The sequence below is a fragment of the Gudongella oleilytica genome (assembly GCF_004101785.1).
Lineage (GTDB): Bacteria > Bacillota > Clostridia > Tissierellales > Tissierellaceae > Gudongella > Gudongella oleilytica.
The window spans coordinates 461,374-519,044 of sequence record NZ_CP035130.1 but is presented as its reverse complement, the minus strand read 5'-3'; the positions used below and the strand labels follow the sequence as shown (position 1 = coordinate 519,044).

The 57,671-nt window shown below is 43.4% G+C and carries 46 protein-coding genes, 1 tRNA gene, 1 pseudogene, 1 CRISPR repeat array and 1 riboswitch (2 of these 50 only partly in view); of the genes and pseudogenes, 8 read left to right on the top strand and 40 right to left on the bottom strand.

Going from position 1 to position 57,671, the window contains the following annotated elements; all coding sequences use genetic code 11:
• Together secA and hpf are read right to left on the bottom strand one after the other, a co-directional pair.
• Nucleotides 1-1,541: the 5' portion of a preprotein translocase subunit SecA gene (gene secA / locus EC328_RS02335; protein ID WP_128425315.1), read on the bottom strand. Its footprint begins 1,210 nt before the window's first position; 1,541 of the gene's 2,751 nt are visible here — the first part of the coding sequence; it begins with the start codon at nucleotides 1,539-1,541; its stop codon lies off the left edge, out of view.
• Between the two features lie 101 nt (nucleotides 1,542-1,642).
• Nucleotides 1,643-2,179 carry a ribosome hibernation-promoting factor, HPF/YfiA family gene (gene hpf, locus EC328_RS02330; RefSeq protein ID WP_128425314.1) on the bottom strand — a complete coding sequence of 179 codons (537 nt, stop codon included), beginning with the start codon at nucleotides 2,177-2,179 and terminating at the stop codon, nucleotides 1,643-1,645.
• Nucleotides 2,180-2,574: 395 nt separating this feature from the next.
• Here hpf and EC328_RS02325 point away from each other — a divergent pair, with 395 nt between their 5' ends.
• Entirely contained in the window at nucleotides 2,575-3,441 is an 867-nt protein-coding gene (locus EC328_RS02325) for an FUSC family protein (RefSeq protein WP_128425313.1), read from the top strand.
• 20 nt (nucleotides 3,442-3,461) lie between these two features.
• The gene (locus EC328_RS02320) at nucleotides 3,462-4,064 is read left to right on the top strand and encodes a PH domain-containing protein (protein WP_128425312.1); all 603 of its coding nucleotides are present in this window, start codon (nucleotides 3,462-3,464) and stop codon (nucleotides 4,062-4,064) included.
• Nucleotides 4,065-4,278: 214 nt separating this feature from the next.
• Here EC328_RS02320 and EC328_RS02315 read toward each other — a convergent pair whose 3' ends face one another.
• Nucleotides 4,279-5,973 (bottom strand): M3 family oligoendopeptidase, encoded by a 1,695-nt coding sequence (locus tag EC328_RS02315; RefSeq protein WP_128425311.1) that lies wholly within the window; start codon nucleotides 5,971-5,973, stop codon nucleotides 4,279-4,281.
• A 149-nt stretch (nucleotides 5,974-6,122) separates the two neighbouring features.
• Between EC328_RS02315 and EC328_RS02310 the strand changes: the two genes are divergently transcribed.
• On the top strand, nucleotides 6,123-7,799 hold the full coding sequence (locus tag EC328_RS02310; RefSeq protein WP_128425310.1) for a hypothetical protein: 1,677 nt from the start codon (nucleotides 6,123-6,125) through the stop codon (nucleotides 7,797-7,799).
• A gap of 15 nt (nucleotides 7,800-7,814) precedes the next feature.
• Complete coding sequence (locus EC328_RS02305) at nucleotides 7,815-9,803, top strand: S9 family peptidase (protein WP_128425309.1); 1,989 nt, start codon at nucleotides 7,815-7,817, stop codon at nucleotides 9,801-9,803.
• A gap of 138 nt (nucleotides 9,804-9,941) precedes the next feature.
• Here EC328_RS02305 and EC328_RS02300 read toward each other — a convergent pair whose 3' ends face one another.
• Nucleotides 9,942-10,697, bottom strand: a complete 756-nt coding sequence (locus EC328_RS02300) for an MBL fold metallo-hydrolase (RefSeq protein WP_128425308.1) — start codon at nucleotides 10,695-10,697, stop codon at nucleotides 9,942-9,944.
• Between the two features lie 81 nt (nucleotides 10,698-10,778).
• On the opposite strand from EC328_RS02300, the gene EC328_RS02295 reads away from it, so the two are divergent.
• Complete coding sequence (locus EC328_RS02295; RefSeq protein WP_128425307.1) at nucleotides 10,779-11,678, top strand: YihY/virulence factor BrkB family protein; 900 nt, start codon at nucleotides 10,779-10,781, stop codon at nucleotides 11,676-11,678.
• 5 nt (nucleotides 11,679-11,683) lie between these two features.
• On the opposite strand, the gene EC328_RS02290 is transcribed toward EC328_RS02295, so the two are convergent.
• The 3 genes from EC328_RS02290 to metK all read right to left on the bottom strand — a co-directional run bounded on the left by EC328_RS02290 (nucleotide 11,684) and on the right by metK (nucleotide 15,831).
• On the bottom strand, nucleotides 11,684-12,328 hold the full coding sequence (locus EC328_RS02290; RefSeq protein ID WP_128425306.1) for a ComF family protein: 645 nt from the start codon (nucleotides 12,326-12,328) through the stop codon (nucleotides 11,684-11,686).
• Between the two features lie 14 nt (nucleotides 12,329-12,342).
• Nucleotides 12,343-14,562: an SF1B family DNA helicase RecD2 gene (recD2, locus tag EC328_RS02285; protein WP_128425305.1), complete on the bottom strand. Its 2,220-nt coding sequence runs from the start codon at nucleotides 14,560-14,562 to the stop codon at nucleotides 12,343-12,345.
• Nucleotides 14,563-14,649: 87 nt separating this feature from the next.
• Nucleotides 14,650-15,831, bottom strand: coding sequence for a methionine adenosyltransferase (gene metK, locus EC328_RS02280; protein WP_128425304.1), 1,182 nt, complete (start codon nucleotides 15,829-15,831; stop codon nucleotides 14,650-14,652).
• Between the two features lie 67 nt (nucleotides 15,832-15,898).
• Nucleotides 15,899-15,997: riboswitch (SAM riboswitch) on the bottom strand.
• A 163-nt stretch (nucleotides 15,998-16,160) separates the two neighbouring features.
• Between metK and EC328_RS02275 the strand changes: the two genes are divergently transcribed.
• Nucleotides 16,161-16,237: transfer RNA gene (locus EC328_RS02275), tRNA-Pro, on the top strand.
• A gap of 97 nt (nucleotides 16,238-16,334) precedes the next feature.
• A CRISPR array of direct repeats spans nucleotides 16,335-21,245; the repeat unit is 29 nt; unit sequence AGGATCACCCCCGCGTGTGCGGGGAACAC.
• Between the two features lie 34 nt (nucleotides 21,246-21,279).
• Here EC328_RS02275 and cas2e read toward each other — a convergent pair.
• Genes cas2e through cas3 form a run of 8 tightly spaced genes read right to left on the bottom strand, consistent with a single transcriptional unit; the run spans nucleotide 21,280 to nucleotide 30,521 of the window.
• Complete coding sequence (gene cas2e, locus EC328_RS02270) at nucleotides 21,280-22,164, bottom strand: type I-E CRISPR-associated endoribonuclease Cas2e (RefSeq protein WP_128425303.1); 885 nt, start codon at nucleotides 22,162-22,164, stop codon at nucleotides 21,280-21,282.
• Nucleotides 22,165-22,174: 10 nt separating this feature from the next.
• Nucleotides 22,175-23,113 carry a type I-E CRISPR-associated endonuclease Cas1e gene (gene cas1e, locus EC328_RS02265; protein WP_128425302.1) on the bottom strand — a complete coding sequence of 313 codons (939 nt, stop codon included), beginning with the start codon at nucleotides 23,111-23,113 and terminating at the stop codon, nucleotides 22,175-22,177.
• Entirely contained in the window at nucleotides 23,114-23,743 is a 630-nt protein-coding gene (gene cas6e / locus EC328_RS02260) for a type I-E CRISPR-associated protein Cas6/Cse3/CasE (RefSeq protein WP_164906006.1), read from the bottom strand.
• Complete coding sequence (cas5e, locus tag EC328_RS02255; protein ID WP_128425300.1) at nucleotides 23,724-24,431, bottom strand: type I-E CRISPR-associated protein Cas5/CasD; 708 nt, start codon at nucleotides 24,429-24,431, stop codon at nucleotides 23,724-23,726. The genes cas6e and cas5e overlap by 20 nt, the downstream gene beginning before the upstream one ends.
• A 2-nt stretch (nucleotides 24,432-24,433) precedes the next feature.
• On the bottom strand, nucleotides 24,434-25,504 hold the full coding sequence (cas7e, locus tag EC328_RS02250) for a type I-E CRISPR-associated protein Cas7/Cse4/CasC (RefSeq protein WP_128425299.1): 1,071 nt from the start codon (nucleotides 25,502-25,504) through the stop codon (nucleotides 24,434-24,436).
• Nucleotides 25,494-26,093 carry a type I-E CRISPR-associated protein Cse2/CasB gene (gene casB, locus EC328_RS02245; RefSeq protein WP_128425298.1) on the bottom strand — a complete coding sequence of 200 codons (600 nt, stop codon included), beginning with the start codon at nucleotides 26,091-26,093 and terminating at the stop codon, nucleotides 25,494-25,496. The genes cas7e and casB overlap by 11 nt, the downstream gene beginning before the upstream one ends.
• A 1-nt stretch (nucleotide 26,094) precedes the next feature.
• Nucleotides 26,095-27,717, bottom strand: coding sequence for a type I-E CRISPR-associated protein Cse1/CasA (gene casA, locus EC328_RS02240; protein ID WP_128425297.1), 1,623 nt, complete (start codon nucleotides 27,715-27,717; stop codon nucleotides 26,095-26,097).
• 2 nt (nucleotides 27,718-27,719) lie between these two features.
• On the bottom strand, nucleotides 27,720-30,521 hold the full coding sequence (gene cas3 / locus EC328_RS02235) for a CRISPR-associated helicase Cas3' (protein WP_128425296.1): 2,802 nt from the start codon (nucleotides 30,519-30,521) through the stop codon (nucleotides 27,720-27,722).
• 382 nt (nucleotides 30,522-30,903) lie between these two features.
• Here cas3 and EC328_RS02230 point away from each other — a divergent pair, with 382 nt between their 5' ends.
• The gene (locus EC328_RS02230) at nucleotides 30,904-31,404 is read left to right on the top strand and encodes a SixA phosphatase family protein (protein WP_128425295.1); all 501 of its coding nucleotides are present in this window, start codon (nucleotides 30,904-30,906) and stop codon (nucleotides 31,402-31,404) included.
• A gap of 392 nt (nucleotides 31,405-31,796) precedes the next feature.
• On the opposite strand, the gene EC328_RS02225 is transcribed toward EC328_RS02230, so the two are convergent.
• From EC328_RS02225 to EC328_RS11900, 5 genes and pseudogenes are all read right to left on the bottom strand, one after another.
• Nucleotides 31,797-32,132, bottom strand: coding sequence for a hypothetical protein (locus EC328_RS02225; protein WP_128425294.1), 336 nt, complete (start codon nucleotides 32,130-32,132; stop codon nucleotides 31,797-31,799).
• A gap of 304 nt (nucleotides 32,133-32,436) precedes the next feature.
• The gene (locus tag EC328_RS02220) at nucleotides 32,437-33,009 is read right to left on the bottom strand and encodes a hypothetical protein (RefSeq protein WP_128425293.1); all 573 of its coding nucleotides are present in this window, start codon (nucleotides 33,007-33,009) and stop codon (nucleotides 32,437-32,439) included.
• 68 nt (nucleotides 33,010-33,077) lie between these two features.
• Nucleotides 33,078-34,874, bottom strand: a complete 1,797-nt coding sequence (locus EC328_RS02215) for a zinc ribbon domain-containing protein (RefSeq protein ID WP_128425292.1) — start codon at nucleotides 34,872-34,874, stop codon at nucleotides 33,078-33,080.
• 13 nt (nucleotides 34,875-34,887) lie between these two features.
• Entirely contained in the window at nucleotides 34,888-35,478 is a 591-nt protein-coding gene (locus EC328_RS02210) for a hypothetical protein (protein ID WP_240671508.1), read from the bottom strand.
• Between the two features lie 36 nt (nucleotides 35,479-35,514).
• Nucleotides 35,515-35,580, bottom strand: a pseudogene (locus EC328_RS11900) (zinc-ribbon domain-containing protein); the annotation flags it as partial.
• Between the two features lie 302 nt (nucleotides 35,581-35,882).
• Between EC328_RS11900 and EC328_RS02205 the strand changes: the two are divergent.
• Nucleotides 35,883-38,690 carry a phosphodiester glycosidase family protein gene (locus EC328_RS02205; protein ID WP_128425290.1) on the top strand — a complete coding sequence of 936 codons (2,808 nt, stop codon included), beginning with the start codon at nucleotides 35,883-35,885 and terminating at the stop codon, nucleotides 38,688-38,690.
• A gap of 37 nt (nucleotides 38,691-38,727) precedes the next feature.
• On the opposite strand, the gene mreB is transcribed toward EC328_RS02205, so the two are convergent.
• From mreB to EC328_RS02105, 20 genes are all read right to left on the bottom strand, one after another.
• Nucleotides 38,728-39,756 carry a rod shape-determining protein gene (gene mreB / locus EC328_RS02200; RefSeq protein ID WP_128425289.1) on the bottom strand — a complete coding sequence of 343 codons (1,029 nt, stop codon included), beginning with the start codon at nucleotides 39,754-39,756 and terminating at the stop codon, nucleotides 38,728-38,730.
• A gap of 124 nt (nucleotides 39,757-39,880) precedes the next feature.
• The gene (murA, locus tag EC328_RS02195; protein ID WP_128425288.1) at nucleotides 39,881-41,137 is read right to left on the bottom strand and encodes a UDP-N-acetylglucosamine 1-carboxyvinyltransferase; all 1,257 of its coding nucleotides are present in this window, start codon (nucleotides 41,135-41,137) and stop codon (nucleotides 39,881-39,883) included.
• A gap of 168 nt (nucleotides 41,138-41,305) precedes the next feature.
• Nucleotides 41,306-41,965, bottom strand: a complete 660-nt coding sequence (locus EC328_RS02190; protein ID WP_128424908.1) for a 3-oxoacid CoA-transferase subunit B — start codon at nucleotides 41,963-41,965, stop codon at nucleotides 41,306-41,308.
• Nucleotides 41,965-42,621, bottom strand: coding sequence for an acetate CoA-transferase subunit alpha (gene atoD, locus EC328_RS02185; RefSeq protein WP_128424907.1), 657 nt, complete (start codon nucleotides 42,619-42,621; stop codon nucleotides 41,965-41,967). The genes EC328_RS02190 and atoD overlap by 1 nt, the downstream gene beginning before the upstream one ends.
• A 326-nt stretch (nucleotides 42,622-42,947) precedes the next feature.
• The gene (locus EC328_RS02180) at nucleotides 42,948-44,126 is read right to left on the bottom strand and encodes an acetyl-CoA C-acetyltransferase (RefSeq protein WP_128424906.1); all 1,179 of its coding nucleotides are present in this window, start codon (nucleotides 44,124-44,126) and stop codon (nucleotides 42,948-42,950) included.
• Between the two features lie 50 nt (nucleotides 44,127-44,176).
• Complete coding sequence (gene wecB / locus EC328_RS02175; RefSeq protein ID WP_128425287.1) at nucleotides 44,177-45,295, bottom strand: non-hydrolyzing UDP-N-acetylglucosamine 2-epimerase; 1,119 nt, start codon at nucleotides 45,293-45,295, stop codon at nucleotides 44,177-44,179.
• Complete coding sequence (locus EC328_RS02170) at nucleotides 45,292-46,338, bottom strand: glycosyltransferase family 4 protein (protein WP_128425286.1); 1,047 nt, start codon at nucleotides 46,336-46,338, stop codon at nucleotides 45,292-45,294. The genes wecB and EC328_RS02170 overlap by 4 nt, the downstream gene beginning before the upstream one ends.
• A 120-nt stretch (nucleotides 46,339-46,458) precedes the next feature.
• The gene (upp, locus tag EC328_RS02165; protein ID WP_128425285.1) at nucleotides 46,459-47,088 is read right to left on the bottom strand and encodes a uracil phosphoribosyltransferase; all 630 of its coding nucleotides are present in this window, start codon (nucleotides 47,086-47,088) and stop codon (nucleotides 46,459-46,461) included.
• 45 nt (nucleotides 47,089-47,133) lie between these two features.
• On the bottom strand, nucleotides 47,134-47,571 hold the full coding sequence (rpiB, locus tag EC328_RS02160) for a ribose 5-phosphate isomerase B (protein ID WP_128425284.1): 438 nt from the start codon (nucleotides 47,569-47,571) through the stop codon (nucleotides 47,134-47,136).
• 12 nt (nucleotides 47,572-47,583) lie between these two features.
• Nucleotides 47,584-48,027: a low molecular weight protein arginine phosphatase gene (locus EC328_RS02155; protein WP_128425283.1), complete on the bottom strand. Its 444-nt coding sequence runs from the start codon at nucleotides 48,025-48,027 to the stop codon at nucleotides 47,584-47,586.
• 9 nt (nucleotides 48,028-48,036) lie between these two features.
• Nucleotides 48,037-49,086, bottom strand: a complete 1,050-nt coding sequence (locus tag EC328_RS02150) for an L-threonylcarbamoyladenylate synthase (RefSeq protein WP_128425282.1) — start codon at nucleotides 49,084-49,086, stop codon at nucleotides 48,037-48,039.
• Between the two features lie 43 nt (nucleotides 49,087-49,129).
• Entirely contained in the window at nucleotides 49,130-50,203 is a 1,074-nt protein-coding gene (gene prfA / locus EC328_RS02145; RefSeq protein ID WP_128425281.1) for a peptide chain release factor 1, read from the bottom strand.
• Nucleotides 50,204-50,289: 86 nt separating this feature from the next.
• On the bottom strand, nucleotides 50,290-50,841 hold the full coding sequence (locus EC328_RS02140) for a chromate transporter (RefSeq protein WP_128425280.1): 552 nt from the start codon (nucleotides 50,839-50,841) through the stop codon (nucleotides 50,290-50,292).
• Between the two features lie 12 nt (nucleotides 50,842-50,853).
• Nucleotides 50,854-51,375: a chromate transporter gene (locus EC328_RS02135; RefSeq protein WP_128425279.1), complete on the bottom strand. Its 522-nt coding sequence runs from the start codon at nucleotides 51,373-51,375 to the stop codon at nucleotides 50,854-50,856.
• 12 nt (nucleotides 51,376-51,387) lie between these two features.
• Nucleotides 51,388-52,245, bottom strand: coding sequence for a peptide chain release factor N(5)-glutamine methyltransferase (gene prmC, locus EC328_RS02130; protein WP_128425278.1), 858 nt, complete (start codon nucleotides 52,243-52,245; stop codon nucleotides 51,388-51,390).
• A complete protein-coding gene (locus EC328_RS02125; protein ID WP_128425277.1) occupies nucleotides 52,239-53,204 on the bottom strand; it encodes a DUF1385 domain-containing protein in 966 nt (321 codons plus the stop codon). The genes prmC and EC328_RS02125 overlap by 7 nt, the downstream gene beginning before the upstream one ends.
• A gap of 63 nt (nucleotides 53,205-53,267) precedes the next feature.
• Nucleotides 53,268-53,468 carry a 50S ribosomal protein L31 gene (gene rpmE / locus EC328_RS02120; protein WP_128425276.1) on the bottom strand — a complete coding sequence of 67 codons (201 nt, stop codon included), beginning with the start codon at nucleotides 53,466-53,468 and terminating at the stop codon, nucleotides 53,268-53,270.
• A 92-nt stretch (nucleotides 53,469-53,560) separates the two neighbouring features.
• Nucleotides 53,561-54,949: a transcription termination factor Rho gene (rho, locus tag EC328_RS02115; RefSeq protein ID WP_128425275.1), complete on the bottom strand. Its 1,389-nt coding sequence runs from the start codon at nucleotides 54,947-54,949 to the stop codon at nucleotides 53,561-53,563.
• A gap of 17 nt (nucleotides 54,950-54,966) precedes the next feature.
• Nucleotides 54,967-55,935, bottom strand: a complete 969-nt coding sequence (gene glpX, locus EC328_RS02110; RefSeq protein WP_128425274.1) for a class II fructose-bisphosphatase — start codon at nucleotides 55,933-55,935, stop codon at nucleotides 54,967-54,969.
• Nucleotides 55,936-56,101: 166 nt separating this feature from the next.
• Nucleotides 56,102-57,671, bottom strand: partial view of a gamma-glutamyltransferase family protein gene (locus EC328_RS02105; protein WP_420841489.1) — the 3' portion only. 47 nt of this gene lie beyond the right edge of the window; the window shows 1,570 of its 1,617 coding nt (coding positions 48-1,617); the start codon falls outside the window, past its right edge — the gene reads right to left on this strand; the stop codon is at nucleotides 56,102-56,104.

Genomic DNA, 57,671 nt, shown 5'->3' with positions numbered 1-57,671 from the left:
ACTATATCTGTACCACGGCCTGCCATGTTGGTGGCTATGGTAACTGATCCAAACCTACCGGCTTGAGCTACTATCTCTGCCTCACGCTCGTGCTGTTTGGCGTTTAAGACCTCGTGTTTTATGCCTTCTCTCTTGAGAAGCTTCGACAACATCTCTGATTTTTCAATCGTTATAGTACCTACCAGCACCGGTTGCCCGACAGCATGCTTTTCCCTGATTTCTCTCACTACAGCCCTGAACTTTCCATCCTCGTTCCTGTATACGCTGTCCGGATGATCTACTCTTATAACTGGCCTGTTGGTTGGTATCTCAACAACGTCCATGTTGTATATTTCCCTGAATTCTTCCTCTTCAGTCTTCGCAGTACCGGTCATACCTGAAAGCTTGTCGTACATTCTGAAATAGTTCTGGAAGGTTATGGTTGCCAATGTCTTTGACTCGCTTCTTACGTCAAGACCTTCCTTAGCCTCTATGGCCTGGTGGAGTCCGTCGCTGTATCGCCTGCCAAGCATAAGCCTTCCTGTGAATTCGTCGACTATTATTACCTCGCCATCCTTCACAACGTAGTCTATGTCTCTTTTCATTATAGCTCTCGCTTTTATGGCCTGATTTATATGGTGCGCTATCTCCATATTTTCAAGGTCTGCCATGTTCTCAAGTCCGAAGAACTTTTCAGCTTTTTCTGTTCCCTTTTCAGTAAGGGAAATACTCCTTGCTTTTTCGTCTATAAGGTAGTCAACAGTTTCTTCCTTGATCTCCCTGTTAAATGGATCGGACTTGGTTTCGTCCGGATCGAGATACCTGTAGGTGAGTGTCCTGGCAAACCCGTCTGCAAGCTCATACAGCTTTGTCGATTTGTCACCCTGACCTGATATGATAAGAGGAGTTCTTGCTTCGTCAACAAGAATCGAGTCCACCTCGTCAACTATTGCGTAATACAGCTTTCTCTGTACCATCTCTACTTTATGGATAACCATGTTGTCCCTTAGGTAGTCAAAACCGAACTCGTTATTGGTACCATAGGTTATGTCGGAAGAGTATTGTTCTTTCCTCTCCTTGTTGTCAAGTCCATGTACTATGCAGCCGACAGTCAAGCCCAGAAATTCAAATATCTTACCCATCCACTGCCTGTCACGCTTTGCCAGATAGTCATTGACTGTAACGATGTGAACTCCCAATCCCGTAAGTGCGTTAAGGTATGCAGGCAGCGTGGCAACCAGAGTCTTACCTTCTCCTGTCTTCATCTCCGCTATACGACCCTGGTGCAATATTATGCCTCCGTAGATCTGTACCGGGAAATGCTTCATCCCCAGCACTCTCCACGATGCCTCTCTCACAACAGCAAAGGCTTCAGGCAAAAGATCGTCAAGCAATTCACCGTCTTTATATCTATTCTTGAATTCAATAGTCTTATTCTTAAGCTGTTCATCAGTTAGCGAGGCTATCGTTCCTTCCAGGGAAAGAACCTTTTGTACGGTTCCATCCAGCTTCTTCAGCTCCCTTTCACTATAGGTGCCAAAGACCTTGTCAAACAATCCCATGTAAATCATCCCCTTCAAAATAACATCATTTAATTATACCACTTATCCATAATCATGCCAATAAAAAAGCAGGGTGGTCAGCCCTGCTTAAGTTTTCGTTATTAGAATATTTCCGGTTCAATGAGTCCGTAGTTTCCATCCTTCCTCTTGTAGACAACCGAGACATCCTCAGTTTCTGAATCCATGAAAACGAAGAAGTTGTGCCTCAAAAGCTCCATCTGAAGGATTGCCTCATCCGGCGACATCGGTTTAAGTCCGAATTTCTTTCTTCTTACAAGTCTTGGCTTGTCCTCCTCCTCTTCTGCAGAAAGTGACGGTACGTTGTCAAATCTTATGGTATCGTTGTTTTGGTATCTCTTCTGCAGCTTGGTTTTGTGTTTCCTGATTTGTCTTTCAAGCACGTCCACTGTCTTGTCGATAGATGCGTACATATCGTCGCTTGACTCTTCAGCTCTTAGGATTGTGCCGGGAAGGTTTATGGTAACCTCGATGATCTTACGATTCTTCTCTGTACTGAAAGTTACATTGCCTGAGATGTCAGTCTGGAAGTATTTCTCCAGCTTCCCAAGCTTCTTTTCAGTTACATCACGTAGAGCATCAGTCACCTCCATGTTTTTTCCAGTATAATTCATTTTCATAAACCCAGCTCCTTTCATATAAGTCTAGTAAAACTTATACTGTTTGTCATATTATACCCACGAAGGTTTAGGATTAACAGGAAGATAATAACCAATTGACAATGGACGATTGACGATTAAAAGATTTAACCAGGACATGGGTAACACTTTTTTACTAACAACTAACTACTGACTACTAGAGGCTTCTTTCTAACGCTGATTAACTGACACAATCCTTACTCCTGTGGATAATTTTATCGTTATATTGTGGATAAGTTTATGTTTGCCTGTGGATAGTGTGGGCAAATCTGTGGAAAACACCACTTTATGAGCTTCTTCATGTGGATTTCCACCTTGATAATTATACGCAAATAGGTTAGAGTATAAAGGTAATATAGTATGAAAGGAAAGCTCCTATGGGATCGAATAAAGTAAAAATCGGTATGAGGACCATAAAAACCGGCCTTGCAGTGATGCTTGGAGTTACCGTTGCAGAATTGGTTGGACTAAGAAGCCCTCTTTTCGTTGCAATAGGTGCAATCAGCACCATGCAGACTTCGGTTTCAGAATCCTTTGTAATGGGGAAAAACAGGATCCTCGGGACAATAATGGGGGCTGTTGTGGCAGTAGCGATAGCTGAAATCTTGCCGTACAGCAATATCTTCCTCGGTTTGGGCATCATACTGCTTATACAGATACTGAACATTTTAGGGTGGAGGAAGTCAATTTCCCTATCGGCAATAGTCTTCTCAGCGGTCTATCTCAACAGAGAAATGGGAATGATCGAATACGCTACAAACAGAGTCATCGACACCTTCATCGGGATAGTTATGGGAGTCCTTGTTAACTACCTGGTTGCAACTCCTGACAGCGAGAAGAAATTTTACGCTGAAGTGGATGCTTTTGTAGAGGTAGCAAAGGAGTACACCTACAGCCTTATAGTCGGGAAGAAAACCGTGAATCTGGAAAATCTAAGGAGTATGCTGTCCGATATCGAAAAGCTTCAGGATCTGGTAAGAGGCGACAGCAATATATTATACGACAACAAAGGACAAAAGCTGGATACAGCTAAAACCCTGCGCATCCTTGAGGAGATATTCAACGACCTTTCATCTATCACTGCTATGGATTATATGGCAATCGTAAGCTCAAAGAACCTGATTCTTGCTGGACAGGTTTTTCAAATCACGCCGATCTGGTATGAAAAAAGCATCATAAGCGAGGAGGATATCATCTTTAACTATCACCTCCAAAGGCTTCTTAAAAATTTGTACTCAATGTAGAGAACATAGGGGGAATAGGAATGTATGAGAGAGAGTTCTATGACGTATTGGATCAGGGGGAGCAAATTCTTTGGGCTGACAAGCCTCACAGGACCGTCCACCTCCTTAAAGGAGTTCCAATGTTGATCTTTGGATTGCTTTGGGGTGTCTTCGATTTCTTTTTCATAATGATGGCCAGCGGGACCGGCATGATGCTTTTCATGGTTCCCTTTATGCTTATCCACATGGCACCATTATGGATTGGTGTCGGAGGTATGATAGCACTTCTTGCTAACTACAGGAATACCATCTTCTGCTACACAGACAAAAGAGTCATTATAAGGGGAGGATTATGGGGGATCGACTATAAGTCCATTGATTTTGATGCCATAGCTTCCATTGAAGTCAACGTCAACCCTATCGAGAATAGCCTCGGAGTCGGCACCATCAGGATCAATGAGGACTATGTACACACAGGCAAAAGGTCAGTAAGAACAGGTAAAAGGCTTTATGGGATCGACAGACCATACGAGGTATACAAGGAGCTTAAAAAGGCAGCTTTGGATATCAGGTCCGATATCAGCTATCCCAATCAGTTAAGACCTGAGGGCAACCCAGGGTATAATACGGAGTATAAGGGCTAAATGAACATATTTTAAGGGTGGACTGGAATGTCCACCCTTTAAAATTTCAGTATAAGATGAAAGTTGGCTCGTTTAGTCGGACCGCTCACGGCCGCTTGGCCAGGAAATGTCCTCAAAACGACCAACCTTCAATCTTCTAAAGGTAATTGTATAACCTTAGGATCAAATCCTCCAAATAACTAAGGGTGGACAACATAGTACACCCATTAGAAGACTAAAACGTCGAGTCGTCAACAGAATCAAGATATTCCTTGATAGGCCCTACAACTCTTTCAATAGTCCCGTCTACAAATGGATTATCAAGCTCCGCCAGCTCAACAAGCTTCAGGAATGACATGCTTCCTCCAGCCTTGCATAGCCTTAGATAGTCCTCCCAGGCCTTTTCTCTGTCCTCTCTGCTCCTTACCCAGAATTGGAATGCACAGACCTGAGCAAGTGTATAGTCGATGTAATAGAATGGCGACGAGAAAATATGACCCTGTCTGAACCAATATCCGCCTCGGTTCAAAAGATCGTTGTCTTCATAATCCTTTGATGGCAGGTACTTCTTTTCTATCTCTCTCCATGCAGACTTCCTCTCATCCGGAGTAGCATTTGGATTTTCGAATACAAAGTGCTGGAACTCATCAACTGCCACACCATAAGGTATAAAGGTCAGTGCACCAGCCAAATGGCTGAATTTATACTTTTCAACCTCATCCTTGAAGAAGTTTTCCATCCAGGGCCATGCAAGAAACTCCATGCTCATCGAATGGATCTCACATGCCTCCAGTGTAGGGAACTTGTACTCAGGCAGCTTGTGATCCATACTCATAAAGGTTTGAAAAGCGTGACCTGCCTCATGTGTCAATACATCGATGTCTCCGCTGGTTCCGTTGAAGTTTGAGAATATAAATGGCGATTTGTAATCAGCGATCACAGTACAATAACCGCCGCTTCTCTTGCCCTTCTTTGCTTCAAGATCCATTAGCTCTCTCTCTGTCATGAAGTCTATAAAAGCTCCTGTCTCAGGAGACATCTCGTGATACATCTTTTTGCCGTTTTCGATGATCCAGGCTGGATCTCCCTTGGGATTTGCATTTCCAGTGACGTACTCTAAAGGTTCATCGTAATAGGTAAGTCTTTCCACACCTATCCTTTTTCTTTGTCTCTCCTTAAGCTCCTCTGATAGGGGAACCAGACTCTCATAGACTTGCCTTCTATAGTTTGCTACCATTTCTGCATCATAATCCGTCCTGGAAAGTCTGGCATAGCCCATTGGTACATAATTCGGATACCCCAGCTTCTTCGCCATTGAGTCCCTTACCTTGACCAGCTCGTCATATAACCTGTCGAACTCCTTCTCGTTTTCCTCGAAGAAGCTCATCACCTTCATAGCGGCAGATCTTCTTACTTCTCTGTCCCTGGACTCCATAAAAGGTCTCATCTGGCTTAGGTTTCTGATCTCTCCCATAAAATCAAGCTGCGCTGAAGCAATAAGCTTGTCGTATTCTGTGGAAAGCTTGTTCTCCTTAACCAATTCCTCCATTATCTCCTCGCTGAAGGTCTTTATCTGAAGCTCTGCCAATTTAAAGAACTGTTCTCCCCATTCATTTTCCAATTCAGCCCTGAAGGGAGAATTTATAAGTTCTTTGTAGTAATCAGTCACCAGCTTCTCATACCTGGGTCCATTCTCGTCCATAAAATCCTGCTCTGTCTCATAGAACTTGTCTTCAGTATTGATCGAATGCCTTATACTTGCCAAGGTTACCATAGTTTCAAAGTAATTCCTTAGAGAAGTTACTTCATCGATCACCATACTTTGCTCTGAGGCACTTTTTGCGTTCCTGAACTTCTCTAAAAGTTCGATAAAACTTTTTTCCATCTGGTCCAAATCAGGCCTGATATACTCATAATCTTTAAATTTCACGAAACCCCTCCTCTCTTGTCACTATTTCATTATACTACTTTTTCCCATTTTTCAACATCTGTTTTGGATACCGGTCTCTGTCGCCTTAATTGTAATGGATTCCCCCTTGTTGTATAATATATCCAAAGACTAAAGCAAGGAGCAATGAAATGGATCATGATAAATTACAGGAGCTGGAAAATCTGGCGACTGAGAAACTAATAGACTATATAAACAATGATGGAAGGGCAAGCAAGCTGTTTCAGGAGAACTACGAGGAATATGAATTTCTTGATATGGAGAGATCTCATATCCCCTTCAATCTTTGGCTTTGCTGTGACTACAGGGATCAATCCGGCAGAGGCTTCGTCCACAGGCTTATTGAGACTGACAGGAATATTTCTCCCATCCAAAGAGAAATCCTCCTTGGAAAAGCGGAAAGCTTTGTCACCATACTCGAGATCAAAGACTTTTATGAGCCCTATGCAGTGGCATTTGACGTACTAAATCATACAGAGTACAGACTGCTGGAGCCGAGGGTATCAGTAATACTGAAAAAGGGGGATTATCTTCTTGCAAGGGTTGGAAAAGTATTGAGCTCTGTTAGGATGCTTGGTGAGGTAAACTTTATTCCAAGATCAGCGCTTCCTTACCTTTTGAGGGAAGTTATCAGACGCTACAACGATACAGACATGACAAGAGGCGATATGAAAAGCTTTTTAAAGACCAATTCGCTGTTTCTTTATGAGTCCTATTATCATACTGCGTATGAAAACCACGAACCCGATGAAGGAGACATGCTCCCGATTTACGACGAGATGGATGAATTTGAGGAATACCTATCCCTAAAAAGCTCCCAGGAGGGAATAGAAAGACATCTCTCAAATCTTATCGAGCTATACGAGTACGAGCTTGCAGATGATGGTGCTAGCCTTAAGGACCTAAATAAGGTCAATCTCAAGGAAATGCTCCAGGATATGATCAGTGAAAAATTCATAACGACGCCGCTGATGCTAAGCAGCTACTTTTCGACACTTCGAGAGTATCTGGGATTTCTTGCAAAGAATGACAAGACATACAGGCGATCACTGGCTGAACTACAGTCACTAAGCCAGGAGAGATTTAGATATGTCAAGGAGATCCTGAGACAAAACAGACTTTCACAGGGAGATCCTTTATTATCAATAAGATTAAGGGAAATTGATTATAAACCCACCAACACCTACCTTGACGACTTCGACAGGTTCCTCCTGTATGTTTACGAAACTCCGGTTGGATTGGCTGAAAACAGGAGAACTATCAAAAGAAAGGACCTAAACGGATTATCAAGATTTCTTGATGGTGAATACCCTATGCTTTCCTCAAGGAGGGGTTCAACCGGAGTAACAATTCTTGACTTCTTCAGCAAGATGGGTGTTGATTTGAAGCTCCTCAGGGTAAAAGAAGGCCAGCTTGTTGTTACGTCAAGGACTGATGAGTACTTAGGTCTCTCCCGCGAGGATAAACTTACCATGCACCTAAAATGTTTCTGGAAAAGTGGGTTCATCAGGGGAGTGCTGGGCGTAAGTCTTGCAGATGCAAGGAGGATCAAAAAAGCATATCTTCAGATAACCAGGACCACGACATCGTCAATGTACGAGCTTTTGGAGCTGTCAGAGGCTGAAGAAGACCATGCAGCTCATTTTGTCCGTCTTCTCAACTTTATGGGAATCGTGGATCAAAGAGGATGGGGTGAGAATTTCGTTCAGACACCGATAGGGAGACTTGCCAGAGCCCATTTCCTGGAATGGGACAGGCCAACGCGGGATAAGGTCATACACTTGAAGCAATACAAAACGAATAAATAGTGCCGGAGGGATAAAATGAGCAGGTTGGAAATGATGGATTTCACAGAATTCAAATTCCTGTCAGGTTTAAGTGCTTCACCTGGCGGTTCAAGAGTTGTCTTTACAGTTCACACTATGGATCATGAGAACAACAAATATCATTCGAATCTATACCTCCTCGACAGTTCTGGAACGATCAAACAGCTTACTGATACCAACGAAGAAAAGTCCTCAATATGGTTAAACGAGAGTGCTCTGTTATTTCCTTCGTCCCGAGACAAGGACGTTAAGGACAGGAAGGAAGCAAAGCATCCATTAACGTGCTTCTACCGTCTTGAGCTCGAATCAATGGATGTATCAAGAGAGTTTGAGGTTCCCTTAGACGTCAGCAGGATAGAAGCATTGGGGGATGGAAGGTACCTTCTTCTTGCATCCTTCGATAAAAGGATGGGCGATACATGGGGGATCACCAAGGAGGAACTGGAGAAAAAGGTTGAAGATCTTAAGGAAGAAAATAATTACGAAGTTCTGGACGAAATTCCGTTTTGGAGAAACGGCGAGGGCTTTACCAATAAGAGACGAACCAGACTGTTCCTGCTCGACAGCACCAGGAATGATATAACACCCTTAACTGATGAATTCACGAATGTAGAGAGCCTCCAGCTCCATCCATCCCTGGGAAGGGCTCTTCTCATTACATCATCCTTTATTGATAAGATGAGTCTTAACAACGATTTACATCAGCTTGATCTTTCCACTTTGGGGCTTGAGAAAATATCGCCGATCGAGGATTTCCTATATGATTTCGCAGGGTATCTAAAGGATATGATCGTTTTTGTCGGGAGATCGAAGAAAAACTACGGAATAAATGAAAATCCCAAGATTTATCTTACTGAGGATGAAGGCTTGAGCTATGTCAAGCTCAACGATCTCAAGCACGACGTATACAATTCCGTTGGCTCGGACTGCAGATATGGAGAAGGAAGATCCTTTAAGGTGGATGATGACTATCTTTACTTTGTAAGCACGCTTGGTCACTCCTCAAACCTCTATCGGATCGGGCTTGACGGTATACTTGAAAGAATGACGGCTGAGGAAGGCTCCGTAGATGATTTTGACGTCAAAGGCGACTCGGTTTTTATAATCGCACTCAGGCAGCTTAAGCTTCAGGAGCTGTATTCAGTGAAAAACAGAGATGAGGATCAGCTTACCAGCTTCAACACCGATTCTCTTAAGGATAAAACTCTCTCATTGCCCGAGGCTATGGTGTTCCACAATGATGACGTCGAGCTCACAGGGTGGGTTATGAAACCGGCAGGATTTAATGATGAAAAGAACTATCCTGCTATACTAAACATCCATGGGGGTCCGAAAACCGTCTATGGTACAGTTTATTTCCATGAGATGCAATACTGGGCTAACAGGGGCTTCTTTGTATTTTTTATGAATCCAAGAGGAAGTGATGGAAAGGGAGACAAATTTGCAGATATCAGAGGAAAATACGGCACCATCGATTATGATGATCTGATGGTCTTTACCGATAAGGTACTTGACTCGTATCCAAATATCGACAGATTCAGGGTTGGAGTTACTGGAGGATCCTACGGAGGCTATATGACCAACTGGATAATCGGTCATACCAATAGATTCAAGGCTGCAGTTTCTCAAAGAAGCATAGCAAACTGGACCTCCTTTTTTGGCACTTCGGATATTGGATACTATTTTACCGAGGACCAGAATACTGCTACTCCCTGGAATAACCACAGAAAGCTGTGGGAACACTCGCCCTTGAAGTATGCGGATCAAGTTCAAACGCCAACTCTATTTATACATTCAGAGGAGGACTACAGATGCTGGCTTGTTGAGGGCATTCAGATGTATACAGCTCTAAAGTATCATGGGGTTGTTTCAAGACTTGTAATGTTTAAGGGAGAGAATCACGACCTTTCAAGATCCGGAAAGCCTAAACACAGAGTGAGAAGACTTAAAGAGATAACCGAGTGGTTTGAGAGATACCTTAGATAATTCACATTTCACAGTGCACAATTAGATCAAATGAACGATGAACAAGATCCTTCGCTAAAGCTCAGAATGACAACATTTCTGCCATCCTGAACGTAGTGAAGGATCTTGCTTGTAATTGTCAATCGTCCATTGTCAATTCTAAATCTGTATCTCCTCCCCATCCTCCGGGATGAGCAGTGACCCGATAAATCCATTTTCCTCAGCGAAGCTTCTTAACTCCTCACGGGACAGCGTCCAATGGTTCATAGCTTCCATGTGAACTGAAATTATCATTGCATCGGGTTTTGACTTATGGACCTTGAGTATATCCTCCTTACCCATTACAAGCATCTCGCCCATGAGGACGTTTCCTCCGCCGTTCACTACAATAACCTCCGGTTGATGAGTTTTTATGATCTCATGAACTCCGTCATACCAGACTGAATCCCCGACGACATATAAAGTCTTCTCCGCGGGATGGGAGAATATTACTCCACAAACATCTCCAATTACCTGGAGTACTTCACCTCTGCCATGCTGGCCTGGAGTTCGAATAAGTTTTATCTCGTGAAATTCTGAACCCTTGCCCAGTATCTCAACATCCAAAAATCCTGATCCCTCCAGCACTTTCAAAGCATCTTCGTTCTCAACATATATCTTTTTATCCTTTGGGATCAGATCCTTTGCAGCAGGATCAAAGTGGTCAAGATGCATGTGAGTTATTACAACGGCATCGACATCTATTATCTCCTCTGCGGATATGGGCAGGTCAACTATGGGGTTTTTCATATCCTTTCTCAAGGAGTCCCCAAACGCTCTGAAGGATCCCTTACCCCCAAGTACCGGATCTATTAGAAACCTCTTCCCTGCATACTCAACTAAGGTAGTGGCATTTCTGATGAGCCTTATTTTCATTTACTCGTCTCTCCTTTCAAAAGTATATGCATATGGTTTTAGAATAGCTGTTTAGAGGTATTAGATAAGCAGGTGATCTTAATGAAAAACTTTCTTGGAAAAATCAAAAACAGAATTTTTGTTATCTTTATCGATCAGCTGCTATATAGGTTTGCCAGGCACAATGTGGTATGGTCCGGGGCTTCACTTACTTATTTCCTGATATTATCCCTTTTCCCTTTCCTCATAGTGCTTCTGAATATACTGAGCTATACATCGCTGGTACGTGAGAGAGCTGTACTCGATATGTTGCATTTCCTCCCGATGGATATCCAGGCAATAATCGAGGTTTTTCTGAATGACCTGTCAAGCTCAAGCAGCCAGGGACTGTTGTCTGTTGCAGCCTTTATTGGTCTGTGGACGGCATCCTCAGGAGTAAAAGCGATAATAAAGGCAATAAATATGGCCTATGACTATGCTGAAAACAGGCACTTCCTGAAGTTAAGAGGCCTCTCAGTACTTTTTACAATTGCGCTGTTACTTATGATCACACTGGTAATGATATCTTTGATATTAGGTCCGATGTTAGGGAAAATGCTATTTGAAAGAATTGGGTATGGGGATTCATTCATGTTCCTTTGGAATTACCTTAGATATATCATACCTCTGGCCTACATGATGCTAATTTTTGCGCTGCTTTATAAGCTTAGCCCAAATATTGGAAAAAATTTAAGAATACCAATAAGAGAAGTGCTTCCTGGAGCTGTGTTTGCAACAATTGCCTGGGTATCTCTCTCGCTTCTTCTATCATACTACGTTTCGAATTTTGGTAAATATGCCATTACCTATGGAAGTCTTGGAGGAGTAATAGTCCTCCTGATCTGGATGTATTACAGCAGTATAGTAATAGTTCTTGGCGGAGAGATAAATGCAACCCTTGAGGATATGAGAAAAAATGGACTTAAGGTCAATCCTGAGAAAAGTGCTTTTTATGAGGACTAACAGCCTTATCCGTTCATTGTTGCGAAGACCAGTCCGGTTACTTCCTTTGCTCCAGCTTTCTTTAGCTGACTTGCGCAAGACTTCAGTGTATTTCCGGTAGTATAAATATCGTCGATCAGAAGTATCCTTCTCCCAGACATGCTGGCTCCATCCTTTATGGAAAAAGAGCCTTTCAGATTTTCCTCTCTCTGGTACTTGGTAAGCCTGTTCTGTTCCTTGGTCCATGAAGACTTTACAAGGCTTTTCTTATCGACCGGTATCCCCGTCCGTCTTGAAAGCTCCTCTGCCAGGAGCTGTGACTGATTATAGCCTCTTATAGCTTCCTTTCTCCAGTGTATCGGCACTGGGACTATAAGATCAAAGTCTGTCAACGACTCCTCGATGATCGTCATATGCATCATATGGGCTATCGGTTCATACAGATAGCTTTTATCATTAAATTTGAACTGGTGAACCAGCTCCCTTGCAAAGCTATTGTAGAAAACAGATGCGTATACCCTTTCTATTGAATCATCTCTTAATAAAAATCCTCTGTGCATAGGCTCATAATTATCCCTACAATCCCTGCAAAGTCTTCCCTCCAGATAGGGTGTATCATCTTTACAGAAATAGCAAAAGTTTTCAGTAGGAAAAAGAAGCTTAAATAGCATTATATTCGCTCCCCTCAGTCACTTATTATGAAATGAAAATAATCTCTCAGCTTTGTATTCAGAGAGGAATACCTCTTTGCGATTTGATTATTGCGTATCATCATATGCATATATCTCTTATCTCCAACAAGAACAACAAGATCCTTCGCTCTGGTAACAGCTGTGTAGAGGAGATTCCTTGTAAGAAGCATCGGAGGCCCGCTGTAAACAGGGATTATCACTGCCGGGAACTCACTTCCCTGAGATTTGTGGATGGTAGTCGCATAGGCAAGCTTAAGGTCGTCCATCTGTCTCATTTCAAACTCTACCTCACGGTCATCATCAAATAAAACCGTAACGATTCCCTCTTCCTCATCTATTGATTTGATGAATCCAAAATCACCGTTGAATATACCTTCTCCCTCTTCATAGGGCCTTCCATCCACATCTACGGTCCACAATGCCTGATAGTTGTTTCTTATCTGCATAACCTTATCGCCAACTCTGTATATCTCATCTCCAATAAGCTTTTCAGCTTTATTTTTTGCAGGTGGATTCAACGCCTTCTGAAGTGATTTATTCAGTGCGGCTACTCCAGCATCTCCTTTTCTCATGGGAGTCAGTACCTGTATATCCTTTATCGGGTCATAGCCGTAAAAGGAAGGCAGCCTTGTAGTAGTGAGCTCTTCGATCTCCTCCCTTATCTCCTGACCTGTGGACTTATGGATATAGAAAAAATCCTTACCCTTTTCATTAAGCCTTGGCGTCTCTCCCTTGTTTATCAAGTGCGCATTAACTATTATCATACTTTCCGATTCCTGGCGAAATATCTCATCGAGTCTTACCACACGCACTACACCGGAATCAATTATGTCCCTCAACACATTACCCGCTCCTACTGATGGAAGCTGGTCCACATCCCCTACCATTATAAGCCTTGTTCCGGGCTTTATAGCCTTAACAAGATTATTCATTAGGAGTATATCCACCATAGACATCTCATCCACAATGATTGCATCGGCGTCTATAGGGCTTTCTTCATTCTTGCTGAACTGCAGGTTCTCATTCATATAGCTTATCTCAAGAAGTCTATGAAGGGTTTTTGCCTCCATCCCCGTAGCTTCGGTCATCCTCTTAGCGGCACGACCAGTGGGAGCTGCCAGGACAACCCGTTTGTTTTCTCTTTCCAGAAGATCGATTATAGCGGTTATTATGGTCGTCTTCCCGGTACCTGGTCCGCCGGTTATTACGATCGTACCATCCTCAATTGCGCCCTTGATCGCAAGCTTCTGTTTATCTCCAAATGGGAATCCTTGCTTCCTTTCAAGCTGCTCGATCCATTGATCGATATCTTCCAGGATATCCTCCCTTTGGACCAGACTAAGCTCGGCCAATGCCTTGGCTACATTGTTCTCAGCTGTGTGGTACGGCATATAGTAAATTCTTGTTTCATCTCCAGATGGAGTGCTATGGAAGCTCTGTCTAAGCAGCAGTGTGGTCAATGCTCCTTCAAGGCCCTCCTCACCCACCTGAAGCAGCTGCATGGTCTTTTTCATTAGCTCATCCTTGGGAAGGTAGCAATGCCCCTCTCCTGCAGCACTCATCATGACGAATTTGAGGCCAGCCTCAAGCCTGTAGGGGGAGCTTTTATCCATACCAAGTCTTGATGCGATCTCATCGGCAGTCTTAAAGCCCATGCCTGATATATCTTCAGCAAGCCTGTAGGGATTCTCTCTCACTACATTTACAGCATCCTTCCCGTATTGTTTATATATCTTCATGCTTTGATTTATGCTTAAGCTATAGTTCTGGAGTGCAACTATAACATCCCGCATTTCCCTCTGATCGTCGTAGGATTCCATTATCCTTCTTAGCTTCTTTTCCCCAATCCCTTCAATCTCAAGAAGCCTTTGGGGATTATACTGGATTATGTCGAGAGCTTCAGGTCCGAAGTGCTCCACTATCTTCTTAGCAGTCTTAGGACCTATGTGGGGTATAAGCCCGGAGCTAAGGTAATTTTCTATTCCCTTGGTTGTAGTGGGCATGATGGATTTTAATGTATCAAACTGGAATTGCTCTCCAAAGCGGCTATGGTAGCTCCACTCCCCCTCAAGCGACACCGCCTCGTCCTTGTGCAGAAAAGGTGCTATGCCGACGATTGTAATGCTTCCGTCAGATGTATAAAGCTTTCCGACTGTATATCCGTTTGATTCATTTCTGAATATTATATCTTCGACTATTCCCTGTATCTCCATATCCCCACCTCCTTTGCTATAGGAAGATTATAACATAAAAATGCCTGCATCAGGCATTCAAAATTAGCCAGATACAGGCATTTCATACTATTTTACAGCTTTTTTAAGGGCTTCAGCCTTATCGGTTCTCTCCCAGGTCAGATCCACATCTGTACGTCCGAAGTGACCGTAGGTTGCTATTTTTCTGTAGATCGGCCTTCTCAGGTCAAGATCTCTGATTATTGCTGCCGGTCTAAGATCGAAGTTTTTCTCAACAAGCTTTCTTATCTCCTCATCGCTGATCCTTCCTGTTCCAAAGGTCTCAACATTCACTGAAAGCGGATGGGCTACACCTATTGCATAGGCTAGTCCTACCTCGCACTTGTCCGCAAGTCCTGCTGCAACTATATTCTTGGCAACATATCTTGCAGCGTAAGCCGCTGATCTGTCCACCTTTGTGGGGTCCTTCCCTGAAAAAGCCCCGCCGCCATGTCTGCCATAGCCGCCATAGGTGTCGACTATGATCTTTCTTCCTGTAAGACCAGCATCTCCCATTGGTCCACCGATTACAAACCGGCCTGTTGGATTTACATAGAACTTGGTGTTCTCGTCTACCATGTGAGCAGGTATTATTGCCTTGATTACCTCCTCAATGATTTCCGCTTTAAGCTGTACAAGATCGATGACAGGACTGTGTTGTGTTGAAACAACAACATTTTCTATTCTCACCGGGGTATTGTCGTGATACTCGACTGTGACCTGAGTTTTACCATCAGGTCTAAGATACTCCAGTGTTCCATTTTTTCTAACCTCTGCAAGTCTTCTTGCAAGCTTATGAGCAAGAGATATTGGGAGAGGCATTAGCTCCTCTGTCTCATTGCATGCAAAGCCAAACATCATGCCCTGGTCTCCTGCCCCAATTTTGTCCAGCTCGTCTTCTGAAAGCTCCTTTTGCTCGAGAGCCTTGTCAACTCCCAGGGCAATATCAGGTGACTGCTCGTTTATTGAGGTCAATACCGCACAGGTGTCTGCATCAAAACCGAATTTGGCTCTTACATAGCCTATTTCTTCTACTGTCTTTCTTGCAATCTTAGGTATGTCCACATAGCATTTTGTCGTTATTTCTCCAGCCACCATAATCATGCCTGTGGTAACCATTGTTTCACATGCAACTCTTGCCTCAGGGTCCTGCTCAAGTATCGCATCAAGGATAGAATCAGAAATCTGATCGCAGATCTTGTCTGGATGACCTTCAGTAACGGACTCTGATGTAAATAACCATTTCTTCATTTGTACGCCCCTCTTTCCTAAATAATAAAAAAACCCTTCCAAAAGGAACGGTGTAAGTTTTCACTACACCTCATCTTTCAGAATCTTCATTCTGCAGGAATTAGCACCTGTATTACCAGGTTGCCGGGTTTCATCGGGCCTATCCCTCCACCTCTCTTGATAAGGTAATCAAGATATTTAATTTTCACTGAGTGATATGCTATCATAATGAGTAGGAGTAGTCAATAAAAATTGTATGGATTTTTATTGATATAATGAAAATTCGTTTGTAAAAAGCACTTGCTTTTTTCCATGACTCAGCTTATAATTAAGTAGTTGACACAAAATGTCGGGGTGTAGCGCAGCTTGGTAGCGCACGTGGTTTGGGACCATGGGGCCGGGGGTTCAAATCCTCTCACCCCGACCAAGAGAAAACCGTGTAATCGTAATGATTGCACGGTTTTTACTTTTTTGTTCCTACCCTTGGGTACGTTGCCATTGGAGAGCAAAGAACTGGAAGGTGCAAAATCACCCCCGCGTGTGCGGGGAACACATGGTTAGATTAGCGTTTTGTTCTGGTATCATAGGATCACCCCCGCGTGTGCGGGGAACACTCCAAACAATTCAAAGCATGGCAAAGCCCCCTAGGATCACCCCCGCGTGTGCGGGGAACACAAAGAGAGAAGAAATGCAGCAAAGGCAATCGTAGGATCACCCCCGCGTGTGCGGGGAACACAGTAAACTTATGGATAAAAAAAAAGATACCCAAGGATCACCCCCGCGTGTGCGGGGAACACAAAGAGAGAAGAAATGCAGCAAAGGCAATCGTAGGATCACCCCCGCGTGTGCGGGGAACACAGTAAACTTATGGATAAAAAAAAAGATACCCAAGGATCACCCCCGCGTGTGCGGGGAACACTATAAAAAAGGTGAGTAAGAGTGGGATATATTAGGATCACCCCCGCGTGTGCGGGGAACACAGAGGTGACAGAATGATAGTAGTATATCTATTAGGATCACCCCCGCGTGTGCGGGGAACACTTTTTGCTTCTTCAGGTGTCCATTGCATTCCCAGGATCACCCCCGCGTGTGCGGGGAACACTCTTTGGATATATTCGACAACAACAACATTATAGGATCACCCCCGCGTGTGCGGGGAACACCCACCCCAGAGCATATGTCTGATGATGTACTCCGGATCACCCCCGCGTGTGCGGGGAACACTTGGAGAGGTACATTCAGAAAATTGGAGCTTCAGGATCACCCCCGCGTGTGCGGGGAACACTCTTTCCTTGAAGTAGGTTCTTCCGATTTGATAGGATCACCCCCGCGTGTGCGGGGAACACACGACCGACCGGCGAAGGTGTTGAACTTTATCCGGATCACCCCCGCGTGTGCGGGGAACACCTAAAAACCTCGAATCCTAAAACCTCTGGCCAAGGATCACCCCCGCGTGTGCGGGGAACACCGCACAGTTTGAAAGAGTCTGTCTGGGTGCTCAGGATCACCCCCGCGTGTGCGGGGAACACCCATTCTACTTGATAGCATATCAGCAGCGTGTGGGATCACCCCCGCGTGTGCGGGGAACACTTAAGTTGATATCCTATATTGGTGTAAAGTCCAGGATCACCCCCGCGTGTGCGGGGAACACCTCTTGTGTATGGTACTTCTACTGCATTTGCCAGGATCACCCCCGCGTGTGCGGGGAACACTTGTTCTCTTTCAACCATTTGACTAGAACATCAGGATCACCCCCGCGTGTGCGGGGAACACTTAACCTCCCTACACTTGCAAGGCTTAGCTGTAGGATCACCCCCGCGTGTGCGGGGAACACCTATCCTTGGTTTAACATCTGCTATCAACGTCAGGATCACCCCCGCGTGTGCGGGGAACACCCTTCTGGACCTTGACAAAATCGACGTGGACGAGGATCACCCCCGCGTGTGCGGGGAACACCAAACAAGACTGTATACAGCGCCTTGGAAGAGAGGATCACCCCCGCGTGTGCGGGGAACACTTCGCATCTCTGGTATGTTCATATCATTAATCAGGATCACCCCCGCGTGTGCGGGGAACACAAGGCAGTCCACAGAGGGGCATCAGCTCACTACGGATCACCCCCGCGTGTGCGGGGAACACGCGAGATGAAGTAAAGTATAGGATTTGCGAGTAGGATCACCCCCGCGTGTGCGGGGAACACTACATTCAATTTCATCTGCTCTTAGTAATCTCAGGATCACCCCCGCGTGTGCGGGGAACACGGTGAAATCTTTGTATAATTTACTAAAGGGCTAGGATCACCCCCGCGTGTGCGGGGAACACTGCTTAAAAATGCAGAAGGAAATCCCATAAGCAGGATCACCCCCGCGTGTGCGGGGAACACTCGACCGAGGCTGTATTGCTTAGCAGCGAATAAGGATCACCCCCGCGTGTGCGGGGAACACTCGAAGAAGTTCAGCGTCGCCAGGATTACGATAGGATCACCCCCGCGTGTGCGGGGAACACGTCACAGCCCTTCCTTCGCTTCGCTGACGCGCAGGATCACCCCCGCGTGTGCGGGGAACACCCATTGATCAGATTTGTTCCAGCGCTCGACGCCGGATCACCCCCGCGTGTGCGGGGAACACTATATAAATTAAATAATTATATTATATCAGGTAGGATCACCCCCGCGTGTGCGGGGAACACGCTACAGTTTTAAGTGTCAAAGCTCATCTGAAAGGATCACCCCCGCGTGTGCGGGGAACACAATATTGTCCAGGCGATTTCTTTTCATTGTCCATGGATCACCCCCGCGTGTGCGGGGAACACCAGATGCTATAGGTATGCCTTATGCAACCTATAGGATCACCCCCGCGTGTGCGGGGAACACGCGGCGCCGGCTATGGGACAAGCCAGGACAAGAGGATCACCCCCGCGTGTGCGGGGAACACATTTCTTGAAATCCATAATCACTGATTCTACTAGGATCACCCCCGCGTGTGCGGGGAACACACATCACCTTTTCCAAATCTTACTTGTACTTTGGGATCACCCCCGCGTGTGCGGGGAACACGATAACCCGTTCTTTAAGAGTAAATATGCCCCAGGATCACCCCCGCGTGTGCGGGGAACACCACTTTTATTTATAGGCCAGGTACAGGATTACAGGATCACCCCCGCGTGTGCGGGGAACACGGGATTCTCGAAGATAGATATGATGATGAATCAGGATCACCCCCGCGTGTGCGGGGAACACCACTCCCCTTTCGACCAATAAGCGGTAATCTGAGGATCACCCCCGCGTGTGCGGGGAACACACCTTGTCAATCAGCCATTCAGCCTCATCATCAGGATCACCCCCGCGTGTGCGGGGAACACCTCGTTTGTTGTACTTAGATAGTCAGCTACAAAGGATCACCCCCGCGTGTGCGGGGAACACTCACGAAAAAAAACAAGAGTGTACCTCAACTTAGGATCACCCCCGCGTGTGCGGGGAACACCAGCTCTTGCACTCATAGCTTATGTACTCCTCAGGATCACCCCCGCGTGTGCGGGGAACACAGAATTAAGAACATGAAAAGGATCTGCAAGATAGGATCACCCCCGCGTGTGCGGGGAACACAGCAAGAATAGTCAGTACGACAATAAAACTAAAGGATCACCCCCGCGTGTGCGGGGAACACAATGGCAGTCACACAGTTTGAGGATAGAGCCTAGGATCACCCCCGCGTGTGCGGGGAACACTTGACAACAGGAGCTAACCCAATGTTTGCATTAGGATCACCCCCGCGTGTGCGGGGAACACCTTCTTCGTCAATGTACGCTACATAGTATCTCAGGATCACCCCCGCGTGTGCGGGGAACACAACACTCTCTTCCCTATAATAACAGCCAACCCAGGATCACCCCCGCGTGTGCGGGGAACACTGCCTTTTGCGACAGGGATCCCAGGAATTATTAGGATCACCCCCGCGTGTGCGGGGAACACGCGGATATGTCGCCTCTCAGTAGCGCATTAACAGGATCACCCCCGCGTGTGCGGGGAACACTTCTCAGCCCATGAGGACCACATTTCAAACGCAGGATCACCCCCGCGTGTGCGGGGAACACTTGAAAGGCATGAATATTATCCTGGAAGATATAGGATCACCCCCGCGTGTGCGGGGAACACTCAAGAGGTCGATATAACCTCGATAAATGGCTAGGATCACCCCCGCGTGTGCGGGGAACACGAGAACTCGAACGGCTACGCTCCGTCCAATGCAGGATCACCCCCGCGTGTGCGGGGAACACCATCATTTGCAAGGCTTGATATGATATTGTCCAGGATCACCCCCGCGTGTGCGGGGAACACCTTTTCCCCTGCCGCCTCGAGCCCTTTTCTTAAGGATCACCCCCGCGTGTGCGGGGAACACATGTCTGCAATAACAAGCTGCGCTCTTGGGATAGGATCACCCCCGCGTGTGCGGGGAACACCTGATCTGAGAGCTGCTCACCTGCAGTACACGAGGATCACCCCCGCGTGTGCGGGGAACACCCTAAAACCCGATATATAGATTGGCGTACTTAAGGATCACCCCCGCGTGTGCGGGGAACACTCCCAAATGGCGGTATAAAGATCATTATATCCATGGATCACCCCCGCGTGTGCGGGGAACACGTTTTTGCAACCCGACCGGACACGCTATGTCCGGGATCACCCCCGCGTGTGCGGGGAACACTCGCCAGTATAATTTGAACCATTCCATCATCCAGGATCACCCCCGCGTGTGCGGGGAACACCGTAATAAGGAATTAGTCTCAAATGAAGCATTAGGATCACCCCCGCGTGTGCGGGGAACACTTAACTGTTAATTACGAGGATAGAAAAATCTTAGGATCACCCCCGCGTGTGCGGGGAACACGAACCAATGATTAGCATGGAGGTTATCGGCACAGGATCACCCCCGCGTGTGCGGGGAACACAGCCGAATCAGACTCAGCTTTACTTACCAGATAGGATCACCCCCGCGTGTGCGGGGAACACCATTTTTGATTGACAATTTAACATCATTTGCCAGGATCACCCCCGCGTGTGCGGGGAACACACCGTCTTGTAGGCGCTGTGTCTCTTAAGCATAGGATCACCCCCGCGTGTGCGGGGAACACACTTTTTCATGTCGAATTTCTGATTATTGAGCAGGATCACCCCCGCGTGTGCGGGGAACACAAGCTGCTTCTCAAGATCTCTATGCATTACCCAGGATCACCCCCGCGTGTGCGGGGAACACTGACCTCCCCTATAACTACTCCATCTCGTAATAGGATCACCCCCGCGTGTGCGGGGAACACGAAGTAAAGAAGGATCCAGACGCACATAAGGAAGGATCACCCCCGCGTGTGCGGGGAACACGTGGATCCAGCAGCTGAGGAGACTACTTTAGAGGGATCACCCCCGCGTGTGCGGGGAACACAGTAAATAGATCCTCATAATAAGCCATTTTAAAATTAATTTTGTTCTTTTTCATTTAACTTTTGGATTAGATCAAATGTTGTATAACAATCACAAAGCCCTCTATGAAATTTTTCAACATTTATTTCATAATATCTAGCTAAAAACTCCAAAGTATATGACGATAATTTTGGTTCGATCTTTCTCACCAAAGCAGAGGTGTCTATATAAAAATTACTTATAGTCCCCATATTATTTGCAGTAAATGCTTTGTTTAAAAAATCAACATCAAAGATTATCTTATGTCCAACAATTGGTTTATTCCCAATAAATTCTTTTATATCTTTTAAGGCTACTACTAAATCCACTCCCTTAGATTTAATGACACTATAGTCGATTCCAGTCATTTCACTTATTTTATCTGGGATTTTACCCTTAATCTTTGTATAAGCATTGAATGTATCGATTACAATATTTTTTGAAACAAACAAGGCACCAATCTCGATTATTTCATCCTGGTTTTTATTGGTTCCTGTGGTTTCTATATCCAAGATTACATATTCATCAGGTAGGTTAACCCCTTTTTTATATTTTGAAGAATTTTTTGCCTTCATCATCTTAGATGCTTTAGAATAACCTTTGTTCTTTGAAACAATTTCCCTTTCATCATCTCTTGGTATTTGTACCAGAGTAACTCCTCCATGTGTCAAAACCTTTCTATTGGTATTTAAGGTTGTAAAAGTATACCCTTGTTCATTGTTTGTTCCAAATGTTAAAGTTGCTGATCCATTAATAATATTTTCATTTACTCTTGCCCACAGTTCTTCTCTAACTCTGGCGCTTACTCTACCTACAAAAACTCCAGTATCGATTTCTTGAAGCCATAAGGTCAAATCCCCCCTTAATGATCTAGGGCAATTAGTAACTGTAATTACAATCATTTACAGCACCTCACTTATCCTCGTCATTGAGCCTATAAGAAACTCCATGTTTTAAGAGATGATCTTTGTCCCAAAGGTATGATGTTTCTACTTCGATTTCACATTCCTCTTCATCAAGTAGAATTTTAATATCTTTAACAATTTGCTCTATTAATTTATTATTATGAAAATAATCTCTACACCTATGCCTCACTTCAGCTCCAATATCATCCGGTTCTTCTGCTGCGACTTGAAAGGCAATTGGGATTGTGACCTCTGCTTTGTAAATATCCGCAATGTCATACACAAAAGCCCGAGTATGTCCTGTATGGATAAACCCCAAACTTGGAGAACAACCCAAGGCTACAATAACTGAATGGCATAAACCGTAAAGGCATGCATGACCCGCTGAAAGAGCTTGATTTATCGGAGTACCTGTTTCATAGTTTTCAGGATCATAGGTTCTTTTATCCCAAGGCACTCCAGTTATTCTTGACCATTCTCTATAGGTTTTTCTAATCCTGCTTCCTTCACGACCCCTTAACTGTTGCATTGTTAAGCCTTCTACTATTTCATTTGGAAACCTCATTTGGTACATATTCCTTGCAACCGAAAGTCTTGAACGCTCATTACTTATAAGTTTTGCCTGCTTCATTATTAAATTGGAAGATGTAGTTAATCCTTCTCCATTAGCATAATATCTAACACCTTCCTCACCTATCCATACTATACTAGCACCTACGGCTGATATTAATTCTACTGCCCTATGAGCAACTGATGTTCCTGGCCCTAAAAGCAAAACACTGATTGTGGCTGCAGGTACCAACACTGTCCCCTTTTCATCTTGACAGGAAATTGCTCCGTCTTGTCTGTTAATTTTACAGTGTTCTAAATATAAAAAGCTAATCCTGTCCCTAACCCTTGGTAGTAACTGCTTCTTTGGTTTCTCCAATCCAAAATTAATAGACATTTACATCACCCTAACTAGTGTTAATAGTCCACATCCATAAGCTTTTTGTCTCCCAATACCTTCCTTCATTACCTGCCTGAACTTTTCTATATTTGTAATTGTGAGTATCCCTTCAAAAACAGCAATTTTGTAAGTTATTCTATGTTTATTTTGCTTCATAAATTTTTCCCAATAAGTCGATGTGACTATAGTTGCGTTTTTGTCAAAGTTTACACCGAATTTTCCCTCCCTATTGTATAACCACTCTAACTGATCCTCCGGTTTTAATAGAGGAACAATTTTGCTTCTACTGCCTTTCCCATGACTTAAGCTCTTTATGGTATTGGCCTTAAGCTTAAATCTCCACACTTGTTCATTTGTTAAGTTCGCTAAAAATTGCTCATAATCTTTATGTTGTATGCTATTTTCATCATCTTCAAATCCTATTTCTTGAATCAATCTGGAAAAGTCTCCCTCCGAGTTGCTTATTAATATCAAATAGTACTTATTGCTTCTTTGGTCAACCCTCCATAATATTCTTTCTTTGGCATCAAAACTTCCTTCAACCATTCCATGGATCAAGTTAGGATTTGTAAATGTTTCTTTGGTTTTTCTTTTACTTATGTCCAGCTCAATCTGAGTCATGTACATTTTTTTCACCACCTGATTCTTGTTCTGACATATACAACTCAGCCATGGGATCATGGTCAATGTATAGAGCCTTGTTTATCATTTTTGCTGGTCTGTTTCTATGGTGCCTATAAGACATATCAAAAGATACTACCTCATCTCTTACAAACCGGGTAGATGGATCAATATTCTTAGGTTCGTAATAAATAGGTAATGAGCCAAAACTTCCTGTATCTTCGACCAATGGCATTTCATCTATCAGAGAATCCTCTAATTCTGCATTTACCTTTATAGCATAAAATACTGGTTTGTCAGGAGGACATGATCTTCTGCCTAAATAAATGGGATAAAAAGGGTTGTTTATTGCTTTAGATATCTCAAAGATTGTAGTATCGTCTGATTCAATTCCTGCAAGAAAAACTGCGTCACATAGATATTCCCTATATGTTAGCTTCCCATTTAAATCTATGGGTTGTACGGTATGAAAATCAAGTAATAGTTTGCCGGGTCTGTCCACCCTAAAGCCTACTCTTAATTTTTCAGATAGACTTCGAAAATCATCTCCTCTTGTCATGCCTAAGGCTGCTCCTATCATGCCAACTATTCCTGATTTACTGGGAATCCTGTCAGTTCTTCTAGTTTCAAAATTAGAGCTAGTGCCCCAAGACTGCATAGGTCCTGATAATCTTAGTAATAATGTGGAAGTCATTGTTACTCACCCTCAAAATTATTAGCATACTCTTCTATATATGCCTCAGCCTCTTCGAATAATGTGTTTAAATCTATTGACTCCCTATTGGTAATAATTGAACCATCATGTACTAAAAATGATTGACTTGGTTTTGAAGCCATGCTTTTATAAAGATTTGTTTCATAAGATTCCAATTGCTTTGCTGATGGTTTTATAAAACCACTTTCCCCAGGATAAATAGGTTGTTCAAAGGCTGCTACTAAATTAATTGGTTGATCAGTTCTCATATTAACCAAAACCAAACTTGGTAAGGTTCTATTGGCAAAAGAATTTTGTTTGCCCGTTGGCATAGACTTGACGAACGCCTCAATAAAGCCTTTTACAACTCTAGGCACATCATCTCCTAACTGGTCATACAAGTCATGGACAGCTACTGTAGCATAACGATATACTGTTGAAGAGTTGTACTCAGTTGTACCTATATGCCCTGCACCGGCATGTTCTTCATTATCAATATCGTCTACAGCTGTAAAATAATCATATTCATTAGATACTGCATGGGTTGATATGGCATGGGCAACTTGAGATGATGCATCAGTATTTAGATCCTGATCTTTTGCTACCATCCTTCCAAATAATGCCATGTCGATACTCGGTTTAGAATTATATGCTCTCTTAACGTCTTCTTTATTTAATTCACCCTTAGGATTCTCCAGAGCCAAGTTAACAAGAGCCTCCATCTGTTGTTTGCTAATGAAAAATAAAGTATCAGATTTATCTTTCTTTGCATTACTATCTACATGAGTCAGTATTTCCTCAATTATTTTTTCTGGTTCCTGAATTGATTCATGTTTTGATAGCTCTTCTACCAACAATTGCTTTACCTTTTTTGTTCTTATCCCAATTTCTTCATCAGCAAATATTTCTTTAAAATAAAGTCTCATAGCCCTCTTCCATGATTGAGATGATACTCTTGACCTAGTTACTCCCCCATAGATCGCTGTTTTCGGACTTCCAGTATCGTCCCTATTCACGCAAGAAGGCGGTAAACTTTGCAATACATGTACATCACAAAACAATCTATTTCCCATTTTCTTCTTCCTCCCTTTCTTTTTTGTTCGTCGTTAAGTAAAATTGCCTGGCCCATTGTAAAGTTACATTATTTTTCTTACTTGGTATTTGAAACCAGTATATATCATTTGCCAGGCTTCCATAATCCAGATGTACCCCTTCAGCTTTCATTAACTGTATTATCCCTCTAAGGTGATTGGATAGTTCCTTTACGCTTTGAGAAGTGACTAAAGCATCAAAACGATTTTTTATTCTCTTTAATGATTGCTTATCCCTTACTAAATCTCCTACGGCATACCCAAGATATTTGCCTTCTTCATGCATGCAATTAGTCTTTATATCAGACCCTTGCTGGTGAAGTGCAAACATTGTTAAAGGAATGTAAATCGCCCATTCTTCTTTGCTGGCTTTCTCCCCTTTGCCGAATAGTTCTTCCGGTAAGTCTTCGTAAATTAAGCCCCATATTTGAGGAAGCTCTCCTGGCTTTTTCCCAACACCTTTTCTTAAATTTGCCATGTCAGCCTTTACGGTCCCATCATGTGAATTATTTTTTAAAACCGCAATCTTCTTTTTAATGTTAGCAACGATTAATTTACTTGTATCTGTCATCTTAAATCACCTCCTCTGAAACATTCTTCACTCTAGATGAAAAAATATTATATGCTCGTGCTGAAGTGTAAAATTTCCCATCATCCTCCCTTCCTACCAATGCAATTCCCCCAGCTTCTTCTACAAGAGTTTTTCCTAGTTTTATAATTAACTTCTTTGCCCTATCCTGCCATTCTTCAACTTTAATTCCTATATCGTCCTCTTCAGGCCTTATGCTTTCCAGCCATTCCCTAAAATAAGGGTCCATTAGCTCGTAGGCTCTCGCTTTATTTCTTCTGACAGTATCTTTAGATCTCCCAGTATTTCCCTTTGCATATTCGAGATCTATGGAAAGAGAATATATGTAATCCGCCAATTTATCGCATACTCCAACTTGATTGACAATTCTAATTTGCCAGTAAAGGTTTTTCTCTTTTATCAATTCTGATGAAAATCCTATGCTATCAGAAAAGTGGTCTTGGATCTCATTTGCCGGTGGTCCTCCATACTTAACACCTGCAGTTATTAATCTAATAAATTCTAAATCAATATCATGGTCTAATAAGTTTTCTACCCATCTAATCACACCAGGTTTAGGAATTTCATCATCTTGTACCTTTGCTGCTAATAACGAACCTAAATCTCTCCATGCTTGTTTATCTGGAGTATTCACTTTAGGTTGATATTGTCGTTCTGATTTGTTACCCCCTTTTTTCCATATAGTCATATGTTCATTGATGACTTCAATGTCTTTTTGATAAAAGTTACCGCCTAATATATAAAATCCTGTAATCTCTTGTGATTTTTCATCTCGATTTAATTTAACAAGTCTGGATTGTAAAGTAAGTATTTCAGATGAATTATCGGGAAATTCTACTGGTACCCTGTCCATTTTTATTGGTTCTCGCTGCCAGACAGGACGCTCTGTCATCCACAACTCTCTATCTGCATCCCTTAATAAGACTAAGTTTAGCATTAACGTCTCAAATAAGTTATTTCCCTCATTTGCAATTAAACCTAAATCCCCTAACCAGCCCTTGGAGATGCTGTTTTTTTCGGGATTAACTCTCTTTTTTAAGCTGGTATCATCAAAACCTATTAAAAACAATAACCACCTAGCGGCTTCAGAATAGCTAAGTCTGTCCTTCATATCACCCTGTCTATTTGAAAATATCCTATTTGTATTAGAATTGCTACTTTCTACAATATTGCCATTCAATTTAGAAACTTTGTACATTGATCCTTGAGTTGCAATTTCACCACTCATCTGATAAAAGGGAGTCTCTGGGTGAAATAGATAAAATCTATCGTAATATTCTCTTAGATAAGCTTCTATGTCATCGATTGGGAGGGTTTTTTTCTCCCATAAATATTTCCACCTGTCCAGCTGACCTTCTCTGGAATCTGGATTTCTTGTTTCCCCTAACTTAGTGTATGAACCATCTTCTCTTTTCCCAATCACCGCATGCAATATGGCTAGCAATAGCCTAAGCATGGCAAAATCTTGGGCAACACTTTCACCCGCCAATTTGATTAAATCAGGAGCTTGTTCTAAAGTCTCAAAGATAGATAGTTCCTTTGTTTGCCCTTTTTTATCCAAGACCAGAATCCAAGATTCATCAATTAAGTTAAATTCTTTTTCCAAGACTAATCATCCTCTCTTTCTTTTGAGTATTGAAATCCTAAATCCATGGAATATGACACATCATAGCCCAAAAGCTTTCCTTTATTGTTTTCGTCTAAAATTAAAAATAATTGTCCCTCTAGCCAAGGTGACTTTAAGAATTCAGGGCATTGTCTCAGAGTCATTTCTTCTAACACTGATATGGTCTTATCAATGATACTTGGCAAGCAAAAAACAAATGGCAGTCTTATTGTTTGCTGAGCAATCCTTCTGGCTTGTTCATAATCAGGCGTATAATTCAGATAAATATAATTATCTTTAGATTCAAGTCCCGCAAATGTAACACAATCATCATCTATCTTTTTTAACAAAATAATCTCTAGAGAATCTCCGCTATCCCTGACTTGGGCTGTTGCAGCTTGTTCGGAATTTGATTGAACATCTTGAAAATCAAGTTGTCGTTGAAGATATAAATCCTGATCATTAGAAGGTTTAGTAAGCAGAAATGCTTGGGCTTTAGATTCTTTATGACTAATTCTTATTTGATGTTTCTCTAAATATATATAGTAATTTTCATCTAATTCTGGGATTTCATATGATAAATCATAAGTATGCTGGACCAGAGCTGGAATGTCTTTTGGTAAAGTTAATTGATTTGGCAATAATCTTTTTGTTCTTTCTAAAAGACACTCGCCATATACTTTTTTTGTTCCTGATGAAATATCATCCTCTAATCCAAATATGTGTAATTCTGGATTTATTAATTTTTCAGGGCGTTTTGTCCTGAACCGGTGAAGCCTGCCTACTCTTTGAATCAACAAGTCCATTGGACATAGCTCTGACACCAGAATGTCAAAATCAATATTTAACGACTGTTCTAATACTTGAGTTCCTATAATAACTCCCTTATACGGTCTACTGGACACAGATTCAGGCCCTAATTCCTTAAGAAGAGTATCTTCTTTTTTCATCCTATCCGGTGCTAAAAATTGAGAATGAAATAGTTTAACATCTCCATCAAAATCAATAGCTGATATTGAATCATATATATCTTGAGCCTGCTTTACTGTGTTAACTATTATCCCCATGTTGCCACCATCAGATAACTTGTCATCTATCAGGCTAAGTAAATTCTCAATTTTTAGTCTGTTTACGTAAATCGTAGTATCTTTTTCTGACTCATTACTATACAAACCAGCATAACTTACTTCATCTCCATCACTATAGGTTATTAGGGGGTAACCATATTTATCATCTGGCTTTTGAACTTCCTTATCCTGACAATATTGTGAAACCAAAAAATTTCTAGTTTCTTCCGGCAAGGTTGCCGAAAGCAAGATTACAGGAACGCCGTATGAGCCAAGCCAGCTTAACGCCCTTCCTAAATATTGGTTCATATATGCATCATATGCATGGCATTCGTCAATTATCACCACTTTACCCGCTAAACCGACGTGTCTTAGCATTAAGTGTTTTTGTTTTAGAGCAGCTAAAAGAATATGATCAACTGTGCCGACCACAAAATCGGAAAGCAAGGATTTTTTTTGGCCTTGAAACCATGAATGAACACTTAAGTTTTCAAATTCCTTTTTATTGTGTTCACCATCTATGTCTATCTGAGAATCAGATTCAAATATTTTTATATATGTTTCATTAAATTGTGCTTTGCTATGTAATAGCTTAATTGTGTGATATTCATCATCAAGCCTTTCTATCCATTTTAAAATTCGAGGAAATAGGCCATTCGTTGTTGCTTGAGTGGGTAGTGCAAAGTATATTCCAGAAGCCCCAACTTGTTCAGCAAAAATTTCCGCAGCAACCAAAGCAGCCTCAGTTTTACCTTGACCCATGGGTGCCTCTATAATCATTATCCCTGGAGAAGATACGTTATTGCTTAATTGCATGACTAATTTTTGCATTGGGCGAGGGTTAAACTTCTCATTACTGGTTGAAAATCTTTCAGAATATAAGTCAAAATTGAATTGAGCATCACTTGATTGCCAAGGCTTGGATAACCCTAATTTGTTCCAGCCTTTCTCTACTCTTTGTAAACAATTTGTATCTGAAAAATCTTCATACCAATCGTAATCAAAGTTGTATAGAGGAAAATATAATTCATTACTTACTATCCAATCCACCATTATAACTAATCCAGCTAAAATAAATTGAGCTTGCTGGTTTGGAAGCGGAAGATTATTAACACTTTCAAATCCTGACCATAACAAGCATGCATTAAGCAACTCAGATTGAGCATTATTCCAGCTTTCATTCTGATGAATATTTCCTCTAAATTGTCTCTTGTATGATTCAATCATTGAATTTCTTAAATATTTCTTGTCAGAATATGGTTTGCCATGGTGGGATCCAACTATACTTGAAACACGTTCATTTACACCATAAGATTCCAATAGAATTTGTGAAGCCTTTGAATGATGAATTTTTACTCTATTCTCTTTGATGGTTTTTGTTAGTTCAAAATCACTTAACCCACTTTTTACTAACTTGTTTATCAACTCTACTTCTACAACTGGATTTTTAATGAAATTATTTGCTAATGCAAATACTGGTGTTGCTTTTCCTAAGTCATGGCTTGAGCATACAAACTTAAAAAGTTTCTTGGCCTCTAACTCAGGATCTGATTCTTCGGCAATGATAATATTTTTACTTAAAAATGATTTTACTGATTTAGACAACCACTTTTCCCATAAATTATCTGCACACAAGTCTGCATCTCTTAAATGCACAATTAGTGGTAGCCACTTTTCATTATTGTCAGTAGATTTTTTAGCCCATAAACTTTGAGTTGTTTCTTGAAATTTTATCATAATCACCCTTCAATTTTCTAAAATTTTAGACGGATCGTTGTAGGTAGTACACTCTCATTTCATTATATCGCAATATCGTGTTAAAATGACTTAATTCTATCAAATTTAGTCTGTTTGTCATATTTTTATACCCTAAAATCTGAATTCTAATGGCTGTTCCCATTATTTTTACATCATATCTCCAGTTTAATTGTCTATTGTTACAAAATAATGCATAATTTGAGTTGATAAGAGAATGCAGTGATCATCACGATCACTGTTTTTTCTTTTTTGTGGGTATAAATCAAAAGATAGAATGCAATAATGGTGATTTCAGGTATTATCGCAATGAAATTGGGTAACATTGCGGATAGGAACATAATTTCTAAAGGAGGATTTATAAATGAGTAAGTACCTAATACTTTATAGACATGGAATTGCAGAGGACAAGGAAACTTCAGCAGAGGATGATCTCAGGTCACTGTCTGCAAGAGGCAAGAACCTTCTTAAAAAGAGCGTCTCAGGTTTTAAAACAATGATCGAAAGCTATGATAATCTGAGGATTTTCTCAAGCCCTACCCTTAGAGCTAAGGAAACGGCTGAAATGCTCGCTGTCGAGTTGGAAATTGATGAGCCGACGTACCGTGAGTTCCTTGGAACAGGAAGCGGGGTCAGCAAGCTTAGAGGGCTGCTGAAGGAAATCGAGCCGGGGGAGGCAGCAATAGTCGTTGGGCAGCAGCCATACCTTTCACTTTGGAGCCAGGAGATATCCGGGACATTCCTGCGCTTTAAGAAGGGAACTGCAGCATGCTTCAAATTCCCTGATGAGGAAATGGGCGAGACAAAGGCAGAGCTTCTTTGGTATCTTCAAACCCGTGAATTTGTAAAAATAAACGATAAATAATATTATCGGGATAAGCTAAAGGTAGCAGTCTATTTGATTGCTACCTTTAACGTTACGACTTCTGATTCAGGAATTTTACTCCTCTACCATTCTTCTGTCTTTGATAAAGATCGATCAGCCTTCCGGTTTTTCCACTGTCATAGTCTCCATTTATTATCATGACCCTGCCCATTGTCTCGTCCTCGCTATATAAATACCTGAAGAATAAGAGCTACTGTATAAACAGCATATGGCAATACCGGTGATCTTTAGCTTGTCCCAGCTGGCTTTATAGCTCTCATATGGAATAAAATAAGTACAGCGTTCACAAGGCTCTCAAGGATCAGAAACCTAAGACTTACATTAACCCCGTCAGTTATGCGCTGCTGGTAAATCAAATATTGAGATGATCATCATGTAAATAAGCCAGAGACCTCTCCACGCAATCCCTGCAAATAATCCTTCGAGAAATCTAAATGCTCTTTCCTCTTTTCACAGATGCTTAATACATATGCAACTTTAAGACCTTCGAGCATTATAGACGACGCTGGATTTATTGTCCTGATAGCTATGTAACCTGGAATCAGGAAACCTTTAATTTGCTCATGCTCTGGAATAGTATCTATATCCCAAAATATACCTGGATCTTCCAAAGGAATTTCCGTTATCTGCCGATTTGATAGATATTCTCTAAGTGAATTGCAGACTGCATCAAGTGATATCCTTTCTGCTTCACCTCTATTGATCATACAGTGTGACCTTTTTGTCCATTATATGTAGGGATAACGATGCCTGCATCCAAGGAGAGCATAAGCTTGAGGGTACTGGGATCTGCAATGGGACAATCACCTGGGATAATAAATATCCTGTAGACTATCTACTGTCACTTTTCTATCAATGTCTTACCGTCGATCCTCAGCATCAGCTTATTCTCCGGGTATGTCCCTGAGGACAGTCCTGCAGCTAAAATTAAAGCATCTACAGTCATAGTGCATCCCTTCCTAAAAAAGGCACTTGATATTATTTGGATCTATTAATATTTTTCACCCGATTTTATCGCTTTTGCGCATGGCCGGAGACGGAGTTGTTTGTTATATGCTTCTCCACCTTTCTACTTACTTCATCATATAGTTTATCGGTGCAGAAAATTGCTATGCTTTCTGTCCAGCCAGACTTGAGTAAAATAGTATTGCTGTTGGGCTTATATTTCACGCCTGTTACATCGCTCCACTTTATAAAAACCCGCTGTCTTGATTGGGCAAGCATGCCAGCACCTGCAGCGGCTGGCTTGCCGGTCAATGTCCCAAGCAGCATTGTAAGGACATTCATTCTTGTGTTCTTCCTAAACTCATCAGCTTGTGTGCTTGCCAGCACACCCTTGTCATCCAGAATGAACTCCATCTTGTAGGCTCCTTTATATATAACCATGATGTATATATATGTCATTAGGAATAAAAGTGCTATAAGACCAAGAGAATACATCAGGTACTTGATTTCTTTGGTTGAGACGATCAAAAATATGATTACTGCCCCGAAGGGGATCCCAATAGCCAGGCCAAGCTGTTTAAGTATGACTCTGTTTCTGAATATGGGTACGCTTATCATCCATTCAAGCTTCTGATCCATGTTTTTCACCTCTTTCTTATTGATGTTGGTAATTGAAGATGTTGTAAATTATTCTCTGCCGAATAAAACTATCGAAGGCTGACAACGTGCTTCTGACCCTCCACATAAAGCTCACCGGTGGCTGTAAAGCTTCCCCCGGTTTTAATGAAATCTGCTTCAAATATATCAAAGAAAAACTTACCGGTATCTGAGTTGTACCGAGCAGGAAAGCTCTCACTGCCCATATCCCAAAGATCAAAATTGGTGACTACAGCAGTTCCGTCACCATTATCCTTTATGGTAATTGACAGGCTCTCATTTATAAACTGACCACTTATGTCGCATGTATATGTTCCAGAAATGTTGGATGAGGATTTATCTGTAGCTGTAACCGGAGCGTCTGTATCTGTAGAATCAACTTCACGATCTGCCAAAGCAGCTTCCCACTCTTCCAATTCCTCCTCGGGTATTTTCTCCAGTCCGCTATCAGCAGTATTATTATAAAGCTCAGGATTTTCATAAATTGCGGCACTTTGTTGTGCCAATGCATCCAGTCGTGCAACAGTAACATCCTTATCTGGTTTCCAACCCATCAGAATATCTGCTATCGCTTTAACATCATTATCCAATGGCCATTTGAGACCGATATCCCTTAGAGTTTCTTCTGTACCAGCCCTGACTACTTCACTGGTAATTGAAATAACGTGATTGGAAACCCCCTCTACTTTGATTCCCATGACCTTGTCCTCGAAGAATAGATCCACAAGTGAATCACTGACATAGACCAATGCCTCCGTGGTATCCTTTGCAGCCTTGCCGATTCCTGACGGATTCAAGGTTACAAGGCCAACCAAAGATGATACTGGTCCCATCTTTTCCTTTATATCACCAAACGCTACAGCTACCTGGTTTCCATCTCCAAGGATTATGGTACTCCCAGTTTCAGCAACATCTACTATACAGTCGACCCCTCCGACCAAAAGACCTGCTCCTTCCAGTAGTGCAACGCTGCCTCCTCCAGTTCCAATCATTGATATACCTAATAATCCTACCTTACATGCTGTCTTTGTGACCTGAGCTGCCTGGGTCAACTTGTCCCAGAATGCGGCATCTTCAGTCGCCTCGTTATTGATTATCTGTTGGGCTAGCTGCATTTGCTCATATGCAGCCTTTGCGTCAGTTCCAAGCTGTTGGGCTAATTGGTTATATCTCCTGGCACCTTTGGTTGAATCAAATTTCTTGGTTAAGCTTTCAGCCCATGTCTTGGGGTCGATTTCCTTTGGAACGATCGGTGTTAGAGTGAATGTTTGGTAACGCACCGGTGCAGCAGCTGTAAACATAAGCTGCGACTGAAAGGCATTTAGTATCTTAGTTCTACTGATTATTTTCGATTCCAAAACCTCTATCGCCTGGATATTGATTTCCTCTGCTACAGAGGCATAAACCATAGCGTCTTCCCATGCTCGAGCAGTGCTTTCTGATATGATTTTGAGTTCAGGAATAGATGCCTTATCCAGAACAGCCTTCTCAAACTCTTCTGTTTTTATCCTTGCATATATGTACTGTTTTAAGGCTATAGCAGAAGCTTCACTTGAAGTCTGTGCTGCAAGGGGTTCCGGTCCTCTTTGGACTTTGACTGGTTTGATCTTATCCTCGCCTAATATTCCGGGTATAGATCCAATACCCAATGCAAAGACTACTATGAGCGCCAGTAAAGAAAACATCCCTCTTTTCCGGGGTTTCTTCTCAGGCTTTGATAGTCTGACTGCCTTATCCTTAGACATATCAATCATTTGTTTATTTCCCTCGATTTTAGAGCCACAGGAACCACAAAATTTGTCATCAATATCTAAAGGAGCACCACAAGAACCACAAAATTTAGACATTTCTATTCCTCCTCTATTTCAGCAGTGGGGTACTACAACGCCAACAGGTATCGTCCTTAATATCACAAAGTGTTGCACATGCATTGCAAAAAATTATATCATCGTTAGACTTGTCATATTTCTCGTATGAGTTTAACCCTCCATGATGACGTACCTTATCTCCGATATTATAGTAATTATATTGTGTGTCATCATCCTCAGCTGTAAGCTTGTGGGTCTTCCCGCTTTTATCCTCCCGAATCGTTACCGAGTATTCTGTATAATAATGGATATAATAGTCATTCTTTCCACTGCCTGTGCTTTGTTGGCGGCTTTTCTTCATGATCTCCTTGTCTACTACTACTCCATCCCAGGTCTTGCTCCTCTTCCTTGATAATGTAGAATAAAGTGATATAAGGAGGAACATTCCAGCTATCCCGAAACCTATGTAAAGAGCCTGAGGATTATCCATCTCATTACTGGTCTCTCCGTATATGTAAAATCCAATTATTGCAATTAATGCCAATATTAATGAGAATATAAACGACCAGCGGCTTGTATTCTTAAGATATTTTGAAAAAGCAGGGTCACTTATCCGATCAGAGTAGCCTATTTTTACTTGCATTGAAGCAGATCGACCGGAGGACTTAGTTTGTAATGGTGCACCACATTCGGTACAAAAGCTTTCATTCCCTTTCAATTCACTTCCGCATTTTGTACAATACATTTTATCTCCCCATTTCTTTATTGTGTTTGCTGTAAAGCTGCTTATTTTGCACTTACATTGTAATTATATATTTCGAAAAAGCTCCCAGCAATCGAAATCAAGTGATCACCTTATTCTGTCACGATGGTATAGCCTTTTTGGCACAAATAATGTTATCAGTCAAAGGCCAGTTTTACTAACGCTATCGCCTACCGCATACCGTTTATGAATCCCTGTAACACATTCGTAATGTTATTGTAACCCCTTTGACCCCCCTTCATTATATAATAGTCATAACTACGGACATAAGAAAGGGGAACGATATGAGAATAAGAAAAACAACAGTCTTGATTATGCTGATAGCCGCAATTTTATGGCTAAGTCCTGTCTCTGTTTCAGAGGCTGCAAATATACAGCTGCCGGAGAAGATACACGAAACAATCGATGAATCACAAATATCACCTGGAGTTGTTCATGAAAATCATCAGAGGTTCACAACCAGTGGATGGTGGAACATAAATGTATTGAGGGTCGATCTGACCGATAAATATACCAGTGTAGGGAGCCTCTTCAACCCAGCCGGACTCTCCTCGAGAGACAGCATTGGTGGAATGGTTGAGAAAAAGAATGCTATCGCCGGGATCAATGGCGACTTCTACAACTTCCAGCCTATACCTAATTCGCTCGGTGCATTGGTGGACGAAGGAAGAATAATATCCTCACCAAATCACCTCCCTGTATTCTATCTTATGGATAATGAAGCCTTTGTTGATTACTTTACTACCAAAATTACTCTTACCAACTGGCGGTCTGGTTATCAGCTGCCTGTCACCACCATAAACAAGGTTTCAACAAACTTTGATACTATTATGATGTTTAATTCCCATTGGGGTCCAAAATCGATCGGAAACAGATTCCACCAGGATCTGACAGAATTTCTGGTGATAAATGATGTTGTTGCAGATAAAAGGACCGGTGGAGCTCCATTTGATATTCCTCTCGATGAGAATTCATTCGTCATATCGTCAAGAAGCTCATGGGTAAATGACTTCCAGCCAGGAGACAGAGTACAGCTGGATATAAGTATTACTCCTGATTTGAGGAGTCTTCAGTTTGCCATAGGAGCAGGAGGAATAATTCTTAAGGATGGACAGGTCACAAATACTGATGTTGTTGTGTCCGGGAATCATCCAAGAACAGGGATAGGGATAAGTAAGGACGGCAAAGAGATCATCCTTGTGACTATTGATGGTCGGGACAGCTCATTCAAGGGTGTCTCCCAGGAAATGTTCGGAGCAATACTTAAAGATCTGGGTGCCTGGAACGGAGTGAACCTGGATGGTGGAGGTTCTACCACGATGGTGGTCAAGCCCAATGGTGAAGGTAAATCCGTTGTGGTGAATAAGCCCAGCGAGGGAACCCAACGGCTTGTCGTAAACGGAGTCGGAGTATTCAGTTCAGCTCCAATGGGCATGGTTGACCGGATTGAAATAGTTTCGCAGAAACCCAGTGTTTTCGTTGGCGAATCTGCTGCCTTAACTGTGAAGGTATACGATCAATATCATAATCTTTTAGTTACAGACCCCTCTGATGTCAGGTGGAGGGTCTCCGGAGCGGCTGGAAGGGTTAGTAATGGCTCCTTTTACGCAGAAACCTCAGGAGTGGCAAAGCTTACTGCTACCTATCAGGGAGTTTCCGGCGAAGTGGATGTAAAAGTACTGTCCAATGTGGTTGAGATAGAAACTGATGTGGACAGCTTTAATGTGGCTGTTGGCGGCTCGAGAAATATTGGTAAGCTGGTTGGGTTAGATAAATCAGGGTATTCAGGCGAGCTGTCCTATTCCAATGTATCAGTATCCGTAACTGGCGGTGTCGGCGAATTTAAGGAAGGCATATTCTATGCTTCCAGGAATATAGGCGCAGGATCTTTAATATTAAAAGCTGGTGATGCCGTTAAAACTATAAGGGTATCAGTAGGTTCTCAGACGATACCGGTGACTTCCTTTGAAGATGGTATAAGCTTCAGGTTTTCGGGGTATCCTGCTACTGTGATCGGCTCTGCTTTACCATCAATGGAGGCTGTCGACGGAAGAACCAGCATTGAGCTTTCTTACGATTTGTCAATTGGAGAAGGAACAAGGGCTGCTTATGTTGAATTCATGAATTCACCTAATGGGATTTCGCTTCCGGGATCCCCGGTAAGAATTGGACTAATGGTCAATGGAGATTCTTCTGGGACCTGGCTGAGAGGAACTCTAATAGACTCGGCAGGAAAAAGTCATGTGATCGATTTCTCCAAGGCAATAGACTTTACTGGCTGGAGGCAACTGGAAGCGTCCGTGCCTGACGGAGTTGCTTATCCAGTAAGTCTGCAGAGAGTATACGTGGCAGAGGTCAATGAACAAAAATTTCCTTTGGGCAGAATTTTGATCGATGCGCTTACTGTGCAAACACCTACACCATTTAATGATGCAGAAGCAACAATTAACACCAAGGTGCAGGATCCTCTTGAGAAATCGGTCCAGGGTGGGTACAGACTGGTGGTATATTCGGAACCTGCCATATCAGGAAACACACTCTTCTCAAGGATCGTATCCTCCTCCAGACTTACCGGTCTTATACAAAGGCTAAACGGAGCTAATACAGGAGTTCAATTGGGGAATATGAGTCAAGGATTCAAGTCTTCTATCTCTCACAGCAGAGTTTTGTCAGGAGGGTCTGTGTATGGGGTCCATAGGGAAGGAGAGCTTGCAGTCATAACACTCCAGTCCAATTCCGAGGGCATAAGAGCGCAGGACAGCAGCCAGTGGATGCGACTTATAAAGGATATAAATGCTGAAGATAAAAATCTTGTGCTTGTCGTCAACAGGACAATTTCAAGCTTTAGCGATTCAATGGAGGCCTCGCTTCTTCATAATCTATTGGTTGAAGCAGCTGAGTCCGGTAAAAATGTATATGTGGTCCAATCCGGTTCAAAAAATACCTCGCAACTCAGAGATGGAGTAAGATATATAGAGTTGACAGGCACAAAGGCTTCAACTCCTTATGAGCTATCCGGATATTCTTACTTTGAGCTTGCAATCGATGGAAAAAATTCTGGATTTCAACTTGTAAAACCATTTGGTTTATAGATAAACAGAAGCCACTGCGATCATGCAGTGGCTTTAATTACCTGTTGAATTTTGATCTTTCGCTATCCTTCATGCTCTTCTCCAGATATGCAAGTGAGTCAAGTGATTTCCCCGTTCCTATAGCTACACATTCCACTGCATTGTCAGCAAGACGTGTAGGAATACCTGTCTTCTCTTCTATTAGCCTGTCGAGGCCATTAAGCATTGCACCGCCGCCTGTTAGATAGATACCTACATTGCTTATGTCTGAAGACAATTCAGGCGGGGTTTTTTCAAGGACCTCATGTACAGCTTCCAGGATCTCATTGACCGGCTCTGCAAGTGCGTCCAGCATGTCGTTTGATGAAACTTTAACCGTTATAGGTAAGCCTGTAAGAAGGTTTCTTCCCTTTATTTCCATAAACTTTTCTTCTTCAAATGGATATGCGCAGCCGATTTCGACCTTTAAGGCTTCTGCAGACCTCTCGCCTATCATCATATTGTATCTCTTTCTGATGTATCTTATTATAGCTTCGTCACATTCATCTCCGGCAGTTTTAATGGATTTGCTTACGACTATTCCACCAAGTGATATAACGGCAACATCTGAGGTTCCTCCGCCAATGTCTACTATCATATTCCCGTTTGGCAGAGTAATGTCAAGACCTGCACCAATAGCTGCTGCAATAGGCTCTTCGATCAGGTAGGTTTTGCTGGCGCCTGCTTCATTGCTTGCTTCCATTACAGCTCTCTTCTCTACCTCAGTTATCCCACTGGGAACGCATATGATGATTCGAGGCTTGAGCCACATCCTTCCGAGTGCTTTTTGAATGAAATATTTCAGCATCCTTTCAGTGATGCTGTAGTCAGAAATGACCCCATCCTTTAAGGGTCTTACAGCCACTATATTGCCAGGAGTTCTTCCTAACATCATTCTGGCTTCCTCTCCTACAGCAAGAAATTTGTTGGTGTACTGGTCTATTGCAACAACGGATGGCTCCTTCAAAACAATGCCCTTTCCCTTGATGTATACCAATACGCTGGCTGTACCAAGATCTATACCTACGTCTGCTCTCAAAGCGCTCATGCATATCCTCCTTTGCCGGAATTTTCCTATTAAAGTGTGTAAAATAAAGGTCCTAACAATAACTATACTTAATCCTTTTGTCATTATCAAGACCAAATCTTAAAAAATGCTTATTCTGTCTTATTTAATCATTCTTTCTGTAGATAACGGCACCTAATCCTGTAAATTTCGCTTCTATCCCGTCATACCCTCTGTCAATGTGATATACATTTTCTATCTCAGTTATTCCATCTGCCACAAGCCCTCCGAGAACAAGCGCTGCTCCAGCTCGAAGGTCCGATGCCTTTACTACTGCTCCCTTAAGCTGCTTGATCCCTTTTATTATAGCTGACCTGTCGTCTATTTTGATGTCAGCTCCCATTTTCTTAAGCTCATCCACATGCATGAACCTGTTTTCAAACACAGTTTCGATAACCATACTGGTACCTTTAAGAATAGTCATCAGAGCCATGAATTGAGCCTGCATATCGGTAGGGAATCCTGGATATGGAAGCGTTTTTATATCAATTGCTTTAAGTTCGCTATTCCCGATTACTCTGATGCTGTCGATACCTTCCTCAACTGTACACCCAGCTTCCTTTAGCTTTGCTATAATTGGCTTCACATGGCTGTTAATAACGTTTTCAATTACAACGTCACCGCCTGTTATCGCAGCTGCAACCATAAAGGTTCCGGCTTCTATCCTGTCCGGGATGATGGAATGCCTTGCTCCACCCAGCTTTTTTACTCCCTTGATCCTTATCGTTGAGGTCCCTGCTCCCTTAATATCTGCACCAAGCTTATTGAGAAAATTGGAAAGGTCGACTATTTCAGGCTCCATTGCCGCATTGTCAATTATCGTCTCTCCCTCTGCCATAGTAGCAGCCATCATTATATTTTCCGTTGCACCAACTGAAGGGAAATCCAGGTATATCTTATCTCCTACAAGCTTCTCAGTATAGGCACCTATATTCCCATGATCAATATCAATGGTAGCACCAAGCGCCCTAAAGCCCTTAAGATGGAGGTCTATTGGCCTTGTACCGATAGCACAGCCACCGGGCATTGAGTTCTTTGTCTTTCCCATTCTCGTAAGCAGCGGGCCCATGACAAGGAATGAGGCTCTCATTTTGCTCATAAGCTCATAGCTGGTCTCATAATTACTGATACCTGCTGAATTTATTCTTATGACTCCTTCATCCAGATAATCAACCTTACTTCCAAGCGAAGTCAATACCTCGCACATTATCTCAACATCCTTGAGCTTTGGAACGTCCTCAAGAATTATATCCTCTGTCCCCAGCAGTGATGCGGCAAGTATGGGAAGCGCAGCGTTTTTTGCACCGCTTATCCTCACATTTCCTTTTAATGGAGGGCTCTTCTCTACCATGATCCTATCCAAAATATCTCCCCCTAAATCATATGCATTAAGTTAATACTCTGAGCCGTATAAGTCAATAAAAATTATCTGTCGACATAATTCTAACCTCATCATTATATCATTACTGGATAGTTTTTGCATTAACAAAAAAGCACCCCTGCTTTGCTCAGGGATGCTTCGCTGATAATATTATACTTCCATCTGCTTCATGTCTTCAGGGATGATCAGAGTAGCCTCTGTGGCTGCCTGTACCTCTTCCACTGTGAACTCCGGATTGATTTCTCTCAGGACTATGCCTTCTTTTGTAACCTCCATGAACCCCATCTCTGTTACTATATAGTCTACCTGGTGGGCTGCTGTCAGGGGTAGGGTGCACTCTTTAAGGATCTTGGGCGCTCCCTTTGCTGTGTGCTCCATTGCTATGGTTACTTTCTTTGCTCCTGTGACAAGGTCCATTGCTCCTCCCATTCCGGGTACCATTTTCCCTGGGATCATCCAGTTGGCAAGGTTCCCTTTCTCGTCTACCTGGAGGGCTCCAAGGACTGTCATGTCTACATGGCCTCCCCTTATGATGCCAAATGAGGTTGCTGAGTCGAAGAATACTCCGCCGGGTAGGATGGTTACGCATTGACCTCCTGCATTTACTATGTTCTTGTCTTCTTTGCCTTGCTCCGGTGCCGGGCCTACTCCTATGAAGCCGTTTTCTGACTGGAGGAATATGTTGGCTCCTTCAGGAAGGTAGTTTGCTACAAGGGTTGGCATCCCTATCCCCAGGTTTACTACGTCTCCGTCTTTTAGCATTCTTGCTACTCTTTTTGCTATGAATTCTTTTATCATGTTTTTATCCATTAGTTTGCACCTCCGTTTACAAGGTGTGTTACGAATATACCGGGGGTGACTACGTGGTTGGGATCCAGTTCTCCTACCTCTACTATTTCTTCTACCTCTGCTATTACTATGTCTGCTGCTGTTGCCATGAGGTGGTTGAAGTTTCTTGTTGCCCCGAAGTATACGAGGTTGCCGAATTTGTCTGCTGTCTGTGCCGCTATTATTGCTATGTCTGCTTTTAGTGGTCTTTCAAGAAGGTATTCTACTCCGTCAAGCTCTATCTTTTGTTTGCCTTCTTCTACTACTGTCCCGACTCCTGTGGGGGTCAGTATTCCTCCAAGGCCTGCCCCTCCTGCTCTTACCTGCTCTGCAAGGGTGCCTTGGGGTATCAGGATGACTTCTGTTTCTTTTTCGTTCATTTGTCTTCCTGTCTCTGGGTTTGTCCCTATATGGGATGCCATTATCTTTTTGAATTGTTTGTTTACTACCATTTTACCTACTCCGAATTCGGGGAAGGAGGTGTCGTTGCAGATCAGGGTCAGGTCTTTTACTCCTTTTTCTACGAGCTTGTCTATTATCCTGTGGGGATTGCCACAGCCCAGAAAACCGCCGACCATTATGGTCATGCCGTCTTTTACCATGTCGACTGCCTGCTCCATCGTTATTTGTTTGTGCATTTATTTCCCTCGCTTTCTTGTGTGTATTGGGTTTGACTTTGATGATCCATCATTGGCTGTTTTAGCTCTGAATTGACGATTGACGATTGACAGTTAACAATTCAGGAAGATTCTTCGCTTACGCTCAGAATGACTACTTATATGCCGGGTGGGCACTTTCTGTTATCCTGAACGTAGTGAAGGATCCTTGTTTTCCATTGTTTATTGTTCATTGTTCATTGTTCATTGTTTATTGTTCATTGTTTATTGTTCATTGTTTATTTGGATCCCTCGACTTTCGTTCGGGATGACAAGATAATTGTGAACTGTGAACTGTGGATTTTGAATTATCTTTTCACTACCATGGCTATTCCTTGTCCGCCTCCTATGCATAGGGTTGCAAGGCCGTTCTTTGCGTCTCTCTTTTCCATTTCATGAAGAAGGGTGACGAGGATCCTTGCTCCACTTGCTCCTATGGGGTGGCCTATTGCTATGGCTCCTCCGTTTACGTTTACTTTTTCCATGTCGAAGTTTAGTTCTTTTGCTACTGAGAGGGCTTGTGCCGCGAAGGCTTCGTTTGCTTCTACAAGGTCTATGTCTTCTATTTTCATGCCTGCTTTTTCAAGGGCTTTTTTGCTTGCTGGTATTGGCCCTGTTCCCATTATTGCAGGGTCTACTCCGCCTGATGCGTAGCTTGTTATTTCTGCCAGGATCTTTAAGCCGAGTTCTTCTGCTTTTTCTTTGCTCATTACTATTATGGCTGCTGCTCCGTCGTTTATTCCTGATGCATTTCCTGCTGTTACTGTTCCATCTTTCTTAAATGCTGGCTTTAGTTTGCCAAGGGTCTCCATTGTCGTGCCGAATTTCGGATATTCGTCTGTGTCTACTACTACCGGGTCGCCTTTTCTTTGGGGGATTATTACCGGTACTATTTCTTCTTTGAAGCGGCCTTCTTTTATTGCTTTTTCTGCTCTTATTTGTGAGTTGTAGGACAGCTCATCCTGCTCTTCTCTTGTGAGGCCGTATTTTTCTACTATGTTTTCTGCTGTTATTCCCATGTGGTAGTTGTTGAATATGTCTGTGAGGCCGTCTGCTACCATGTAGTCTATTACCTGTCCGTTGCCCATTCTTTGTCCCCATCTGTTGTTTGGCAAAAGATATGGCGCCTGGCTCATGTTTTCTGTTCCGCCTGCTACTATTATTTCTGCGTCTCCTGCTTTTATTGCCTGTGCTGCAAGGGCTACTGTCTTTAGTCCTGAGCCGCATACCTTGTTTACTGTGTATGAGGTGACATAGTCAGGGATGCCTGCGTGTATTGCAACTTGTCTTGCTACGTTTTGTCCCTGGCCTGCCTGGAGGACGTTTCCATAGATCACTTCGTCTACCATTTTAGGGTCAAGGTTTATTCTTTCCATGGCTGCCTTTACTGCTGTTGTCCCAAGTGCTACTGCACTTACGTCCTTGAATGCTCCGCCGTAGCTTCCTACCGGCGTTCTTACTGCACTTACTATTACTGCCTGCTTCATTTTTGTTACCTCCCTTATATTATCTATATTAATAGTTATTACCGACTATTTTACCTCATACCCATAAAGGTATCCGTTAAAATATCAACAATTCTTTTTGACGCATTACCGTCTCCATATGGATTGACTGCATGAGCCATTTTGGAATAGGCTTCCTTGTCAGTCAAAAGCTGAAGAAGGTTAGTATAAACATTTTCGTAGGATGTCCCCACAAGCCTCGCTGTCCCGGCCTGGATACCTTCAGGCCTTTCTGTCTCTTCTCTTATGACAAGTACGGGCTTTCCGAGAGCCGGCGCTTCCTCCTGAAGACCTCCTGAGTCTGTAACAGCCATGTAGCATCTTGCCATAAGGTTAGTGAATGGCTCATAATCCATTGGTTCAGTAAGATATACTGAAGGGTTGTCTCCAAGTATACTGTTTGCGATCTCTCTAACCTTGGGGTTTAGATGCACTGGAAATACAACTAATGCCTCCGGTACCATTTCAATGGCATCTCTGACTGCCTTGAATACGTTTTCCATGGGCTCTCCCAGATTCTCTCTCCTGTGACTTGTCAGGAGAATTACTTTTCTGTTCATAAAGTCCAAATGGTTGAGTCTCTCATCGCTGAAGGAGTATTCGTCTCTTACCGCGTACTTCAAGGCATCAATTACAGTGTTGCCTGTGATATATATTTTATCATCAGGGTACCCTTCACGAAGAAGATTTCCCCTATTAGTCTCAGTTGGTGCAAAATGAAAATCCGCAAGCACTCCCACCAGCTTTCGGTTTGCTTCCTCAGGGTAAGGAGAATACAGGTTGCCGCTCCTTAACCCTGCCTCGACGTGTCCAATGCTGATCTTTTGATAGAAAGCAGCAAGAGCTCCTGCAAATACTGTCGTTGTATCTCCCTGTACCAGAAGAACGTCCGGGTTCTCCTTTCTTATTACATCTTCAAGACCCTTGAGGGAGTTGACGGTTATATCAGTCAGGGTTTGCCCTGGCTTAAATATATTAAGGTCGTAATGTGGTACAATACCGAAGAGCTCGGTTACCTGATCAAGCATCTCTCTGTGCTGAGCAGTGATGCAGACTACCTGCTCAATGCCCTCTCTCTTTTCAAGCTCTTTTATTATGGGAGCCATCTTGACTCCTTCAGGTCTTGTCCCAAATACTGTCATTACCTTCATTTCTCGTCCTCCTTGCTGTCCTTTGTCGTTTTGAACAGGCCGAATTTTACGGCATAAATGATCGTTACTACAAAGAGAAGTGCTGACATATATACTGCCTGCCTGCTGTTGACCCTGGATACCAGAACAGAAAACAACCCGAATATACCAGATATCCCATAGAGTATCATTACAGTCTTTCTTTGTGAAAATCCTCTCTTGAGTAATCTATGATGGAGATGGTTCTTATCTGCAGACATTATCGAGCGTCCACTCAAAACTCTTCTGAATATAGCAAAAGTTGTGTCGAATATAGGCACTCCCAATATTATTATGGGCACAAGCATAGCGATTGTGGCAACGCTTTTCATTACTCCTTCTATTGAGATCACAGCGAGCATAAATCCTAAAAATAATGCCCCGGTATCCCCCATAAATATCTTTGCAGGATTGAAATTATAAGGTAAAAAGCCTATACATGCACCAGCAACCATCACTGCCAGGGCCCCAATCTGGGGCACTCCCAGCTTAAGAGCGACTGCTGTAAAGGAAAGTGCGGAAATAAATGCCACTCCTCCCGCAAGTCCGTCAAGTCCATCTATTAGGTTAAGAGTGTTTGTGATCCCTACTATCCAGAATAGAGTAACAGGTACCCCGATCCAGCTTAATGGTATGACAGTACCTCCCCACGACAATGGATTGGTAACGAAATCTATCTGTACACCGCCCCATATCGCCACAGCTGCTGCCGCTATCTGGAAGATGAGCTTTTCCACGGGGCTCATGCCCTTCATGTCGTCCTTCAGACCTGCAACAAAAATAACGGTCCCACCCGCCATTATACCATAAAGCTCTCTTGATCCTGGAAGGAACAAAAGCATGGAGATCATTACGGCCAGATACATTGCAACGCCGCCGATCAACGGCATCGGCTTTGAATGTACCCTTCTTTCATCCTTAGGGATATCCATAGCTCCTATTTTGGGAGCTAATTTTATAATTATTGGAGTAGCGGCAAGTGAAATCAATGCCGATACTAAAAAAGGCTTGATTAGTATTTCCATCGTGCTGAATTCTCCCTATATACTATTATATTAGATTCTACCCAAGAAACGGGACTATGTCAAACTTTTGACTATCTGCTTTCAAAAAGCACAAAAAGGCAGCTGAAACTGCCCTTGTTCCTATTTTGTGCCGAACAATCTGTCTCCCGCATCTCCAAGTCCTGGTACTATATAGGCGTGGTCATTTAATTTCTCGTCTATCGCACCCAGGTAGATGTCCACATCCGGAGCGGCATTCTGAACAGCCTTGATGCCCTCTGGTGCTGCAATAAGGCACACAAGCTTTATACTTTGGGCTCCGCTTCTCTTCAGGAACTCTATTGCCGCAATGGCTGAGCCTCCCGTAGCGAGCATAGGGTCAAGAAGTATAAGGTCTCTTTCACTGACATCCATGGGGAGCTTACAGTAATATTCAACGGGCTTTAGGGTTTCAGGGTCTCTGTAAAGACCGATATGACCCACCTTAGCGGCTGGTATAAGGTTCAGCATTCCATCGACCATACCAAGTCCGGCTCTAAGAATTGGAACCAAGCCTACTTTCTTTCCCGCTATGACTGGTGACATCATCCTTGTGATCGGAGTTTCTATTTCTACCTCTGTCAGCGGAAAATCCCTTGTGACCTCGTAGGCCATAAGCGTGGAAATCTCTGTTACCAGCTCCCTGAAATCCTTTGAGCCAGTGTTTTTATCCCTTATCATTGTGATTTTATGCTTTATCAACGGATGGTCCATTACGACAACTTTAGACATCAAATCGCTCCCCTCAAAATTTTATCTTTGATATTATACCACAAATCAGGCTTCAATTTCACCAATTTTATCAACCCGGATCTGATGTCTTCCACCCTGGAACTGCCCCTCAAGCCATGCCATGAGGATCTCTGTTGCAAGGCCGATTCCAAGAACTCTTCCTCCCAGAGCAAGCATATTTGCATTATTATGCTCTCTGCTCATCCTGGCCGAATAGGTATCTCCGCATAGTGCACATCTTATACCCTTTACCTTGTTTGCAGATATGGAAATTCCAATCCCGGTTCCGCAGATTACTACAGCCCTGTCAACCTCGCCTGCTACAACTGCCTCAGCCACCAGCTTACCATAATCCGGATAATCCACCGAATCCCTGGAATGAGTCCCGTAGTCGATTACCTCGATTTGTCTTTCCTCCATAAATTTTATAAGCTCTTCCTTCAGTTCAAAGCCTCCATGGTCACTTCCAATACCTATTTTCAATTTAAGCCCTCCTTATCCCTTGATTTTGTCTATGATAGAATCTATTGCTTCGTTTAATTCGTCTCTTACACGTTTATACAGTGAAACAGGGCCTCCATATGGATCCTCGATATCTATATTCTGATCCAGAGCGTATGATTTGAGAAGATATACTTTATCTTTCAACTCCGGATAAAGCTCTGAGATCCTGAATAACTGGGATTGGGTCATGACCAGGACCAAATCAGCCCATTTCATTAGCTCCAGATCAAGAATGTTTGCCCTGTGCTCACCAAGGCTTTTAATATTCTTCATTGCCTCAACGGCACCTCTGCTTGCCCTGTCGCCATCAAGGGCAAATATCCCTGCCGATTTTACCTCGATTGGAAGACCAAGAACCTCCGCTTTAGTTTTTAGCAATGCCTCTGCCATCGGGCTTCTGCAAGTGTTCCCGGTGCATACGAACAATACTTTCATAGGAACCTCCTATACCTTTACAAGCTTTCCTCCTGCCGCCTTCAGGAGTCTGTTCATGATTGCAAGTCCAATCTCATCCTCCCCTACAGCCTCGCAAATTATTAGGTCAACCTTTGTTCTGTCCAGATCTCTTATGATATGAAACAAGTTGTGGGCGATCGTTTCCTTGTCCACACAAGACCCCATATCAGCCACCATGTGAGCAGAATAGCTGCCCTTGTTTTCTGTGCAGCACATTATACCTACCTTCATGCCCTTAAGCACAGCCTCTGTTGTCAATCGATTTATCTCGTCAACTATTTTTTTATTCTCCCCCGAAACCAGGATCATCTGAGCCTTGGGCGCATAATGCCTGTACTTTTGACCAGGGGATTTTGGGACCATATCCTCGTTTGATGGGCCCAAGGCAGGGTCCACAATTGCGTTTGGAAGAAGCATCCTGACATCCTCAAGTGTTACTCCTCCCGGCCTCAGGATCATCGGCTTGTCTCCGGTAAGGTCGAGTACGGTGGATTCAAGACCAACGCCTGTTTCACCTCCGTCAATTATCATTGGGATCTTGCCATCCATATCCTCAAGGACGTGCTCAGCCCTGGTAGGGCTGGGCTTACCTGAGCTGTTTGCAGAGGGTGCAGCTATCGGTGTTCCGCTTAAGCTAATGAGCCTAAGAGCTATGGGATGGCTTGGCATCCTGATGGCGACGGTTTCAAGTCCTGCTGTTACTATATCTGGCACTATCTCTCTTCGTCTGAATAATATCGTGAGAGGTCCAGGCCAAAATTTCTCAATACATAGTCTTGCTGCAAATGGAATTTCCATTACCAGCTGCTCCAGCATATCTACAGAATCGACGTGAAGTATCAATGGGTTATCCTGAGGTCTTCCCTTTGATAGAAATATCTTATTAACTGCATCCTCATTGAGTCCATCAGCGCCCAGTCCGTATACTGTCTCCGTTGGGAATGCCACAAGCTCACCGTCCCTTATTAAAGCTGCTGCTGCCTGTATCAACTCTTCCTCTGGCTCTGTGCTGTTGATATTAATTACTTTGGTATCCATATCCATCTCATCCTTTTCACAAAAAAAGAGGGTCATCCCCTCTTTAGCTGATCTGCTGTAGCCTTTCCGCCTGATCCGTAGTAGTCAGTGAGTCGATCATCTCCTCGAGATCTCCGTCTACGAAGCTATTCAACTTGTACAGGGTCAGATTTATTCTGTGGTCCGTTACTCTTCCCTGCGGGAAATTGTACGTTCTGATCCTTTCAGATCTGTCCCCTGTTCCTACCTGACCCTTCTTAAGCTGTGCCATCTCTGCATTTTGCTCATGGATCTTCATGTCGTAAAGCTTGGTCTTAAGAATCTTAAGTGCCTTTTCCTTGTTCTTAAGCTGACTTTTCTCGTCCTGACAGGAGACGACTATCCCTGTAGGGTTATGAGTGATCCTTACTGCTGAGTCTGTTGTATTTACAGACTGACCTCCATTCCCTGAGGAACGGAACACGTCAACCCTTATATCCTGAGGATTTATTTCAACATCTACATCCTCCGCCTCCGGAAGCACTGCAACAGTTGCAGTTGAAGTATGGATCCTGCCACTGGCCTCAGTCTCAGGGACTCTTTGCACCCTGTGGACGCCGGACTCGTATTTTAGCTTGCTGTAGGCTCCTTTGCCTTTGATCATAAAGATGACTTCCTTATAGCCCCCAATACCTATTTCATTAGTGTTCATTATTTCGACCTTCCAGTTGTTCCTTTCAGCATACCTTACATACATCCTGAACAGAACCCCCGCGAAAAGAGCTGCTTCGTCTCCACCTGCTCCTCCTCTGATCTCTACGATTACGTTCTTGTGGTCGTTGGGATCCTTTGGAAGAAGGAGCAGCTTCAACTCATCCTCATAGGTCTGAAGACTCTCTTCAAGGGCCTTGACCTCTTCCTTGACCATATCTCTCATGTCCTCATCCAGAGCCTTGTCATAAAGCATCTCCTTGGAGTCCTCAAGCTCTGACTTTGCCTTGGTGTACTCTCTGTATTTTGAAACGATGGGCTCAAGGTCAGATTGCTCCTTCATTACCCTTTGCCATTCCTCCTTGTCCTCGTTTATCAGGTTCGGGTCCATGGCCTTTTCTGTCAATTCCCTGTATTTATCTTCAATAAATGCTAATTTGTCAAACACTGCTTTTACCTCTCCTCTATATGTTACTTTTTCGCATATCCTACCACATCACTATTATATTAGATGAAGCTGTACATTTCAAGAAGCTAATGCTCTCTCTCCTTCTGCGGTGCTGCGAAAAACCTGTGATAGACGACAGATAATACTGCACCTGAGGTTACCACCCAGATGGGGCTTATCCCAAGGAACATAACTGCGATAACGGCTGCAAGGGAAGCACCCAGTATCGCCCAGGTCCTTTTTGTCTTTGTCCACATCTTGTATACTGCTGCCAGGATCAATGCTACGATTGCAGGCCTTATCCCTGCGAAGATCTTGTCTATTACAGCTAACGACCTGAATCTGTAGAAATAGATCGCTACTACAAGTATAGTAATAAATGAAGGTAGAACTGTTCCCAACGTGCAGGCTATAGCACCTAAAAATCCGTTTATCCTGTAACCGACATAAATACTTGTATTTACGGCTACCGGTCCGGGGGAGGCTTGGGCAAGGGCTATTGCATCAAGAAATTCCTCATCCTTTATAAGTTTCTTATTTTCCACGATCTCCCGTTGGATTATTGGAATCATTGCATAGCCTCCGCCGAAGGTAAAGGCCCCTATCTTGAAAAATGTCAAAAATAAGCTTAAAAGCATGCCTAACCCCTCCTAAAACAATACTACGCCCATAACACCGGCAAGAATTATTGCGTATATGGGGTTGAAATTTCTAAAGGCTACCAAATAAAACAACACTATAGCAATCAAAACCGATTGTATATCCACAAAGGTTGAAATTGCAACGCTGAAGGCTGCAACTGCAATAAGGCCAAGAACTACGGACCTTATGCCCTTTAATATCCAATCCACATAGGGCGAGCTTTTAAATCTGAAAATAAAATGAAAGATAAAGCTCATCACGATAAATGAAGGAAGGACTACTCCCAGAGTCGCCACTGCGGAGCCTGCAATTCCTGCGACCTTGTAACCAAGGAAGGTGGCCGAATTGATCGCAATAGGTCCGGGGGTCATCTCAGCGATCGCCAGTATATCTATGTATTCTGCCATAGTTATCCACCTGTGGACCTCTATTACTTCCTCCTGTATCATAGGAAGCATGGCATAGCCTCCGCCAAAGCTGAAGGCTCCTATCTTAAAGAATGATACGAACAAGTCTATAAGGGCTCCCATATTACCCCTCCTTTATGATCTTCCCGCGACTATCCTGTCCCTGTTCTCAAGATCCTTTTCGACAGTCACAGCTTTAAAACCATTTCCCTCCATGATCCGAGCGACATCCGGCCCCTGTCCGGCACCAATCTCGAAAATCAATAATCCTCCGTTAGCGAGGTATTTCCTTGCCTGCGAGGTTATCTTCCTGTAGTAGTCAAGTCCGTCTTCTCCCCCAAAAAGGGCCAGAGCCGGCTCGTACATCCTGACCTCCTTCTGGAGGGTCTCTCTGTTTCCCTCAGGAATATAAGGCGGGTTCGAAGCAATGATATCGAAGCCTTGAAGATATTCCTCTCCAATGGATGAAAACAGATCGCTCTCAATGAATCTGACATTATCAAGCCTTAAGTTTATTCTGTTTTCCTCAGCGATCATAAGGGCTTCTTTGGAGATATCGACCCCAAGGATCTCGCCTTTTGGTCTGTGATACGCTGTCGAAAGAGATATGGCACCGCTGCCGACGCCAATATCAAGCATCCTGTAGGTCCTGTCATCAAATTCCTCATCGATGAATTTTATCAGCCATTCCACCAGGAGCTCGGTGTCCCCCCTTGGGATCAGAACCCCGTTACCGACTTTAAAATCAATTCCCATAAATTCCTGTATGCCTAATATATACTGAAGAGGCTCCCCTGATTTACGCCTCTCAATTATCCAAATGAATTTATCCTTTTCTTCCTCAGAAACCTCTTTGTCTCCATGGGCATAAAGATAAGACCTATCCACTCCCAGCAATTGGGACAGGATAAGTCTTGTTTCCTGCTGGGGATTAGAGTATTCAATTCCTGACAGAGCTTCGCTCCCCCATTTTAGCAGCTCTTGTATTACCACAAGTCTGCCTCCTTGTTCTCAGGTATTACTGCAAGCAGCGATTTGATGGCCACCTCTATCTGCGAGTCATCCGGCTCTTTGACTGTGGCCAGCTTCTGTATCATAAGGCCAGGGTAGCTCAGTGCGTAGCAAAGCCTCGAATCACTTCTGCCGATCACTCTGTTTATTTCGTAGGATATCCCTGCGATCACAGGGAACATCAATATCCTCGTAACCACTCTCATCACAGGATTTGGCCAACCGAAAAATGAAAGAACAATTATGCTCACTATCATGACCATGAATAGAAAGCTTGTCCCGCATCTTGCGTGGAGTATTGGGAATCGTTTTACATTTTCTACAGTCAATGGCATCTCATTCTCATAGCAGTGGATGCTCTTGTGCTCAGCTCCGTGGTATTGGAACACTCGCTTGATATCATCAAGCTTTGATACCCACACCACATAGATAAGGAATATTGCTATCCTTAAAACACCCTCCACCAGGTTCAGTCCTATTGTACTGTTTATCCTGCCTCTCAGAAGGTTTGTTATGAGGCTTGGAAGTACCATGAATATCCCGATGGTCAATGCAAGTGATATGACGACGGCAAGTGTCATCTCCACTTCCTGCGCCTTTTCCTTGAAGATCCTCTCTATCAGGGTTTTCTTTGGTTTTCCATCTTTATCCCTGGGAGGCTCGTCCTCAAAGAACTCGGCAGAATAGAGCAATGCCCCTGTGCCAATCTTAAGGGCGTCAATAAGTCCGACCATCCCTCTGATGAATGGCAGAGTAAAGATCCTGCTCTTCTTTGCAAGAGATCTCACCGGCTCTACCTTGAGCTCAATATCGTTGTCAGGCTTCCTCACTGCTATGGCGATCTTGTCAGGCCCTTTCATCATAACTCCCTCAATAAGTGCCTGCCCGCCAATGGTCGTTTTATGTTTCGCACTTACACGTGCAGTTTTGAGCTTTGCCATAAATACACTTCCTCATAAAAAATATGGGTTAGTGCAGATGCAACTAACCCGTCGTTGAAGAAACTAATCGATTGAATATTTCTTCTTGAATTTCTCTACACGCCCGCCACGCTCAACAAACTTTTGCTTGCCGGTAAAGAATGGATGGCACTCTGAACATACTTCCACTCTAAGCTCATCCTTAGTGGAGCCTGTTGTGAATGTGTTACCACATGCACATGTTACAGTTACTTCTTTATATGCTGGATGGATTCCTGCCTTCATTACATTCACCTCTCTTCAATACGAGTATCTATTTTTGCAACTACTCCTCGATATAACCACTAAATTATAGCACAGCATCTAAAAATATTCAACTATATCCAAATTTTATTTCTCATTTCAGTTATGAAATCTTCATTGGTTTTAGTTTCAAGAAGCTTGGCTATCAATAGCTCGGTTACCTCCTGAGTGCTGCCGCTTCCAAGAGCCTTCCTCATCGCCCATACGGTCTCAAGCTCCTTCTGGGTCATGATCAGCTCTTCTCTCCTGGTCCCCGACTTGTAAATATCTATCGCAGGGAATATCCTCTTTTCTGAAAGCTTCCTGTCAAGGTGTATCTCCATATTACCTGTACCCTTGAACTCCTCGAAAATAACATCATCCATCCTGCTGCCTGTTTCCACTAATGCAGTGGCAAGGATAGTAAGGCTTCCGCCCTCTTCAAGATTCCTCGCCGCTCCGAAGAATCTCTTCGGCTTGTGGAGAGCACCGGGGTCCAGGCCTCCTGACAATGTTCTCCCTGTGGGAGGAATAGTAAGGTTGTAGGCTCTGGCAAGTCTTGTGATGCTGTCTAAGAGAATAACTACATCCTTTCCATGCTCAACCAGTCGCTTCGCTCTTTCCAGAACTATTTCCGCAACCTTTGTGTGGTTCTTTGGCAGCTCGTCAAATGTTGAGTAAACAACATCTCCCTTGACGGATCTTTTCATGTCAGTTACTTCCTCTGGTCTCTCATCGATCAAAAGGATTATCATCTCGACCTCAGGATGATTTTGGGCTATGCCATTGGCGATCATCTTAAGCAGAGTAGTCTTGCCCGCCTTTGGAGGTGCGACTATCATACCCCTTTGACCCTTTCCTATGGGCGCTACGAGGTCGATCATTCTCGTTGCATATTCCTTGGCTCCGGTTTCAAGTATCAGCCTTTCAGTAGGATAGATCGGCGTCAGACTGTCAAAATCAGGTCTGTTTATGGCAGTTGCAGGCGGCATGTCGTTTACAGCCTTCACATAAAGGAGTGCATTAAACTTTTCCCCTGCCTTTGGAGGCCTTGTTATACCAGTTATTTTATCTCCTGTTTGCAGATGGAATCTCCTGATTTGGGAAGGTGAAATATATATATCATCCTCTCCCGACAGATAGTTATCCCTTCTTAGAAATCCGTAGCCATCCTGATGCATTTCAAGGATACCCTCGGCTATGTTGATATCCTCAAGCTGCTCCATCTCCTCAGATGCCTTGTCTGAAAGGTCCTCGGTGTCCAGGTCGGTTATTTCGAGCTTCTCCTCCGGTACCTCATCAGTGGATGACTCCGGTTCAGCGCTCTCAACTGACTCATTACCAGCAGGCTCTGACGACAAAGTTCTTACTATTAGCTCAAGAAGCTCCTCTTTTTTGTATTTATAAGTCTTTTCAATACCATAAGCCTTTGCAATTTCTCTTAGCTGACTTAAGTTCTTCTTTTCCAACAATTCCTGACTCAATATATCACCTCTCTTTATTACTTGGCGTATTCGGGCTTTTTATCCAGTTGATGGACCGCCTTCATAAACCTTACCGTCCCTGTTTCGGCTCTAAGAATAAGAGTCTCTGTAGTAGCTCTGTTGTTATCCAAATACTTTACACCCTCAAGAAGCTCTCCATAGCTTACTCCGGTGGCGGAGAAGGCAATCTCGTCTCCCTTTACAAGGTCATCGGTAAGATATACCTTATCTAACTCCACTCCCATTCTTATGCATCGTTCTCTCTGAACTTCATCTTCAGGTAATAAAATCCCCTGGAATTCTCCCCCCAGACACTTCAGGGCAGCTGCTGCAAGAACACCCTCCGGCGCTCCTCCGCTACCCATGAGTATGTCTACCCCTGCTTCTTCAAAGCAGGTCGATATTGCTCCCAGAACATCTCCATCATATATGAACTTCAGTCTGGCGCCAGTTTCCCTGATCTCATTTATCATCTTCCTGTGGCGTTCCCTGTCGAGTATTATGACCGTTATGTCAGATGGATCCTTCTCAAGCGCCTTAGCAACATTCTCGATATTAACTTTAACAGAAGCCTTAATGTCTATTGCTCCCTTTGCCTTGGGTCCTACAGCCAGCTTTTCCATGTACATATCAGGTGCATTCAAAAGACATCCTCTGGGAGCTACGGCAACTACAGCTATTGCATTGGCCAGTCCATGGGCGACTGCAAGAGTTCCATCCAAGGGGTCTACTGCTATATCAACCTTGGGGTTGCCTTCTCTGGGAGTACCAATGTGCTCACCTATGTAGAGCATTGGAGCCTCGTCCATCTCTCCCTCGCCAATAACAACTTCTCCATCTATGTCTATGGTGTCGAACATCCTTCTCATGGCATCTACGGCCAGCTGGTCAGCCTTGTTCTTATCGCCTCTTCCCAGCATCCTTGCACTGGCAAGAGCTGCAGCCTCTGTTACTCTCGCAAGATTTACCGCTAAGTTTCTATCCATCACTTAAACCCCCTTTTTCACCAATTCACAATTCACAATTCAAAGTGCACAATTGGAAACCAAGTTAGAGCTAAAATCGAAGAACTAAAAGCTGAGATTCCTCGACTTCGCTCGGAATGACAAAGCCTTTCATTGTGCATTGTCCATTGTCCATTGTCAATTGATACTACCACACCGCTATATATCCATCCGCTCTGCTTTCCGTTCCTCCGCACAATACTCCGTTATCATCTCTCCAGATTATCTGACCTCTGCCAAAGCTTCCGGTATCAAGATTTACAGATACATCGTGACCCTTTCTGGCAAGAGCCTCTGCCAGCTCAGTCGGGAAGCTCTTCTCTACCTGGATATTGTTGCCTCCTATCCACTGCCATCTCGGTGAATCGAGGGCATCCTGGGGATTGAGTCCAAACTCTATGGAATTGAGGACAACCTGAAGATGTCCCTGTGGCTGCATATAGGCTCCCATAACTCCAAATGGCCCAATCGGTTTTCCATCCTTTGACAGGAATCCAGGTATGATTGTATGATATGGTCTCTTTCCAGGCAGCAATGAGTTGGGGTGCCCCTCCTCACACACGAAGTCATACCCTCTGTTGTGGAGAGAGATACCAGTTCCCGGTACCACGAGCCCTGACCCGAAGCCCCAATAGTTGCTTTGGATATACGATATCATGTTTCCCTCTCCATCTGCTGCTGCGAGGTATACCGTACCTCCGCGTTTAGGCTGATTGTCCAGTGGAAGCCTTGCATTCCCGGTTATCAGCCCTGCTCTCATAGACAGATACTCAGGCTCAAGGACAGCTCTCCAGCTGTCATCCATATGATCCTGATCTCCAATGATCCTGTTGCCATCCTCAAAGCCCAGCTTCATAGCCTCGATCGCTCTGTGTATCGTTTCAGGATCCTCTATATGTCCCTTTTCCAGCCTGTCAAGTATACCGAGAGCCATAAGAGCCGTTATGCCTTGCCCATTGGGAGGTATCTCCCAAACATCGTAGCCTCTGAATGAAGTAGTTATTGGCTTTACCCATTCTGCATGATGCGCTGCCAGATCTTCTTTTTCCATGAGACCGCCTGATGCTTTGATAAATCCTGAAATCTTTTCTGCAAGCTCTCCTCTGTAAAATGACTCCCCGCCGGATGAGGCTATGAGCTCAAGAGTCCTTGCCTGCTCCTCAGATTTCCAAAGCTCCCCAGGATAAGGTGTGCGGCCTTCCATGGTAAAGTGGTCAAACCATGGATTTATGTAAGGCTTATCCGCTAATTCAGAGTATCTTTCCAATGCCTGTTTCCAATATCTTGCAACTGTAGTGTGGACTACATGGCCGTTTCTTGCAATTTCTACAGCAGGTTTTAAAACCTCATCAAGTGGAAGCTTTCCAAACCTTCGGTTAATTTCTGCCCACACAGATACTGCCCCGGGAACGGTAACGGCTAAAGGGCCATATTTTGGTATTTTATCGTAGCCATTATCCCTTAACCATTGGATGGTCAGTTTTTGAGGAGATCTTCCACTTCCATTTATCCCAAGGATCTCTCCATCCCTGGAAAGGATTGCAAAGGCATCTCCTCCGATACCATTGCTTGTCGGTTCTACTACTGTCAGTGCTGCAGCTGCGGCGATGGCACCATCAAAGGCATTCCCTCCAGCCTTCATGACCGTGATCCCAGCCTGTGACGCTATAGGGTGGGTAGTGGAAACCATACCCTTATGCCCAAAAATCAGATTCCTC

Bases quoted from the DNA above. Each gene is read 5' to 3' on its own strand.
- hpf (WP_128425314.1), bottom strand. From the start codon at position 2,179: ATGAAAATGAATTATACTGGAAAAAACATGGAGGTGACTGATGCTCTA.
- EC328_RS02325 (WP_128425313.1), top strand. From the start codon at position 2,575: ATGGGATCGAATAAAGTAAAAATCGGTATGAGGACCATAAAAACCGGC.
- EC328_RS02320 (WP_128425312.1), top strand. From the start codon at position 3,462: ATGTATGAGAGAGAGTTCTATGACGTATTGGATCAGGGGGAGCAAATT.
- EC328_RS02310 (WP_128425310.1), top strand. From the start codon at position 6,123: ATGGATCATGATAAATTACAGGAGCTGGAAAATCTGGCGACTGAGAAA.
- EC328_RS02305 (WP_128425309.1), top strand. From the start codon at position 7,815: ATGAGCAGGTTGGAAATGATGGATTTCACAGAATTCAAATTCCTGTCA.
- EC328_RS02300 (WP_128425308.1), bottom strand. From the start codon at position 10,697: ATGAAAATAAGGCTCATCAGAAATGCCACTACCTTAGTTGAGTATGCA.
- EC328_RS02295 (WP_128425307.1), top strand. From the start codon at position 10,779: ATGAAAAACTTTCTTGGAAAAATCAAAAACAGAATTTTTGTTATCTTT.
- EC328_RS02290 (WP_128425306.1), bottom strand. From the start codon at position 12,328: ATGCTATTTAAGCTTCTTTTTCCTACTGAAAACTTTTGCTATTTCTGT.
- recD2 (WP_128425305.1), bottom strand. From the start codon at position 14,562: ATGGAGATACAGGGAATAGTCGAAGATATAATATTCAGAAATGAATCA.
- metK (WP_128425304.1), bottom strand. From the start codon at position 15,831: ATGAAGAAATGGTTATTTACATCAGAGTCCGTTACTGAAGGTCATCCA.
- cas2e (WP_128425303.1), bottom strand. From the start codon at position 22,164: ATGATTGTAATTACAGTTACTAATTGCCCTAGATCATTAAGGGGGGAT.
- cas1e (WP_128425302.1), bottom strand. From the start codon at position 23,113: ATGTCTATTAATTTTGGATTGGAGAAACCAAAGAAGCAGTTACTACCA.
- cas6e (WP_164906006.1), bottom strand. From the start codon at position 23,743: ATGTACATGACTCAGATTGAGCTGGACATAAGTAAAAGAAAAACCAAA.
- cas5e (WP_128425300.1), bottom strand. From the start codon at position 24,431: ATGACTTCCACATTATTACTAAGATTATCAGGACCTATGCAGTCTTGG.
- cas7e (WP_128425299.1), bottom strand. From the start codon at position 25,504: ATGGGAAATAGATTGTTTTGTGATGTACATGTATTGCAAAGTTTACCG.
- casB (WP_128425298.1), bottom strand. From the start codon at position 26,093: ATGACAGATACAAGTAAATTAATCGTTGCTAACATTAAAAAGAAGATT.
- cas3 (WP_128425296.1), bottom strand. From the start codon at position 30,521: ATGATAAAATTTCAAGAAACAACTCAAAGTTTATGGGCTAAAAAATCT.
- EC328_RS02230 (WP_128425295.1), top strand. From the start codon at position 30,904: ATGAGTAAGTACCTAATACTTTATAGACATGGAATTGCAGAGGACAAG.
- EC328_RS02225 (WP_128425294.1), bottom strand. From the start codon at position 32,132: ATGATCAATAGAGGTGAAGCAGAAAGGATATCACTTGATGCAGTCTGC.
- EC328_RS02220 (WP_128425293.1), bottom strand. From the start codon at position 33,009: ATGGATCAGAAGCTTGAATGGATGATAAGCGTACCCATATTCAGAAAC.
- EC328_RS02215 (WP_128425292.1), bottom strand. From the start codon at position 34,874: ATGTCTAAATTTTGTGGTTCTTGTGGTGCTCCTTTAGATATTGATGAC.
- EC328_RS02210 (WP_240671508.1), bottom strand. From the start codon at position 35,478: ATGCAAGTAAAAATAGGCTACTCTGATCGGATAAGTGACCCTGCTTTT.
- EC328_RS02205 (WP_128425290.1), top strand. From the start codon at position 35,883: ATGAGAATAAGAAAAACAACAGTCTTGATTATGCTGATAGCCGCAATT.
- mreB (WP_128425289.1), bottom strand. From the start codon at position 39,756: ATGAGCGCTTTGAGAGCAGACGTAGGTATAGATCTTGGTACAGCCAGC.
- EC328_RS02190 (WP_128424908.1), bottom strand. From the start codon at position 41,965: ATGGATAAAAACATGATAAAAGAATTCATAGCAAAAAGAGTAGCAAGA.
- atoD (WP_128424907.1), bottom strand. From the start codon at position 42,621: ATGCACAAACAAATAACGATGGAGCAGGCAGTCGACATGGTAAAAGAC.
- EC328_RS02180 (WP_128424906.1), bottom strand. From the start codon at position 44,126: ATGAAGCAGGCAGTAATAGTAAGTGCAGTAAGAACGCCGGTAGGAAGC.
- wecB (WP_128425287.1), bottom strand. From the start codon at position 45,295: ATGAAGGTAATGACAGTATTTGGGACAAGACCTGAAGGAGTCAAGATG.
- EC328_RS02170 (WP_128425286.1), bottom strand. From the start codon at position 46,338: ATGGAAATACTAATCAAGCCTTTTTTAGTATCGGCATTGATTTCACTT.
- upp (WP_128425285.1), bottom strand. From the start codon at position 47,088: ATGTCTAAAGTTGTCGTAATGGACCATCCGTTGATAAAGCATAAAATC.
- EC328_RS02155 (WP_128425283.1), bottom strand. From the start codon at position 48,027: ATGAAAGTATTGTTCGTATGCACCGGGAACACTTGCAGAAGCCCGATG.
- EC328_RS02150 (WP_128425282.1), bottom strand. From the start codon at position 49,086: ATGGATACCAAAGTAATTAATATCAACAGCACAGAGCCAGAGGAAGAG.
- EC328_RS02140 (WP_128425280.1), bottom strand. From the start codon at position 50,841: ATGCTTTTAAGCTTATTTTTGACATTTTTCAAGATAGGGGCCTTTACC.
- EC328_RS02135 (WP_128425279.1), bottom strand. From the start codon at position 51,375: ATGGGAGCCCTTATAGACTTGTTCGTATCATTCTTTAAGATAGGAGCC.
- EC328_RS02125 (WP_128425277.1), bottom strand. From the start codon at position 53,204: ATGGCAAAGCTCAAAACTGCACGTGTAAGTGCGAAACATAAAACGACC.
- rpmE (WP_128425276.1), bottom strand. From the start codon at position 53,468: ATGAAGGCAGGAATCCATCCAGCATATAAAGAAGTAACTGTAACATGT.
- glpX (WP_128425274.1), bottom strand. From the start codon at position 55,935: ATGGATAGAAACTTAGCGGTAAATCTTGCGAGAGTAACAGAGGCTGCA.